At 59.8% G+C, this 48,534-nt stretch carries 56 protein-coding genes and 4 tRNA genes; 55 read left to right on the top strand and 5 right to left on the bottom strand.

From position 1 onward, the window contains the following. The first annotated feature begins 100 nt into the window (after positions 1 to 100). The 11 genes from PQQ53_RS33305 to rplL all read left to right on the top strand — a co-directional run bounded on the left by PQQ53_RS33305 (position 101) and on the right by rplL (position 5,300). A tRNA-Tyr gene (locus PQQ53_RS33305) sits at positions 101 to 186 on the top strand. A gap of 41 nt (positions 187 to 227) precedes the next feature. Continuing rightward, positions 228 to 301 (top strand) — tRNA-Gly (locus tag PQQ53_RS33300). A 16-nt stretch (positions 302 to 317) separates the two neighbouring features. Next, positions 318 to 392 (top strand) — tRNA-Thr (locus tag PQQ53_RS33295). A gap of 63 nt (positions 393 to 455) precedes the next feature. Beyond that, complete coding sequence (tuf, locus tag PQQ53_RS33290; protein ID WP_105511076.1) at positions 456 to 1,646, top strand: elongation factor Tu; 1,191 nt, start codon at positions 456 to 458, stop codon at positions 1,644 to 1,646. Between the two features lie 64 nt (positions 1,647 to 1,710). Continuing rightward, positions 1,711 to 1,786, top strand: a tRNA-Trp gene (locus tag PQQ53_RS33285). A 36-nt stretch (positions 1,787 to 1,822) separates the two neighbouring features. After that, the gene (gene secE, locus PQQ53_RS33280; protein ID WP_179707953.1) at positions 1,823 to 2,203 is read left to right on the top strand and encodes a preprotein translocase subunit SecE; all 381 of its coding nucleotides are present in this window, start codon (positions 1,823 to 1,825) and stop codon (positions 2,201 to 2,203) included. 1 nt (position 2,204) lies between these two features. Further along, a complete protein-coding gene (gene nusG / locus PQQ53_RS33275; RefSeq protein WP_007180147.1) occupies positions 2,205 to 2,762 on the top strand; it encodes a transcription termination/antitermination protein NusG in 558 nt (185 codons plus the stop codon). Between the two features lie 163 nt (positions 2,763 to 2,925). Next, positions 2,926 to 3,357 (top strand): 50S ribosomal protein L11, encoded by a 432-nt coding sequence (rplK, locus tag PQQ53_RS33270; protein ID WP_042329781.1) that lies wholly within the window; start codon positions 2,926 to 2,928, stop codon positions 3,355 to 3,357. Further along, positions 3,358 to 4,056: a 50S ribosomal protein L1 gene (gene rplA / locus PQQ53_RS33265; protein ID WP_408328829.1), complete on the top strand. Its 699-nt coding sequence runs from the start codon at positions 3,358 to 3,360 to the stop codon at positions 4,054 to 4,056. Positions 4,057 to 4,358: 302 nt separating this feature from the next. Further along, positions 4,359 to 4,862: a 50S ribosomal protein L10 gene (gene rplJ, locus PQQ53_RS33260; RefSeq protein WP_042329779.1), complete on the top strand. Its 504-nt coding sequence runs from the start codon at positions 4,359 to 4,361 to the stop codon at positions 4,860 to 4,862. Between the two features lie 63 nt (positions 4,863 to 4,925). Continuing rightward, on the top strand, positions 4,926 to 5,300 hold the full coding sequence (gene rplL, locus PQQ53_RS33255; protein WP_408149840.1) for a 50S ribosomal protein L7/L12: 375 nt from the start codon (positions 4,926 to 4,928) through the stop codon (positions 5,298 to 5,300). Positions 5,301 to 5,303: 3 nt separating this feature from the next. Here the strand turns inward: rplL and PQQ53_RS33250 are convergent, their stop codons facing one another. Next, positions 5,304 to 5,546 carry a hypothetical protein gene (locus PQQ53_RS33250; protein ID WP_408328826.1) on the bottom strand — a complete coding sequence of 81 codons (243 nt, stop codon included), beginning with the start codon at positions 5,544 to 5,546 and terminating at the stop codon, positions 5,304 to 5,306. A 124-nt stretch (positions 5,547 to 5,670) separates the two neighbouring features. Here PQQ53_RS33250 and rpoB point away from each other — a divergent pair, with 124 nt between their 5' ends. The 38 genes from rpoB to dsbD all read left to right on the top strand — a co-directional run bounded on the left by rpoB (position 5,671) and on the right by dsbD (position 38,000). Further along, positions 5,671 to 9,777: a DNA-directed RNA polymerase subunit beta gene (rpoB, locus tag PQQ53_RS33245; RefSeq protein WP_121315902.1), complete on the top strand. Its 4,107-nt coding sequence runs from the start codon at positions 5,671 to 5,673 to the stop codon at positions 9,775 to 9,777. A 21-nt stretch (positions 9,778 to 9,798) separates the two neighbouring features. Continuing rightward, positions 9,799 to 14,037: a DNA-directed RNA polymerase subunit beta' gene (gene rpoC / locus PQQ53_RS33240; RefSeq protein ID WP_408149844.1), complete on the top strand. Its 4,239-nt coding sequence runs from the start codon at positions 9,799 to 9,801 to the stop codon at positions 14,035 to 14,037. A gap of 201 nt (positions 14,038 to 14,238) precedes the next feature. Further along, positions 14,239 to 16,086 carry a DNA helicase RecQ gene (gene recQ, locus PQQ53_RS33235; protein WP_408155319.1) on the top strand — a complete coding sequence of 616 codons (1,848 nt, stop codon included), beginning with the start codon at positions 14,239 to 14,241 and terminating at the stop codon, positions 16,084 to 16,086. Positions 16,087 to 16,307: 221 nt separating this feature from the next. Next, entirely contained in the window at positions 16,308 to 16,688 is a 381-nt protein-coding gene (gene rpsL, locus PQQ53_RS33230; protein ID WP_006998493.1) for a 30S ribosomal protein S12, read from the top strand. 178 nt (positions 16,689 to 16,866) lie between these two features. Beyond that, entirely contained in the window at positions 16,867 to 17,337 is a 471-nt protein-coding gene (rpsG, locus tag PQQ53_RS33225) for a 30S ribosomal protein S7 (RefSeq protein ID WP_006053291.1), read from the top strand. A gap of 133 nt (positions 17,338 to 17,470) precedes the next feature. Then, a complete protein-coding gene (gene fusA / locus PQQ53_RS33220) occupies positions 17,471 to 19,573 on the top strand; it encodes an elongation factor G (protein WP_175164670.1) in 2,103 nt (700 codons plus the stop codon). A 47-nt stretch (positions 19,574 to 19,620) separates the two neighbouring features. After that, positions 19,621 to 20,811, top strand: coding sequence for an elongation factor Tu (tuf, locus tag PQQ53_RS33215; protein WP_105511076.1), 1,191 nt, complete (start codon positions 19,621 to 19,623; stop codon positions 20,809 to 20,811). A gap of 127 nt (positions 20,812 to 20,938) precedes the next feature. Next, entirely contained in the window at positions 20,939 to 21,250 is a 312-nt protein-coding gene (rpsJ, locus tag PQQ53_RS33210; protein ID WP_006998489.1) for a 30S ribosomal protein S10, read from the top strand. A gap of 201 nt (positions 21,251 to 21,451) precedes the next feature. Then, positions 21,452 to 22,111 carry a 50S ribosomal protein L3 gene (gene rplC / locus PQQ53_RS33205; RefSeq protein ID WP_007180137.1) on the top strand — a complete coding sequence of 220 codons (660 nt, stop codon included), beginning with the start codon at positions 21,452 to 21,454 and terminating at the stop codon, positions 22,109 to 22,111. Continuing rightward, complete coding sequence (rplD, locus tag PQQ53_RS33200) at positions 22,111 to 22,731, top strand: 50S ribosomal protein L4 (protein WP_007180136.1); 621 nt, start codon at positions 22,111 to 22,113, stop codon at positions 22,729 to 22,731. Before rplC ends, rplD begins: the two co-directional genes overlap by 1 nt. Further along, a complete protein-coding gene (gene rplW / locus PQQ53_RS33195) occupies positions 22,728 to 23,042 on the top strand; it encodes a 50S ribosomal protein L23 (protein WP_007180135.1) in 315 nt (104 codons plus the stop codon). Before rplD ends, rplW begins: the two co-directional genes overlap by 4 nt. 2 nt (positions 23,043 to 23,044) lie before the next feature. Next, complete coding sequence (gene rplB / locus PQQ53_RS33190) at positions 23,045 to 23,872, top strand: 50S ribosomal protein L2 (RefSeq protein ID WP_408149849.1); 828 nt, start codon at positions 23,045 to 23,047, stop codon at positions 23,870 to 23,872. A 10-nt stretch (positions 23,873 to 23,882) separates the two neighbouring features. Continuing rightward, a complete protein-coding gene (gene rpsS / locus PQQ53_RS33185) occupies positions 23,883 to 24,158 on the top strand; it encodes a 30S ribosomal protein S19 (protein WP_004199273.1) in 276 nt (91 codons plus the stop codon). A gap of 7 nt (positions 24,159 to 24,165) precedes the next feature. Next, positions 24,166 to 24,498 carry a 50S ribosomal protein L22 gene (gene rplV, locus PQQ53_RS33180; RefSeq protein ID WP_007180133.1) on the top strand — a complete coding sequence of 111 codons (333 nt, stop codon included), beginning with the start codon at positions 24,166 to 24,168 and terminating at the stop codon, positions 24,496 to 24,498. Positions 24,499 to 24,509: 11 nt separating this feature from the next. Beyond that, positions 24,510 to 25,316 carry a 30S ribosomal protein S3 gene (rpsC, locus tag PQQ53_RS33175; protein ID WP_408149852.1) on the top strand — a complete coding sequence of 269 codons (807 nt, stop codon included), beginning with the start codon at positions 24,510 to 24,512 and terminating at the stop codon, positions 25,314 to 25,316. A 2-nt stretch (positions 25,317 to 25,318) separates the two neighbouring features. Beyond that, positions 25,319 to 25,735 (top strand): 50S ribosomal protein L16, encoded by a 417-nt coding sequence (rplP, locus tag PQQ53_RS33170; protein WP_042329259.1) that lies wholly within the window; start codon positions 25,319 to 25,321, stop codon positions 25,733 to 25,735. A 10-nt stretch (positions 25,736 to 25,745) separates the two neighbouring features. Further along, positions 25,746 to 25,940, top strand: coding sequence for a 50S ribosomal protein L29 (rpmC, locus tag PQQ53_RS33165; RefSeq protein ID WP_007180130.1), 195 nt, complete (start codon positions 25,746 to 25,748; stop codon positions 25,938 to 25,940). Next, positions 25,937 to 26,209, top strand: a complete 273-nt coding sequence (gene rpsQ / locus PQQ53_RS33160) for a 30S ribosomal protein S17 (RefSeq protein WP_007180129.1) — start codon at positions 25,937 to 25,939, stop codon at positions 26,207 to 26,209. Before rpmC ends, rpsQ begins: the two co-directional genes overlap by 4 nt. A 290-nt stretch (positions 26,210 to 26,499) precedes the next feature. Next, positions 26,500 to 26,868, top strand: coding sequence for a 50S ribosomal protein L14 (rplN, locus tag PQQ53_RS33155; RefSeq protein ID WP_006052212.1), 369 nt, complete (start codon positions 26,500 to 26,502; stop codon positions 26,866 to 26,868). 9 nt (positions 26,869 to 26,877) lie between these two features. Then, on the top strand, positions 26,878 to 27,186 hold the full coding sequence (rplX, locus tag PQQ53_RS33150; RefSeq protein ID WP_042329258.1) for a 50S ribosomal protein L24: 309 nt from the start codon (positions 26,878 to 26,880) through the stop codon (positions 27,184 to 27,186). Between the two features lie 17 nt (positions 27,187 to 27,203). Then, on the top strand, positions 27,204 to 27,743 hold the full coding sequence (gene rplE / locus PQQ53_RS33145) for a 50S ribosomal protein L5 (RefSeq protein WP_094778390.1): 540 nt from the start codon (positions 27,204 to 27,206) through the stop codon (positions 27,741 to 27,743). 7 nt (positions 27,744 to 27,750) lie between these two features. Next, positions 27,751 to 28,056 carry a 30S ribosomal protein S14 gene (rpsN, locus tag PQQ53_RS33140; protein WP_013340737.1) on the top strand — a complete coding sequence of 102 codons (306 nt, stop codon included), beginning with the start codon at positions 27,751 to 27,753 and terminating at the stop codon, positions 28,054 to 28,056. Between the two features lie 14 nt (positions 28,057 to 28,070). Further along, the gene (gene rpsH, locus PQQ53_RS33135) at positions 28,071 to 28,466 is read left to right on the top strand and encodes a 30S ribosomal protein S8 (RefSeq protein WP_006052216.1); all 396 of its coding nucleotides are present in this window, start codon (positions 28,071 to 28,073) and stop codon (positions 28,464 to 28,466) included. An 18-nt stretch (positions 28,467 to 28,484) separates the two neighbouring features. Beyond that, a complete protein-coding gene (gene rplF, locus PQQ53_RS33130; protein ID WP_408149856.1) occupies positions 28,485 to 29,015 on the top strand; it encodes a 50S ribosomal protein L6 in 531 nt (176 codons plus the stop codon). 12 nt (positions 29,016 to 29,027) lie between these two features. Further along, on the top strand, positions 29,028 to 29,393 hold the full coding sequence (gene rplR, locus PQQ53_RS33125; RefSeq protein ID WP_006052218.1) for a 50S ribosomal protein L18: 366 nt from the start codon (positions 29,028 to 29,030) through the stop codon (positions 29,391 to 29,393). Positions 29,394 to 29,407: 14 nt separating this feature from the next. Then, complete coding sequence (gene rpsE / locus PQQ53_RS33120) at positions 29,408 to 29,926, top strand: 30S ribosomal protein S5 (protein WP_006052219.1); 519 nt, start codon at positions 29,408 to 29,410, stop codon at positions 29,924 to 29,926. A 10-nt stretch (positions 29,927 to 29,936) separates the two neighbouring features. Next, the gene (gene rpmD, locus PQQ53_RS33115) at positions 29,937 to 30,119 is read left to right on the top strand and encodes a 50S ribosomal protein L30 (protein WP_028199571.1); all 183 of its coding nucleotides are present in this window, start codon (positions 29,937 to 29,939) and stop codon (positions 30,117 to 30,119) included. Between the two features lie 29 nt (positions 30,120 to 30,148). Then, a complete protein-coding gene (rplO, locus tag PQQ53_RS33110) occupies positions 30,149 to 30,583 on the top strand; it encodes a 50S ribosomal protein L15 (RefSeq protein ID WP_075303261.1) in 435 nt (144 codons plus the stop codon). Positions 30,584 to 30,629: 46 nt separating this feature from the next. Beyond that, positions 30,630 to 31,976 (top strand): preprotein translocase subunit SecY, encoded by a 1,347-nt coding sequence (secY, locus tag PQQ53_RS33105; RefSeq protein ID WP_042329256.1) that lies wholly within the window; start codon positions 30,630 to 30,632, stop codon positions 31,974 to 31,976. A gap of 8 nt (positions 31,977 to 31,984) precedes the next feature. Continuing rightward, positions 31,985 to 32,203, top strand: a complete 219-nt coding sequence (gene infA, locus PQQ53_RS33100; RefSeq protein WP_004521905.1) for a translation initiation factor IF-1 — start codon at positions 31,985 to 31,987, stop codon at positions 32,201 to 32,203. A gap of 20 nt (positions 32,204 to 32,223) precedes the next feature. Continuing rightward, positions 32,224 to 32,340: a 50S ribosomal protein L36 gene (rpmJ, locus tag PQQ53_RS33095; protein WP_004199844.1), complete on the top strand. Its 117-nt coding sequence runs from the start codon at positions 32,224 to 32,226 to the stop codon at positions 32,338 to 32,340. 41 nt (positions 32,341 to 32,381) lie between these two features. Then, a complete protein-coding gene (gene rpsM / locus PQQ53_RS33090; protein ID WP_012434566.1) occupies positions 32,382 to 32,747 on the top strand; it encodes a 30S ribosomal protein S13 in 366 nt (121 codons plus the stop codon). Positions 32,748 to 32,775: 28 nt separating this feature from the next. Continuing rightward, positions 32,776 to 33,180, top strand: coding sequence for a 30S ribosomal protein S11 (gene rpsK / locus PQQ53_RS33085; RefSeq protein ID WP_006052224.1), 405 nt, complete (start codon positions 32,776 to 32,778; stop codon positions 33,178 to 33,180). A 147-nt stretch (positions 33,181 to 33,327) separates the two neighbouring features. Next, a complete protein-coding gene (gene rpsD / locus PQQ53_RS33080; protein ID WP_121315894.1) occupies positions 33,328 to 33,951 on the top strand; it encodes a 30S ribosomal protein S4 in 624 nt (207 codons plus the stop codon). A 123-nt stretch (positions 33,952 to 34,074) separates the two neighbouring features. Next, the gene (locus PQQ53_RS33075) at positions 34,075 to 35,052 is read left to right on the top strand and encodes a DNA-directed RNA polymerase subunit alpha (RefSeq protein WP_042329254.1); all 978 of its coding nucleotides are present in this window, start codon (positions 34,075 to 34,077) and stop codon (positions 35,050 to 35,052) included. A gap of 171 nt (positions 35,053 to 35,223) precedes the next feature. After that, entirely contained in the window at positions 35,224 to 35,616 is a 393-nt protein-coding gene (rplQ, locus tag PQQ53_RS33070; RefSeq protein ID WP_006052227.1) for a 50S ribosomal protein L17, read from the top strand. Between the two features lie 184 nt (positions 35,617 to 35,800). Beyond that, positions 35,801 to 36,133, top strand: a complete 333-nt coding sequence (cutA, locus tag PQQ53_RS33065) for a divalent-cation tolerance protein CutA (protein WP_408155317.1) — start codon at positions 35,801 to 35,803, stop codon at positions 36,131 to 36,133. Beyond that, the gene (dsbD, locus tag PQQ53_RS33060) at positions 36,126 to 38,000 is read left to right on the top strand and encodes a protein-disulfide reductase DsbD (RefSeq protein WP_408328822.1); all 1,875 of its coding nucleotides are present in this window, start codon (positions 36,126 to 36,128) and stop codon (positions 37,998 to 38,000) included. The genes cutA and dsbD overlap by 8 nt, the downstream gene beginning before the upstream one ends. A gap of 168 nt (positions 38,001 to 38,168) precedes the next feature. Here the strand turns inward: dsbD and hemB are convergent, their stop codons facing one another. Continuing rightward, positions 38,169 to 39,167, bottom strand: a complete 999-nt coding sequence (gene hemB / locus PQQ53_RS33055) for a porphobilinogen synthase (protein WP_408155315.1) — start codon at positions 39,165 to 39,167, stop codon at positions 38,169 to 38,171. Positions 39,168 to 39,416: 249 nt separating this feature from the next. Beyond that, the gene (yihA, locus tag PQQ53_RS33050; protein ID WP_408149868.1) at positions 39,417 to 40,070 is read right to left on the bottom strand and encodes a ribosome biogenesis GTP-binding protein YihA/YsxC; all 654 of its coding nucleotides are present in this window, start codon (positions 40,068 to 40,070) and stop codon (positions 39,417 to 39,419) included. Positions 40,071 to 40,286: 216 nt separating this feature from the next. On the opposite strand from yihA, the gene PQQ53_RS33045 reads away from it, so the two are divergent. From PQQ53_RS33045 to msrQ, 5 genes are all read left to right on the top strand, one after another. Next, the gene (locus PQQ53_RS33045) at positions 40,287 to 40,940 is read left to right on the top strand and encodes a c-type cytochrome (RefSeq protein ID WP_408149870.1); all 654 of its coding nucleotides are present in this window, start codon (positions 40,287 to 40,289) and stop codon (positions 40,938 to 40,940) included. Between the two features lie 115 nt (positions 40,941 to 41,055). Then, on the top strand, positions 41,056 to 43,269 hold the full coding sequence (locus PQQ53_RS33040) for a cytochrome c biogenesis protein ResB (protein WP_408155313.1): 2,214 nt from the start codon (positions 41,056 to 41,058) through the stop codon (positions 43,267 to 43,269). A 4-nt stretch (positions 43,270 to 43,273) separates the two neighbouring features. Further along, a complete protein-coding gene (gene ccsB, locus PQQ53_RS33035; protein ID WP_408149874.1) occupies positions 43,274 to 44,485 on the top strand; it encodes a c-type cytochrome biogenesis protein CcsB in 1,212 nt (403 codons plus the stop codon). A 198-nt stretch (positions 44,486 to 44,683) separates the two neighbouring features. Continuing rightward, positions 44,684 to 45,679 (top strand): protein-methionine-sulfoxide reductase catalytic subunit MsrP, encoded by a 996-nt coding sequence (gene msrP / locus PQQ53_RS33030; protein WP_408328819.1) that lies wholly within the window; start codon positions 44,684 to 44,686, stop codon positions 45,677 to 45,679. A gap of 9 nt (positions 45,680 to 45,688) precedes the next feature. Further along, entirely contained in the window at positions 45,689 to 46,411 is a 723-nt protein-coding gene (msrQ, locus tag PQQ53_RS33025; RefSeq protein WP_408328816.1) for a protein-methionine-sulfoxide reductase heme-binding subunit MsrQ, read from the top strand. Between the two features lie 96 nt (positions 46,412 to 46,507). Here the strand turns inward: msrQ and lysA are convergent, their stop codons facing one another. Then, positions 46,508 to 47,770, bottom strand: a complete 1,263-nt coding sequence (gene lysA / locus PQQ53_RS33020) for a diaminopimelate decarboxylase (RefSeq protein WP_408149880.1) — start codon at positions 47,768 to 47,770, stop codon at positions 46,508 to 46,510. Positions 47,771 to 47,778: 8 nt separating this feature from the next. After that, entirely contained in the window at positions 47,779 to 48,123 is a 345-nt protein-coding gene (gene lptM, locus PQQ53_RS33015) for an LPS translocon maturation chaperone LptM (protein WP_408155305.1), read from the bottom strand. Between the two features lie 35 nt (positions 48,124 to 48,158). Between lptM and cyaY the strand changes: the two genes are divergently transcribed. Next, positions 48,159 to 48,476, top strand: coding sequence for an iron donor protein CyaY (gene cyaY / locus PQQ53_RS33010; protein ID WP_408149884.1), 318 nt, complete (start codon positions 48,159 to 48,161; stop codon positions 48,474 to 48,476). The last annotated feature ends 58 nt before the right edge of the window (positions 48,477 to 48,534 follow it).

The following is a 48,534-nucleotide window of genomic DNA, read 5'->3' as shown; positions in this document are numbered from 1 at the left end:
AAGGACTGGAATCACTATATAAGTGAGAGCTTTGGGTTTGGAACGGTCAAGCAAGTCTTGACAACAAACGGTTGTTCCCCCATAATCATCAGTTCTCTGCGGAGGGGTGCCCGAGTGGCTAAAGGGGGCAGACTGTAAATCTGTTGGCTTACGCCTACGTTGGTTCGAATCCAACCTCCTCCACCAGAATGCAAGTTGTAGCAGTTGTTGGGAATCCATGAATCCTTGCGGGTGTAGCTCAATGGTAGAGCAGAAGCCTTCCAAGCTTACGACGAGGGTTCGATTCCCTTCACCCGCTCCAGTGACACAGAAGTAGCGCCCATGTGGCTCAGTGGTAGAGCACTCCCTTGGTAAGGGAGAGGTCGGCAGTTCGATCCTGCCCATGGGCACCAGAAGTACTCGGTGATTGTTTGCGCCCGGCGCAACGTACGGAAAAATCCTCTTAGGAGTCGAAAATGGCCAAGGGTAAGTTTGAGCGGACCAAGCCGCACGTGAACGTCGGCACGATCGGTCACGTTGACCACGGCAAGACCACGCTGACGGCAGCGATCACGACGGTTCTGACGCAGAAGTTTGGCGGCGAAGCGAAGGCATACGACCAGATTGACGCGGCGCCGGAAGAAAAGGCACGTGGTATTACGATCAACACGGCACACGTCGAGTACGAAACGGCTAACCGCCACTACGCACACGTCGACTGCCCGGGCCACGCTGACTATGTGAAGAACATGATCACGGGCGCAGCGCAGATGGACGGCGCGATCCTGGTGTGCTCGGCTGCAGACGGCCCGATGCCGCAAACGCGTGAGCACATCCTGCTGGCGCGTCAGGTTGGCGTTCCGTACATCATCGTGTTCCTGAACAAGTGCGACATGGTGGACGACGCTGAGCTGCTGGAGCTGGTCGAGATGGAAGTTCGCGAACTTCTGTCGAAGTACGACTTCCCGGGCGACGACACGCCGATCATCAAGGGTTCGGCCAAGCTGGCGCTGGAAGGCGACAAGGGCGAGCTGGGCGAAGTGGCGATCATGAACCTGGCCGATGCGCTGGACACGTACATCCCGACGCCGGAGCGCGCAGTTGACGGTGCGTTCCTGATGCCGGTGGAAGACGTGTTCTCGATCTCGGGTCGCGGCACGGTGGTGACGGGTCGCGTTGAGCGCGGCATCGTGAAGGTCGGCGAAGAAATCGAAATCGTTGGTATCAAGCCGACGGTGAAGACGACCTGCACGGGCGTGGAAATGTTCCGCAAGCTGCTCGACCAGGGTCAGGCAGGCGACAACGTTGGTATCCTGCTGCGCGGCACGAAGCGTGAAGACGTGGAGCGTGGCCAGGTTCTGGCGAAGCCGGGTTCGATCAACCCGCACACGCACTTCACGGCTGAAGTGTACGTGCTGAGCAAGGACGAAGGTGGCCGTCACACGCCGTTCTTCAACAACTATCGCCCGCAGTTCTACTTCCGTACGACGGACGTGACGGGCTCGATCGAGTTGCCGAAGGACAAGGAAATGGTCATGCCGGGCGACAACGTGTCGATCACGGTGAAGCTGATCAACCCGATCGCGATGGAAGAAGGTCTGCGTTTCGCAATTCGCGAAGGCGGCCGTACGGTCGGCGCTGGTGTGGTTGCCAAGATTCTCGAGTAACGCCAGATAGTTCTCGTGGATCGGTAGTTTCGGGGTTGGCGGTGTCGTCAACCCCAAATGGTTTAGGGGCATAGCTCAACTGGCAGAGCGTCGGTCTCCAAAACCGAAGGTTGGGGGTTCGATTCCCTCTGCCCCTGCCAACTCTTGCGTCGTATGTGGCGCTTCGTTAAGGTGTTATGGCGAATCCTTCCGTCGAAACTGTAAATACATCCGGCGACAAGTTGATGCTCGTTGCAGGGGTATTGTTGGTCTTGGCCGGGTTCGTGGGGTTCTTCTGGCTCAATGGCCAGGAATGGTACATCCGCGGAGCTGCCTTGGCTGTTGGTGCGATCGCGGGCGTTGCGGTCGGTCTTCTCTCCGCGCCTGGCAAGGGTTTCATCGCTTTCGCCAAAGATTCGTACAAGGAAGTCCGTAAGGTTGTTTGGCCTACTCGCAAAGAGGCGACCCAGACAACGCTCGTAGTTTTCGGCTTCGTGTTCGTCATGGCAATTTTTCTTTGGGTTAGTGACAAATCCATTGAATGGGCGATTTTCTCGGTGATTCTGGGTTGGAAATGATATGAGCGATACTCCGGCATCCCCGAGCGGCAAACGTTGGTATGTGGTGCACGCCTACTCCGGTATGGAGAAGAGCGTGCAACGTGCGCTTCAGGAGCGCATCGAACGTGCTGGCATGCAAGACCAGTTTGGTCAAATCCTCGTTCCGACCGAAGAGGTGGTCGAGGTGAAGGGCGGTCACAAATCGGTGACCGAACGTCGGTTCTTCCCGGGCTACGTGCTCGTGGAAATGGAAATGACAGATGAAACGTGGCACCTTGTGAAGAACACGGCTAAGGTGACCGGTTTCGTTGGCGGTGCGCGAAATCGCCCGAGCCCGATTTCCCCGCGGGAAGTCGAAAAGATCATGTCGCAAATGCAGGAAGGCGTGGAGAAGCCGCGTCCGAAGACCCTGTTCGAAGTTGGCGAGATGGTTCGGGTGAAGGATGGTCCTTTCACGGATTTCAACGGCAGCGTCGAAGAAGTGAACTACGAAAAGTCGCGCGTCCGTGTTTCCGTTACAATCTTCGGCCGCGCAACGCCGGTCGAGCTGGAATTCGGCCAGGTCGAAAAGTTGTAATCCAGAATTCTACGGGGCGCACCGGTCGGTGCGTTCCGTATTTCGCGCTTACGGTCCGCGTAATGGTCGTTGAGGAGCGTAAGTAATCAGTTTCGACGAACGCGCGCTACTACTCACTGAACGTTCGCATTTATTTCTGGAACGTTCCAAAGAGGTTTTCAACATGGCAAAGAAAATCATCGGCTTTATCAAGCTGCAGATTCCTGCAGGTAAAGCCAACCCGTCGCCGCCGGTCGGCCCGGCACTGGGCCAACGCGGCCTGAACATCATGGAGTTCTGCAAGGCGTTCAACGCGCAGACTCAAGCAATGGAGCCGGGTCTGCCGATTCCGGTCGTGATCACCGCGTTCGCTGACAAGAGCTTCACGTTTGTACTGAAGACGCCGCCGGCCACGGTTCTGATCAAGAAGGCAGCTAAGATTGACAAGGGTTCGAGCAAGCCGCATACCGACAAGGTCGGCAAGATCACCCGTGCTCAAGCTGAGGACATCGCCAAGACCAAGATGCCCGATCTGACGGCAGCTGATCTGGACGCAGCGGTTCGTACGATCGCTGGTAGCGCCCGCTCGATGGGCATCACCGTGGAGGGCGTGTAAATGGCTAAGCTTTCGAAGCGTCTGCAAGTATTTGCAGCCAAGGTTGATCGTCAGAAGCTGTACGCGATCGACGAAGCTCTGTCGATCGTCAAGGAATGCGCAAGCGCGAAGTTCGACGAGTCGATCGACGTCGCAGTGCAACTCGGCATCGACGCGAAGAAGTCGGACCAAGTGGTTCGTGGTTCGGTCGTGCTGCCGGCTGGTACTGGTAAGTCGGTCCGCGTCGCAGTGTTCGCACAAGGTGAAAAGGCTGAGCAAGCTCGTGCCGCCGGCGCAGAAGTCGTTGGTATGGAAGACCTGGCTGAACAGGTCAAGGCTGGCAAGCTGGACTTCGACATCGTGATCGCTTCGCCGGACACGATGCGCGTCGTCGGTACGCTGGGTCAGATCCTCGGCCCGCGTGGCCTGATGCCGAACCCGAAGGTCGGTACGGTTACGCCGGACGTCGCGACTGCGGTCAAGAACGCCAAGGCTGGGCAGGTGCAATTCCGTGTCGACAAGGCCGGTATCATCCACGCGACCATCGGCCGTGCTTCGTTCGAGCCGACGGCTCTGCGTAGCAACCTGAGCGCGCTGGTCGAAGCACTGCAAAAGGCGAAGCCGGCAACGAGCAAGGGTGTCTACCTGCGCAAGGTTGCTGTGTCGAGCACGATGGGTGTCGGCGTTCGCGTCGACCAGGCATCGCTCGCTGCACAGTAATAAATTTCATCGCCTCGGCGCGAGTCGGGGCGGTTTTATGGGCTTTGGGCGGTTGTGAGGTGGCAGTCTGCATCGCACAGCCGGTTGTCAAAGACCGTTGGCGGGCAAGCAGTAGGTAGGCGAGTCCTTAATGTAAAGCCAACGCAGATGGCGAACCCGAAAAGGTTTTGTAGTGATGAAGCCGGTTGACGTCCGCAGCAATGCGGGTGTCAGGCGGTCGAAATACTCCTGACTGGTCGGACGCCGTTATTGAACGCGGTACACAAGGCGCACGCTGCGTGTATCGAATCTGGAGGTTAACCGTGCCACTCAACAAAGAAAGCAAGCAGGCTGTGGTCGCTGAGGTTGCCGCGCAAGTCGCGAAAGCCCAGACCGTGGTTCTGGCTGAGTATCGTGGAATCGCGGTTGGCGATCTGACCAAGCTGCGCGCGAAAGCGCGTGAGCAACAGGTTTACCTTCGTGTGTTGAAAAACACGCTGGCGCGTCGCGCTGTCGAAGGTACCCCGTTTGCTCCGCTGGCAGAGCAGATGACTGGCCCCCTGATCTACGGCATCTCGGAAGATGCAATTGCTGCAGCTAAGGTCGTCAACGACTTCAGCAAGGGCAATGACAAGTTGGTCATCAAGGCTGGTTCCTACGAAGGCAAGGTGATGGACAAGGCTGGCGTGCAAGCGCTGGCAAACATCCCGAGCCGCGAAGAACTGCTCTCCAAGCTGTTGTACGTTATGCAAGCACCTGTTTCCGGCTTTGCGCGCGCTCTGGCCGCGCTGGCAGAAAAGAAACAAGGCGAAGAAACCGCTGCGTAACGCACTTCAGTCGAGCGTGATTGATCGCTGGCTGTATCCGAATTCAATTTAGGAGTATTTCAAATGGCAATCGCAAAAGAAGACATCCTCGAAGCCGTAGGCTCGATGTCGGTTCTGGAACTGAACGAGTTGGTTAAGGCGTTCGAAGAAAAGTTTGGCGTGTCGGCAGCTGCTGTTGCAGTGGCAGGCCCGGCAGGCGGCGGCGCTGCTGCTGCTGCTGAAGAGCAGACCGAATTCACGGTCAACCTGGTTGACGTCGGCGCGAACAAGGTTTCCGTCATTAAGGCTGTTCGCGAACTGACGGGTCTCGGCCTGAAGGAAGCGAAGGACCTGGTCGACGGTGCACCGAAGCCTGTTAAGGAATCGGTGCCGAAGGCTGCTGCTGAAGAAGCCAAGAAGAAGCTGGAAGAAGCCGGCGCGAAAGCTGAAATCAAGTAAGTTTCAGCGCGCTGTGCGAAGGCTGGCGGTTTTCCACCGCCGGCCTTTTTGTGCTTTGTGGGAGCCGCGTTTTTGCACGGCTGTTTCGGCAAGAACGAGACTCCCAGAAGCCAAAGAAAACCGCCCTTCGGCAATATTGACCGGCGTTTTTCTTTGTCTTCTGAAGCGACTGCAGAAGGCAAGTTTGGTCGGGTAGCGGGCAACATAGGCATCCGCTGCCGTCAGCCAGCGGTTGGTAGCGGCCAACCACCAAGCTTCTAGGCTCGTTCAAGCCATCGGACGGCCATCGGGTCTCAGTCGGTGAACACTCGGGTTGTCTCATCAAGGTATCCTGCCTCGACAACAATGCCCGCCGTGATTCGGAGATCGTATGCAATATTCCTTCACCGAGAAGAAGCGTATTCGCAAGAGTTTTGCGAAGCGCCCCATCGTTCACCAAGTACCTTTCCTGCTGGCTACCCAGCTTGAATCATTCAGCACGTTTCTGCAAGCAGACACGTCGTCTACGCAACGCAAGCCGGAAGGCCTGCAAGCTGCGTTTACCTCCGTTTTCCCGATCGTTTCGCATAACGGTTTCGCTCGTCTCGAGTTCGTCAGCTACATGCTGTCGCCGCCGGCATTCAACATCAAGGAATGTCAGCAGCGCGGTTTGACGTACTGCTCGGCCCTGCGCGCGAAAGTGCGTCTGGTGCTGCTCGACAAGGAATCGCCGAGCAAGCCGGTCGTCAAGGAAGTGAAGGAGCAGGAAGTGTACATGGGCGAAATTCCGCTCATGACGCCGACCGGTTCGTTCGTCATCAACGGCACGGAACGTGTGATCGTTTCGCAGCTGCACCGTTCGCCGGGCGTGTTTTTCGAACACGACAAGGGCAAGACGCACAGCTCGGGCAAGCTCCTGTTCTCGGCTCGTATCATTCCTTACCGCGGTTCGTGGCTCGACTTCGAGTTCGACCCGAAGGACGTGCTGTATTTCCGCGTCGACCGTCGCCGCAAGATGCCGGTCACGATCCTGTTGAAGGCAATCGGTCTCACGCCGGAACAGATCCTCGCAAACTTCTTCGTGTTCGACAATTTCACGCTGATGCCGGAAGGCGCGCAGATGGAATTCGTGCCGGAGCGTCTGCGCGGCGAAGTCGCGCGCTTCGACATCTCGGACCGTGACGGCAACGTGATCGTCCAGAAGGACAAGCGGATCAACGCGAAGCACATTCGCGACCTCGACAACGCGAAGACCAAGTTCATCTCGGTCCCGGAAGACTATCTGCTCGGCCGCGTGCTGGCGAAGAACGTCGTCGACGGCGACACCGGTGAAGTCATCGCCAACGCGAACGACGAAATCACCGAAACCGTCCTCGAAAAGCTCCGCGAAGCGAAGATCAAAGACATCCAGACGCTCTACACGAACGATCTGGATCAAGGTCCGTACATCTCGTCGACGCTGCGGATCGACGAAACGGCGGACAAGATGGCCGCTCGCATCGCGATCTACCGCATGATGCGTCCGGGCGAACCGCCGACCGAAGAAGCGGTTGAGGCGCTGTTCAACCGTCTGTTCTACAGCGAAGACGCATACGACCTGTCCAAGGTGGGTCGTATGAAGTTCAATCGTCGCGTGGGTCGCGACGAGATCGTCGGTCCGATGACGTTGCAAGACGACGACATCCTCGCCACGATCAAGATCCTGGTCGAACTGCGTAACGGCAAGGGCGAAGTGGACGACATCGACCACTTGGGCAATCGTCGTGTGCGTTGTGTCGGCGAACTGGCGGAAAACCAGTTCCGCGCAGGTCTCGTGCGTGTCGAACGTGCTGTGAAGGAACGCCTCGGCCAGGCCGAAAGCGAAAACCTGATGCCGCACGACCTGATCAACTCGAAGCCGATTTCGTCGGCGATTCGTGAGTTCTTCGGTTCGTCGCAGCTGTCTCAGTTCATGGACCAAACGAACCCGCTGTCGGAAATTACCCACAAGCGCCGCGTTTCGGCACTTGGCCCGGGCGGTTTGACGCGCGAGCGCGCTGGCTTTGAAGTCCGCGACGTGCACCCGACTCACTACGGTCGTGTGTGTCCGATTGAAACACCGGAAGGTCCGAACATCGGCCTGATCAACTCGCTGGCGCTGTACGCGCACCTGAACGAATACGGCTTCCTCGAAACGCCGTATCGCAAGGTGGTCGACAGCAAGGTGACCGACCAGATCGACTATCTGTCGGCGATCGAAGAAGGCCGTTACGTGATCGCTCAGGCGAACGCGGCGGTGGCTGCCGACGGCTCGCTGACCGACGAACTCGTGTCGTCGCGTGAAGCAGGCGAAACGCTGATGGTCACGCCGGACCGCATCCAGTACATGGACGTGGCGCCGTCGCAGATCGTGTCGGTCGCAGCTTCGCTGATTCCGTTCCTCGAGCACGATGACGCGAACCGCGCATTGATGGGTTCGAACATGCAGCGTCAGGCTGTGCCGTGTCTGCGTCCTGAAAAGGCCGTGGTCGGTACGGGTATCGAGCGCACGGTGGCAGTCGACTCGGGCACGACGGTTCAGGCATTCCGCGGCGGTGTGGTCGATTACGTCGACGCAGGCCGTATCGTGATTCGCGTGAACGACGACGAAGCGGTGGCGGGCGATGTCGGTGTGGACATCTACAACCTGATCAAGTACACGCGTTCGAACCAGAACACGAACATCAACCAGCGTCCGATCGTGAAGATGGGCGACAAGGTTGCGCGCGGCGACGTGCTGGCTGACGGCGCTTCGACCGATCTGGGCGAGCTCGCGCTCGGCCAGAACATGCTGATCGCGTTCATGCCGTGGAACGGCTACAACTTCGAAGACTCGATTTTGATCTCGGAGAAGGTGGTTGCTGACGACCGCTACACGTCGATCCACATCGAAGAGCTGAACGTCGTGGCTCGCGACACGAAGCTCGGACCGGAAGAAATCACGCGCGACATTTCGAACCTCGCGGAAGTGCAGCTTGGCCGTCTCGACGAGTCGGGCATCGTGTACATCGGCGCGGAAGTCGAAGCGGGCGACGTGCTGGTCGGTAAGGTCACGCCGAAGGGCGAAACCCAACTGACGCCGGAAGAAAAGCTGCTGCGCGCGATCTTCGGTGAAAAGGCTTCGGACGTGAAGGACACGTCGCTGCGCGTGCCGTCAGGCATGAGCGGTACGGTCATCGACGTTCAAGTGTTCACGCGTGAAGGCATTCAGCGCGACAAGCGTGCGCAACAGATCATCGACGATGAACTGAAGCGCTATCGCCTCGACCTGAACGACCAGCTGCGCATCGTGGAAGGCGACGCGTTCCAGCGTCTCGCACGTATGCTCGACGGCAAGGTCGCGAACGGCGGTCCGAAGAAGCTCGCGAAGGGCACGAAGATCGAACAGGCTTACCTGGAAGATCTCGACCACTACCACTGGTTCGACATCCGCCTCGCGGACGAAGAAGCAGCGGCGCAGCTCGAAGCGATCAAGAACTCGATCGAAGAAAAGCGTCACCAGTTCGATCTGGCGTTCGAAGAAAAGCGCAAGAAGCTCACGCAAGGCGACGAACTGCCGCCGGGCGTGCTGAAGATGGTCAAGGTGTACCTGGCAGTCAAGCGCCGTCTGCAGCCTGGCGACAAGATGGCCGGCCGTCACGGTAACAAGGGTGTCGTGTCGAAGATCGTTCCGATCGAAGACATGCCGTACATGGCCGACGGCCGTCCGGCTGACGTCGTTCTGAACCCGCTCGGCGTGCCGTCACGGATGAACGTGGGTCAGGTTCTCGAAGTGCATCTGGGTTGGGCCGCGAAGGGTCTGGGCTGGCGTATCGGCGAAATGCTGCAGCGTCAGGCGAAGATCGCTGAACTGCGCGAATTCCTGACCAAGATCTACAACGAGTCGGGCCGTGCTGAAGAGCTGGACAGCTTCACCGACGACGAAATCGTTGAGCTGGCGAAGAACCTGCGCGAAGGCGTGCCGTTTGCAACGCCGGTGTTCGACGGTGCGACGGAAGAAGAAATGTCGCGCGCGCTGGATCTGGCATTCCCGGACGACATCGCGAAGAACCTCGGCATGACGCCGTCGAAGAATCAGGTTCGTCTGTACGACGGCCGCACGGGCGAGATGTTCGAACGTACGGTGACGGTCGGCTACATGCACTACCTGAAGCTGCACCACCTGGTCGACGACAAGATGCACGCGCGTTCCACGGGCCCGTACTCGCTCGTGACGCAGCAGCCGTTGGGCGGTAAGGCGCAGTTCGGTGGCCAGCGTTTCGGTGAAATGGAAGTGTGGGCGCTCGAAGCGTACGGCGCATCGTACGTGCTGCAGGAAATGCTGACGGTGAAGTCGGACGACGTGACAGGCCGGACCAAGGTGTACGAGAACCTGGTCAAGGGCGATCACGTGATCGATGCAGGCATGCCGGAATCCTTCAACGTGTTGGTGAAGGAAATCCGCTCGCTGGGTATCGACATCGACCTCGACCGCAACTAATCGGACTACTGGAGAGAAGCGATGAAAGCTTTGCTCGATCTATTCAAGCAAGTCCAACAACCTGAAGTTTTTGACGCGATCAAGATCGGTCTGGCCTCGCCGGACAAGATCCGTTCGTGGTCGTTCGGTGAAGTGAAGAAGCCGGAAACCATCAACTACCGGACGTTCAAGCCGGAACGCGATGGTCTGTTCTGCGCGAAGATTTTCGGTCCGATCAAGGACTACGAATGCCTTTGCGGTAAGTACAAGCGCCTGAAGCACCGTGGCGTGATCTGCGAGAAGTGCGGCGTCGAAGTGACGCTGGCGAAGGTGCGTCGCGAACGGATGGGCCACATCGAACTGGCCTCGCCGGTTGCGCACATCTGGTTCCTGAAGTCGCTGCCGTCGCGTCTGGGCATGGTGCTCGACATGACGCTGCGCGACATCGAACGCGTGCTGTACTTCGAAGCATACGTGGTGATCGATCCGGGCATGACGCCGCTGAAAGCGCGGCAGATCATGACCGAAGAGGATTACTACAACAAGGTCGAAGAATACGGTGACGAATTCCGTGCCGAGATGGGTGCGGAAGGCGTTCGCGAGCTGCTGCGCGCGATCAACATCGACGAACAGGTCGAGATGCTCCGTACCGAACTCAAGAACACGGGTTCGGAAGCGAAGATCAAGAAGTACGCGAAGCGCCTGAAGGTGCTCGAGGCTTTCCAGCGTTCGGGCATCAAGCCTGACTGGATGGTGCTCGAAGTGCTGCCGGTGCTGCCGCCGGAACTGCGTCCGCTGGTGCCGCTGGACGGCGGCCGCTTCGCGACGTCGGACCTGAACGACCTGTATCGCCGCGTGATCAACCGTAACAACCGGTTGAAGCGTCTGCTCGAACTGAAGGCGCCTGAAATCATCGTCCGCAACGAAAAGCGGATGCTGCAGGAAGCCGTCGATTCGCTGCTCGACAACGGCCGTCGCGGTAAGGCGATGACCGGCGCGAACAAGCGTCCGCTGAAGTCGCTCGCTGACATGATCAAGGGTAAGGGCGGTCGTTTCCGTCAGAACTTGCTCGGTAAGCGCGTCGACTACTCCGGTCGTTCGGTGATCGTGGTCGGCCCGACGCTCAAGCTGCATCAGTGCGGTCTGCCGAAGCTGATGGCGCTCGAACTGTTCAAGCCGTTCATCTTCAACAAGCTCGAAGTGATGGGTGTCGCTACCACCATCAAGGCTGCGAAGAAGGAAGTCGAGAACCAGACGCCGGTGGTGTGGGACATCCTGGAAGAGGTGATCCGTGAGCATCCGGTCATGCTGAACCGTGCGCCGACGCTGCACCGTCTTGGTATTCAAGCTTTCGAGCCGGTGCTGATCGAAGGTAAGGCAATCCAGCTGCACCCGCTCGTTTGCGCGGCGTTCAACGCCGACTTCGACGGTGACCAGATGGCTGTTCACGTGCCGCTGTCGCTGGAAGCGCAGATGGAAGCGCGCACGCTGATGCTGGCGTCGAACAACGTCCTGTTCCCGGCCAACGGCGATCCGTCGATCGTGCCGTCGCAGGATATCGTGCTCGGCCTGTACTACGCGACCCGCGAAGCAGTGAACGGCAAGGGCGAAGGCCTGACGTTCACGGGCGTCTCGGAAGCGCTGCGTGCATACGAGAACAAGGAAGTCGAGCTGGCCTCGCGCGTCAACGTGCGGATCACGGAAATGGTCCACAACGAAGACAAGTCGGAAGGTGCGCCGGCATTCGTGCCGAAGATCACGCTGTACGCGACGACCGTCGGCCGTTCGATCCTGTCGGAAATTCTGCCGCCGGGCCTGCCATTCTCGGTGCTGAACAAGCCGCTGAAGAAGAAGGAAATCTCGCGTCTGATCAACACCGCATTCCGCAAGTGCGGTCTGCGCGAAACGGTGATTTTCGCCGACCAGTTGATGCAGTCGGGTTTCCGTCTGGCAACGCGCGCTGGTATCTCGATCTGCGTCGACGACATGCTCGTGCCGCCGCAGAAGGAAACCATCGTCGGCGACGCCGCGAAGAAGGTGAAGGAATACGACCGTCAGTACATGTCGGGTCTCGTCACGTCGCAAGAGCGCTACAACAACGTGGTCGACATCTGGTCGGCAACGTCGGAAGCGGTCGGTAAGGCGATGATGGAACAGCTGTCGACGGAACCGGTCACGGATCGCGACGGCAACGAAACGCGTCAGGAATCGTTCAACTCCATCTACATGATGGCGGACTCGGGTGCTCGTGGTTCCGCGGTTCAGATTCGTCAGCTGGCCGGCATGCGCGGCCTGATGGCGAAGCCGGACGGCTCGATCATCGAGACGCCGATCACGGCGAACTTCCGTGAAGGCCTGAACGTGTTGCAGTACTTCATCTCGACCCACGGTGCACGTAAGGGTTTGGCTGATACGGCACTGAAGACGGCAAACTCGGGTTACCTGACGCGACGTCTCGTCGACGTGACGCAGGATCTCGTGGTGGTCGAGGACGATTGCGGTACGTCCAACGGCGTCGCGATGAAGGCGTTGGTCGAAGGCGGTGAAGTCGTCGAAGCGCTGCGTGACCGTATCCTGGGTCGCGTGACGGTGGCTGACGTCGTCAATCCGGAATCGCAGGAAACGCTGTACGAAACGGGCACGCTGCTCGACGAAGACGCGGTCGAAGAAATCGAACGCCTCGGCATCGACGAAGTGCGCGTGCGTACGCCGCTGACTTGCGAAACGCGTTACGGTCTGTGCGCAGCCTGCTACGGCCGCGACCTGGGCCGCGGCTCGTCGGTCAACGTCGGTGAGGCAGTCGGCGTGATCGCTGCGCAGTCGATCGGTGAACCGGGCACGCAGCTCACGATGCGTACGTTCCACATCGGTGGTGCGGCATCGCGCGCGGCGGTGGCTTCGTCGGTTGAAGCGAAGTCGAACGGTACGGTGCGTTTCACGGCGACGATGCGTTACGTCACCAACGCGAAGGGCGAGCAGATCGTCATCTCGCGTTCGGGCGAGGCGATGATCACCGACGACCACGGTCGCGAGCGCGAACGTCACAAGGTGCCGTACGGTGCGACGCTGTTGCAACTGGACGGCGCGCAGATCAAGGCCGGCACGCAACTGGCGACATGGGACCCGATGACGCGTCCGATCATCACCGAGTACGGTGGCACGGTGAAGTTCGAAAACGTCGAAGAAGGCGTGACCGTGGCGAAGCAGATCGACGATGTGACCGGTCTGTCGACGCTGGTCGTGATCGACGTGAAGCGTCGTGGTTCGCAAGCGTCGAAGACGGTGCGTCCGCAGGTCAAGCTGCTCGATGCGAGCGGCGAAGAAGTCAAGATCCCGAACACCGAGCACTCGGTGCAGATCGGTTTCCAGGTCGGCGCTCTGATCACCGTGAAGGACGGTCAGCAAGTGCAGGTGGGTGAAGTGCTCGCACGTATCCCGACCGAATCGCAGAAGACGCGTGACATTACCGGCGGTCTGCCGCGTGTGGCGGAACTGTTCGAAGCACGTTCGCCGAAGGACGCAGGTATCCTGGCGGAAGTCACGGGTACGACGTCGTTCGGTAAGGACACGAAGGGCAAGCAGCGTCTCGTTATCACGGACCTCGAGGGCAACCAGCACGAGTTCCTGATCGCGAAGGAAAAGCAGGTTCTGGTGCACGATGGTCAAGTCGTCAACAAGGGCGAAATGATCGTCGACGGGCCGGCGGATCCGCACGACATCCTGCGTTTGCAGGGCGTCGAGGCGCTGTCGCGTTACATCGTGGACGAAGTGCAGGACGTGTACCGTCTGCAAGGCGTGAAGATCAACGACAAGCACATCGAAGTGATTGTTCGTCAGATGCTGCGCCGCGTGCAGATTACGGACAACGGTGATACGCGTTTCATCCCGGGCGAACAGGTCGAGCGGTCGGATATGCTCGACGAAAACGACCGTATGATCGCGGAAGACAAGCGTCCGGCAACGTACGAAAACGTGTTGCTCGGTATCACGAAGGCGTCGCTGTCGACCGATTCGTTCATCTCCGCGGCGTCGTTCCAGGAAACGACTCGCGTGCTGACCGAAGCGGCGATCATGGGCAAGCGCGACGATCTGCGTGGTCTGAAGGAAAACGTGATCGTTGGCCGCCTGATTCCGGCTGGTACGGGTCTCGCGTTCCACAAGGCACGCAAGAGCAAGGAACTGTCCGACCGCGAGCGTTTCGATCAGATCGCAGCGGAAGAGTCGTTCGAATTCGGTACGCCGGAAACCCCGGCCGCCGAACAGCAGCACTCAGGCGAGTAAGTCCTGGCGGCGCAAGCCGCTTGGGGCTCTAGCCAGCGAAGCCGCTCAGTTTCGACTGAGCGGCTTTTTTTATGCGCCTCATTTTTGTGCGCTTTTGTGAAGTCGTAGGCCGGATGGCTAACGTTGTCGCAAAGCGCGGGCGCAGCACGAATGCGTTGGTAAAATTCGTGTCATCGGCTTTTTGCTGCTTCTCTCAAATTCATGTCCCGTCCGCTCGAAATCCTCAACGAAGTCTTCGGTTATCCCGCGTTCAGAGGGCAGCAGGGCGAAATTGTCGAGCACGTCGCCGGCGGCGGCGACTGTCTCGTGCTGATGCCCACGGGCGGCGGCAAGTCGCTGTGCTATCAGATTCCGTCGTTGGTGCGGCGCGAAGGTGGCTTCGGCACGGGCATCGTCGTGTCGCCGCTGATTGCACTGATGCAGGATCAGGTGGCCGCGCTCACTGAAGTTGGCGTGCGCGCCGCGTATTTAAACTCGACTTTGTCGAGCGCGGAGGCGATGGCCACTGAGCGCGCGTTGCGCGAGGGCGAGATCGATCTGCTTTACGTCGCGCCGGAACGCCTGATGACGCCGCGTTTTCAGGAGTTGCTGGAACGCACGCGCATCGGTCTGTTCGCCATCGACGAAGCGCATTGCGTATCGCAATGGGGGCACGATTTCCGCCCCGAATATATTCAGCTCTCGGTGCTGCACGAACGCTTCCCGAACGTGCCGCGCATCGCGCTCACGGCGACCGCGGACGCGATCACACGCGACGAAATCATCCACCGTCTGGCGCTCGATGACGCGCGAATCTTCGTGTCGAGCTTCGACCGGCCGAACATCCGCTACCGCATCGTCGAAAAAGACAATGCGCGCACGCAACTGCTGGACTTCATCCGCGCCGAACATTCAAAGCCGGACGGCACGACCGACGCCGGTGTGGTCTATTGCCTGTCGCGCCGCAAGGTGGAGGAGACGGCGGAGTGGTTGAAGGAAAAAGGCATGCGCGCGCTGCCGTATCACGCCGGCATGGAGTTCGAGATTCGCCAGAAGCATCAGGAGATGTTCCAGCGCGAGGAGGGCATCGTGATGTGCGCGACAATCGCGTTCGGCATGGGCATCGACAAACCGGACGTGCGGTTCGTGGCGCACCTGGATTTGCCGAAGAGTGTCGAAGGCTATTACCAGGAAACCGGGCGGGCCGGTCGTGACGGCATGCCGGCGAACGCATGGATGGCCTACGGTCTGGGCGACGTCGTACAGCAACGCAAGATGATCGACGAGTCCGATGCCGACGACGCCCACAAGCGCGTGCAAACCGGCAAGCTCGACGCGCTGCTCGGTTTGTGCGAGGCGGCGACCTGCCGGCGTGTTCGGCTGCTCGCTTACTTTGGCGAAACCAGCAAGCCGTGCGGCAACTGCGACAACTGTCTTGAACCACCCGCAACCTGGGATGCGACGCGCGAGGCGCAGATGGCGCTGTCCTGTGTGTTTCGTGCGCAGCGCGCGAGTGGGTTCCATTTTGGCGCCGGGCACCTGATCGACATTCTGCGCGGCAATCGCAGCGAGAAGATCATGCAGCGTGGCCACGAAAAGCTCACCACGTTCGGCATCGGCGCGGCGCTTGGCGAGCCGGAGTGGCGCGCGGTGTTTCGCCAGCTGGTGGCGTTCGGCTATCTGACGGTCGATCACGAAGGTTTTGGTTCGCTGGTGCTGACCGAGGCAAGCAAGCCGGTGCTCAAGGGCGAGCAGAACGTGACGATGCGCCGCTACGTGAAACCGACCCGTACGCGCCAGTCGTCCGGGCGCACCAGTGAGCGAGCCGATCCGACGATCGGCATGGGGCCGCGCGAACGCGCCCGCTGGGAGCGCTTGCGCACGTGGCGCACCGAAACGGCGAAGAGCGACGGCGTGCCGGCTTATGTGATCTTCCACGATGCAACGCTGGCGGAAATTGCCCGCAACGGCCCCGATTCCATTGAGGATTTGCGCGGCATTCCGGGTATGGGCGCCCGTAAACTCGATCGTTTCGGCGACGAATTGCTGGAAGTCGTTGCCGCCGATTGAGCGTTCCGTCTGTGTCAGGGAAGGTCGGCAGGGGTGCGAAACATCGCAACCTGTTGACTCCCTTAGCATTTTCGGAATATTATGCTAGGTTCCGGTTCTTGGAATGCCTGCGCGTGAAGTCGATTCACCCACTGGCAGCCCGTCCGGAAGTTCGATGCGCAATCGTTTCTGCTTTGCCCGGAAACAGATGCGTCGATTTTGTTCAATTTCAGGAATAAACAATGCCAACCATCAATCAACTGGTTCGCAAAGGCCGCGCGTCGGAAACGACGAAGAGCAAGAGCCCGGCTTTGCAGGACTGCCCCCAGCGTCGTGGCGTGTGCACTCGTGTGTACACCACGACGCCGAAGAAGCCTAACTCGGCACTGCGTAAGGTTGCCAAGGTTCGTCTGACGAACGGCTTCGAAGTCATTTCGTACATCGGTGGTGAAGGCCACAACCTGCAGGAACACTCGGTCGTGCTGATTCGCGGCGGCCGTGTCAAGGACTTGCCGGGTGTGCGTTACCACATGGTTCGCGGCTCGCTGGATACCCAGGGCGTCAAGGATCGTAAGCAGGCTCGCTCGAAGTACGGTGCGAAGCGTGCCAAGGCTGGCAAGTAATCTGGCCGGTTTAGTAGTTTCAGGTCGCCTGCAAAGGCGGTAATAGCGGTGGTGCCGGAATCGCCGGTGCTGTCGAGTAAGTGGTCACCCGACCGGGCTGGTAAGTCTTGAAGATGAATCGGGTTAGTTGGTGGCCGCGGGGCTGAGTAGCTCCAACTGAAAAGTTAAAGGAAGAAACATGCCGCGTCGTCGCGAAGTCCCCAAGCGGGAAGTGTTGCCGGATCCGAAGTTCGGTAACGTTGATGTAGCTAAGTTCATGAACGTGCTGATGCTGTCCGGCAAGAAGTCGGTTGCTGAACGCATCGTGTACGGCGCTTTCGAACAGATCCAGACCAAGGGTGGCAAGGACCCGCTGGAAGTGTTCACGGTAGCGCTCAACAACGTCAAGCCGGTGGTCGAAGTCAAGAGCCGCCGCGTTGGTGGAGCGAACTATCAGGTTCCGGTCGAAGTGCGCCCGTCGCGTCGTATGGCATTGGCGATGCGTTGGCTGCGTGAAGCCGCGAAGAAGCGCAGCGAGAAGTCGATGGCCCTGCGTCTTGCAGGTGAACTCTCCGAAGCGGCCGAAGGCCGTGGCGGCGCAATGAAGAAGCGCGACGAAGTTCACCGGATGGCAGAAGCCAACAAGGCGTTCTCGCACTTCCGTTTCTAAGCTTCCCGAACCCGGGTTTAGCGGAAAAACGGAAAGAAATTCCGGGCGGGTGCGCTTACAAAGCGCCTCGCCCGTTTGTGTTACAGCGCGATGGGTATTTTCTCGCATCGCGTCATCCCAATAGAGGATCAAAGTGGCTCGCAAGACACCTATCGAGCGCTACCGTAACATCGGTATTAGCGCTCACATCGACGCCGGCAAAACGACGACGACCGAGCGCATCCTGTTCTATACCGGCGTGAACCACAAGATTGGTGAAGTTCACGACGGCGCTGCCACCATGGACTGGATGGAGCAGGAGCAGGAACGCGGTATCACGATCACGTCCGCTGCTACCACGGCGTTCTGGAAAGGCATGGCCGGCGACCGCGCTGAGCACCGCATCAACATCATCGACACCCCGGGCCACGTCGACTTCACGATTGAAGTTGAGCGCTCGATGCGCGTGCTCGACGGCGCGTGCATGGTGTACTGCGCTGTGGGCGGCGTTCAGCCCCAGTCGGAAACCGTGTGGCGTCAGGCTAACAAGTACAAGGTTCCCCGTCTCGCGTTCATCAACAAGATGGACCGTACCGGCGCGAACTTCTTCAAGGTCTACGACCAGCTCAAGCTGCGTCTGAAGGCGAACCCGGTTCCGGTCGTGGTGCCTATCGGCGCGGAAGAAAACTTCACGGGCGTCGTCGATCTGCTGAAGATGAAGGCGATCATTTGGGACGACGCGTCGCAAGGCACGAAGTTCTCCTACGAAGACATCCCGGCAGAGCTGGCTGACACGTGCAACGAGTGGCGCGAGAAGATGGTCGAAGCGGCTGCCGAGTCGAGCGAAGACCTGATGAACAAGTACCTGGAAGAGGGCGAGCTCTCTGAAGCGGAAATCATCAAGGGTCTGCGCGACCGTACGATCGCTTGCGAAATCCAGCCGATGCTGTGCGGCACCGCGTTCAAGAACAAGGGCGTGCAACGCATGCTGGACGCCGTGCTCGACTTCCTGCCGTCGCCGATCGACATCCCGCCGGTTACCGGCGAGCTGGAGAACGGCGAGCAAGGTGAGCGCCGCGCTGCTGACGACGAGAAGTTCTCGGCATTGGCATTCAAGATCATGACCGACCCGTTCGTCGGCCAGTTGATCTTCTTCCGCGTGTACTCGGGCATTGTGAATTCGGGCGACACCGTGCTGAACGCGACCAAGGACAAGAAGGAACGTCTGGGTCGTATTCTGCAGATGCACGCGAACCAGCGCGAAGAAATCAAGGAAGTCCGCGCGGGCGACATCGCTGCAGCAGTCGGCCTGAAGGACGCGACGACCGGCGACACGCTGTGCGATCCGCAAAGCCCGATCGTGCTCGAGCGCATGATTTTCCCGGAGCCGGTGATTTCGCAGGCTGTTGAGCCGAAGACGAAGCCGGACCAGGAAAAGATGGGTCTCGCACTGAACCGTCTGGCTCAGGAAGATCCGTCGTTCCGCGTTCAAACGGATGAAGAATCGGGCCAAACCATTATTTCGGGCATGGGCGAGCTCCACCTGGAAATTCTGGTTGACCGTATGCGTCGTGAATTCGGCGTGGAAGCGACCGTCGGCAAGCCGCAGGTTGCTTACCGCGAAACGATTCGCGGCAAGGCGGAAGACGTTGACGGCAAGTTCGTCAAGCAGTCGGGTGGTCGCGGCCAGTACGGTCACGCGGTCATCACGCTCGAGCCGAACGAGCAGGGCAAGGGCTACGAGTTCCTGGACGAGATCAAGGGCGGTGTGATTCCGCGTGAATACATCCCGGCAGTCGACAAGGGTATCCAGGAAACGCTGAAGGCAGGCGTGCTGGCGGGCTTCCCGGTCGTTGACGTGAAGGTTCACCTGACGTTCGGTTCGTACCACGATGTTGACTCGAACGAAAATGCGTTCCGCATGGCCGGTTCGATGGCGTTCAAGGAAGCAATGCGCAAGGCTCAGCCGGTCATCCTCGAACCGATGATGGCCGTCGAAGTCGAAACGCCGGAAGACTACATGGGCAACGTGATGGGCGACCTGTCGGGTCGTCGCGGTATCGTCCAGGGTATGGACGATATGGTCGGCGGCGGCAAGATCGTTCGCGCAGAAGTCCCGCTGTCGGAAATGTTCGGCTACTCGACGTCGCTGCGTTCGCTGACCCAAGGTCGTGCAACGTACACGATGGAGTTCAAGCACTATTCCGAAGCACCGCGCAACGTGTCGGAAGCGATCATCAACGCGAAGTCGAAGTAAGCGCGCGGCAAGTCATTTAACGATTAACTTTTTGAAAGAAGAGAAACATGGCTAAAGGTAAATTCGAACGGACCAAGCCGCACGTGAACGTCGGCACGATCGGTCACGTTGACCACGGCAAGACCACGCTGACGGCAGCGATCACGACGGTTCTGACGCAGAAGTTTGGCGGCGAAGCGAAGGCATACGACCAGATTGACGCGGCGCCGGAAGAAAAGGCACGTGGTATTACGATCAACACGGCACACGTCGAGTACGAAACGGCTAACCGCCACTACGCACACGTCGACTGCCCGGGCCACGCTGACTATGTGAAGAACATGATCACGGGCGCAGCGCAGATGGACGGCGCGATCCTGGTGTGCTCGGCTGCAGACGGCCCGATGCCGCAAACGCGTGAGCACATCCTGCTGGCGCGTCAGGTTGGCGTTCCGTACATCATCGTGTTCCTGAACAAGTGCGACATGGTGGACGACGCTGAGCTGCTGGAGCTGGTCGAGATGGAAGTTCGCGAACTTCTGTCGAAGTACGACTTCCCGGGCGACGACACGCCGATCATCAAGGGTTCGGCCAAGCTGGCGCTGGAAGGCGACAAGGGCGAGCTGGGCGAAGTGGCGATCATGAACCTGGCCGATGCGCTGGACACGTACATCCCGACGCCGGAGCGCGCAGTTGACGGTGCGTTCCTGATGCCGGTGGAAGACGTGTTCTCGATCTCGGGTCGCGGCACGGTGGTGACGGGTCGCGTTGAGCGCGGCATCGTGAAGGTCGGCGAAGAAATCGAAATCGTTGGTATCAAGCCGACGGTGAAGACGACCTGCACGGGCGTGGAAATGTTCCGCAAGCTGCTCGACCAGGGTCAGGCAGGCGACAACGTTGGTATCCTGCTGCGCGGCACGAAGCGTGAAGACGTGGAGCGTGGCCAGGTTCTGGCGAAGCCGGGTTCGATCAACCCGCACACGCACTTCACGGCTGAAGTGTACGTGCTGAGCAAGGACGAAGGTGGCCGTCACACGCCGTTCTTCAACAACTATCGCCCGCAGTTCTACTTCCGTACGACGGACGTGACGGGCTCGATCGAGTTGCCGAAGGACAAGGAAATGGTCATGCCGGGCGACAACGTGTCGATCACGGTGAAGCTGATCAACCCGATCGCGATGGAAGAAGGTCTGCGTTTCGCAATTCGCGAAGGCGGCCGTACGGTCGGCGCTGGTGTGGTTGCCAAGATTCTCGAGTAAAATCGCGGATTGAACTTGCAGTAAGTGGTGCCCGGAGCCGGGCGCCGGCCCCAAGCGGGCGCCCGGCTCTACGTTCTTTTACTATCTGGCGGCGCAATACCGCCTCGCTCTTTTCCAAGGAATTGTCATGCAGAACCAGAAAATCCGCATTCGCCTGAAGGCTTTCGACTATCGCCTGATCGATCAATCGGCAGCTGAAATTGTCGACACGGCAAAGCGGACTGGCGCAATCGTTCGCGGCCCGGTGCCCCTGCCGACCCGTATTCAACGCTTCGACATCCTGCGTTCGCCGCACGTCAACAAGACGTCGCGCGATCAGCTCGAAATCCGCACGCACCAACGCCTGATGGACATCGTCGATCCGACGGACAAGACCGTTGACGCATTGATGAAGCTCGATCTGCCGGCTGGCGTGGACGTTGAAATCAAGCTGCAATAAGGCTTCCAGAGCTTGTCCGGCGTGCCGGACAGCGCTAAGTCATTGATTGCTTGCGGAAAACGAAAAGCCTCGCTATAATGCAAGGCTTTTCGCGCATTTGCGCAAAAAAGTCGGTGTGCTGCAGCGTGATTTCACGCCCGAAACGGCACCGGCATTTTGTAAATTAGCCCCGACCAATCGCAGTCGGGAATGGAGAAAACGATGAGCCTTGGACTCGTAGGTCGCAAGGTTGGCATGACCCGTATCTTCACGGCAGAAGGGGATTCGATTCCCGTTACCGTGCTGGACGTGTCCGACAACCGCGTGACGCAGATCAAGACTGTTGAAACCGACGGCTACACGGCCGTGCAGGTTGCATTCGGTACGCGCCGTGCATCGCGCGTGACGAAGCCGTTGGCCGGTCATCTCGCCAAAGCCGGTGTTCAAGCCGGTGAAATCCTCAAAGAATTCCAGATCGATGCCGCCAAGGCTGCCGAGTTGTCGAACGGCACCGTGGTTGGTCCCGACCTGTTCGAAGTAGGCCAGAAGGTCGACGTGCAAGGCGTGTCGATCGGTAAGGGCTACGCCGGTACCATCAAGCGTTACAACTTCGCGTCCGGCCGTGCATCGCACGGTAACTCGCGCTCGCACAACGTGCCGGGTTCGATCGGTATGGCGCAGGATCCGGGTCGTGTTTTCCCGGGTAAGCGCATGACCGGTCACATGGGTGACGACACGGTAACGGTGCAAAACCTCGAAATCGCTCGTATCGACGCTGACCGCAAGCTGTTGCTGGTCAAGGGCGCCGTTCCGGGTGCGAAGGGTGGCAAGGTATTCGTTACGCCGGCCGTGAAGACGCGTGCCGTGAAAGGAGCGAAATAATGGAACTTAAGCTCCTGAATGCCAATGGTCAGGAAGGTGCGGGCGTTAGCGCGTCGGACGTCGTGTTCGGCCGCGATTACAACGAAGCCCTGATTCACCAGGTGGTGGTGGCGTATCAAGCGAATGCCCGTAGCGGCAACCGCGCGCAGAAGGATCGTGAGCAAGTCAAGCACACGACCAAGAAGCCGTGGCGCCAGAAGGGTACGGGCCGCGCCCGTGCCGGTATGTCGTCGAGCCCGTTGTGGCGCGGCGGTGGCCGGATCTTCCCGAACTCGCCGGAAGAAAACTTTTCGCACAAGGTCAACAAGAAGATGCATCGCGCAGGTCTCTGCTCGATCTTCTCGCAGCTGGCCCGCGAAGGCCGTATCTCGGTGGTCGACGAGCTGACGCTCGAAGCGCCGAAGACGAAGCTGCTGGCCGAAAAATTCAAGGCGATGGGTCTCGACTCCGTGCTGGTGATTACCGACACGGTTGACGAAAACCTGTACCTCGCGTCGCGCAACCTCGCCCATGTGGCAGTTGTCGAGCCGCGTTACGCCGACCCGCTGTCGCTGATCTATTTCAAGAAGATCCTGATCACGAAGGCTGCGGTCGCCCAGATCGAGGAGTTGCTGTCATGAGCGAGATTCGCAAGAACGATCATCGTTTGATGCAGGTCCTGCTCGCGCCGGTGATCTCCGAAAAGGCGACGCTGGTGGCCGACAAGAACGAGCAGGTTGTGTTCGAAGTCGCGCCCGATGCTACGAAGCAGGAAGTGAAAGCTGCAGTCGAGCTGCTGTTCAAGGTGGAAGTCAATTCCGTCAACGTGCTGGTCTCGAAGGGCAAAGCCAAGCGCTTTGGCCGCTTCATGGGCAAGCGCAAGGACGTGAAGAAGGCGTACGTCTGCCTGAAGCCCGGCCAGGAAATCAACTTTGAAGCGGAGGCCAAGTAATCATGGCAATCGTTAAAGTTAAGCCGACTTCGCCGGGTCGCCGTGCGATGGTCAAGGTGGTCAACAAGGATCTGCATAAGGGCAAGCCGTACGCACCGCTGCTCGACTCGCAATCCTCGACCGCCGGCCGTAACAACAACGGCCACATCACCACGCGTCATAAGGGTGGTGGTCATAAGCATCACTATCGTGTCGTCGATTTCCGTCGCACGAAGGATGGCATTCCGGCCAAGGTCGAACGTCTCGAGTACGATCCGAACCGTAGCGCGAACATCGCGCTGGTTCTGTACGCAGACGGCGAACGCCGTTACATCATTGCTCCGAAGGGTGTCACCGTCGGTCAGCAACTGATGTCGGGTTCGGAAGCGCCGATCCGCGCAGGCAATACGCTGCCGATCCGCAACATTCCGGTCGGTACGACGATCCACTGCATCGAAATGCTGCCGGGCAAGGGCGCGCAAATGGCGCGTTCGGCTGGCACGTCGGCGATGTTGCTGGCTCGTGAGGGCATCTACGCACAGGTCCGCCTGCGCTCGGGTGAAATCCGCCGCGTCCACGTTGAGTGCCGCGCGACGATTGGTGAAGTTGGCAACGAAGAGCATAGCCTCCGTCAAATCGGTAAGGCTGGCGCGAACCGCTGGCGCGGTATCCGCCCGACGGTGCGTGGCGTTGCAATGAACCCGGTCGATCACCCGCACGGTGGTGGTGAAGGCAAGACGGCTGCAGGTCGCGATCCGGTGAGCCCGTGGGGCACGCCTGCTAAGGGTTATCGCACCCGCAGCAACAAGCGCACGACGAGCATGATCGTCCAGCGCCGTCACAAGCGTTAAGGAGTAGGCAATGGCACGTTCTGTAAAAAAAGGTCCGTTCTGCGACGCCCATTTGCTGAAGAAAGTTGAGGCGGCAGCAGCTTCGCGGGATAAGAAGCCGATCAAAACCTGGTCGCGTCGCTCGACGATCCTCCCGGATTTCATCGGTCTGACGATCGCTGTTCACAACGGCCGTCAACACGTTCCGGTGTACATCTCGGAAAACATGGTCGGCCACAAGCTTGGCGAGTTTGCATTGACCCGTACGTTCAAGGGTCACGCAGCCGACAAGAAGGCTAAGAAATAAGGGGCTCATGATGGAAGTGAAAGCAATTCATCGCGGTGCCCGCATCTCGGCGCAGAAAACGCGCCTTGTGGCTGACCAGATCCGCGGTTTGCCGGTCGACAAGGCGCTGAACGTTCTGACGTTCTCGCCGAAGAAGGCTGCGGGAATCGTGAAAAAGGTCGTGCTGTCGGCGATCGCGAATGCGGAGCATAACGAAGGCGCCGATATCGATGAGCTCAAGATCACGAGCATCTACATCGACAAGGCTGCATCGCTCAAGCGTTTCACCGCGCGCGCTAAAGGCCGTGGTAACCGCATCGAGAAGCAATCCTGTCACATCACTGTGACGGTCGGGAATTAAGGGGTCATACGATGGGACAGAAAATTCATCCGACTGGCTTCCGTTTGGCCGTCAGCCGCAATTGGGCGTCGCGTTGGTACGCGAACAACAACAATTTCGCGGCGATGCTGCAGGAAGACATCGGTGTTCGTGAATACCTGAAGAAGAAGCTGAAGAACGCGTCCGTCGGCCGCGTTGTGATCGAGCGTCCCGCAAAGAACGCACGTATCACGATTTTCAGCTCGCGTCCGGGTGTCGTGATCGGTAAGAAGGGTGAAGACATTGAACTGCTGAAGTCCGAGCTGCAAAAGCGTATGGGCGTTCCGGTTCACGTCAACATCGAAGAAATCCGCAAGCCGGAAACTGATGCGCAACTGATCGCTGATTCGATCACGCAACAGCTCGAGCGCCGGATCATGTTCCGCCGCGCGATGAAACGTGCGATGCAAAACGCAATGCGTCTGGGTGCTCAAGGCATCAAGATCATGAGCGCTGGCCGTCTGAACGGTATCGAAATCGCTCGTACGGAATGGTATCGCGAAGGTCGCGTGCCGCTTCATACGCTGCGTGCTGATATCGACTACGCGACGTCGGAAGCGAAGACGACGTACGGCATCATCGGCGTGAAGGTCTGGGTGTACAAGGGCGACACGCTCGGCCGCAACGACGCTCCGGTGGTTGAAGAAGCCGCCGAAGAAAAGCGTCCGCGCCGCAACGCACGTCCGGGTGGCGATCGCCGTCCGCGTCGCGATGGTGAAGGTGGTGGCCCGGCAGGTGCACGCCGTGGCGCTCCTCGTCGTGCTGGCGGTGCCGGCGGCGACGGGAAGACTGGAGAATAACGATGCTGCAACCGAAACGCAGAAAGTATCGCAAAGAGCAGAAAGGTCGTAACACCGGTATTGCTACCCGCGGCAACGCGGTGTCGTTCGGTGAGTTCGGCCTGAAGGCTGTCGGTCGTGGTCGCTTGACCGCGCGCCAGATTGAAGCGGCACGTCGTGCAATGACGCGTCACATCAAGCGTGGCGGCCGCATCTGGATCCGCATCTTCCCGGACAAGCCGATCTCGCACAAGCCGGCTGAAGTACGTATGGGTAACGGTAAGGGTAACCCTGAGTACTACGTCGCAGAGATTCAACCGGGCAAGATGCTGTACGAAATGGACGGCGTAACCGAAGAGCTGGCACGCGAAGCGTTCCGTCTGGCTGCAGCTAAGCTGCCGCTGAAGACGACGTTTATCGTGCGTCAGCTCGGCGCCTAAGGAGCAAATGATGAAGGCTTCCGAACTTCACCAGAAAGATCAGGCCGCGCTCAACAAGGAGCTGTCGGACCTGTTGAAGGCGCAATTCGGCCTGCGCATGCAACTCGCGACACAGCAGCTCACGAACACGAGCCAGCTGAAGAAGGTCCGTCGCGACATCGCACGTGTGCGGACCGTCCTGACTGAGAAGGCGAACCAGAAATGAACGATAGCGTAAAAACCTCGCTCAAGCGGACGCTGGTCGGCAAGGTCGTCAGCAACAAGATGGACAAGACGGTCACCGTGCTGGTTGAGCACCGCGTGAAGCACCCGATCTACGGCAAGTACGTTGTGCGTTCGAAGAAGTATCACGCGCACGACGATGCGAACACGTACAACGAGGGTGACCTCGTTGAAATCCAGGAAACGCGTCCGATTTCGAAGACGAAAGCTTGGGTTGTGGCTCGCCTGGTCGAGGCTGCTCGCGTCATCTGACGCCGCAAAGTTGTAGAAGTAATTGAAATCGCAGTAAGTTTCGCTTGCAAGACCGGGATTATTTGTTATAATCTCGGTCTTCCCTCTTTTATGGGAGCCCCGTCGCGGGCGAAGTTGGTGGGGGAAGCGGTTCGGGCGCCAGCCTGTTCCGAAGGATTCACCGGATTGCGATGGCGGGTTTCGTTTGCCGTCGCTGCTGTTCATACCCAAGCAGCCGATTGGCTGACGGGACCAAGACTGACCGGGTACGCCATGGTGGTGTGACCGGATTAAGTTGGGAAAGATAAACCATGATCCAGACCGAAACTCGGCTTGAAGTGGCCGACAACACGGGTGCGCGTGAAGTCATGTGCATCAAGGTGCTCGGCGGCTCGAAGCGTCGTTATGCCAGCATTGGCGACATCATTAAGGTGACCGTCAAAGAAGCAACGCCGCGCGGGCGCGTGAAGAAAGGCGAAATTTATAACGCCGTGGTGGTTCGCACCGCCAAGGGCGTGCGCCGTCAGGACGGCTCGCTGATCAAGTTCGATGGCAATGCCGCTGTGTTGTTGAATGCCAAGCTCGAACCTATTGGCACCCGTATTTTCGGGCCTGTCACGCGCGAGTTGCGCAGCGAACGATTCATGAAGATCGTTTCGCTGGCACCTGAAGTGCTGTAAGGAGTCGCGATGAACAAGATTCGCAAAGGTGACGAAGTTATCGTCATCACCGGCAAAGATAAAGGCAAGCGCGGCGTCGTGCTGTCCGTTGGCGAAGGCAAGGTTGTTGTCGAGGGTATCAACCTCGTCAAGAAACACGTCAAGCCGAACCCGATGAAGGGTACGACGGGCGGTGTGGAAGCCAAGACGATGCCGCTGCAAATTTCGAACGTCGCATTGGTCGACGCGAATGGCAAGGCGTCGCGTGTAGGCATCAAGGTCGAAGGAGACAAGAAGGTCCGTTTCCTTAAGACGACCGGTGCCGAGCTGAGCGCCTGACGCTGCGGAGTAAAAAAATGGCTCGTTTGCAAGAGTTTTACAAAGAAAAGGTTGTACCCGGCCTCATCGAGAAGTTCGGTTACAAGTCCGTGATGGAAGTGCCGCGCATCACCAAGATCACCCTGAACATGGGCCTTGGCGAAGCGGTTGCTGACAAGAAGATCATCGAAAACGCCGTTGGCGACCTGACGAAGATCGCAGGCCAGAAGCCGGTGATCACGAAGGCACGCAAGGCAATCGCTGGCTTCAAGATCCGTCAGGGCTATCCGATCGGTGCAATGGTCACGTTGCGTGGTCAGGCAATGTACGAATTTCTGGACCGTTTCGTGACGGTTGCGCTCCCGCGTGTGCGCGACTTCCGTGGCGTGTCGGGTCGTGCGTTCGATGGTCGCGGCAACTACAACGTCGGTGTGAAAGAGCAGATCATTTTCCCCGAAATCGACTACGACAAGATCGACGCATTGCGTGGGCTGAACATCAGCATCACGACGACTGCGAAGACCGACGACGAAGCAAAGGCTCTGCTCGCCAGCTTCAAGTTCCCGTTCAGAAACTGAGGTTACCGTGGCTAAACTGGCACTGATCGAACGTGAAAAGAAGCGTGCTCGCCTCGCTGCTAAGTACGCTCCCAAGCGTGCAGAGTTGAAGGCGATCATTAGCGATATGAGCAAGTCGGACGAAGAGCATTACGCAGCACGTCTGGAACTGCAACAACTGCCGCGCAACTCTAACCCGACCCGTAAGCGCAATCGTTGCGCCATTACCGGTCGTCCGCGCGGTACGTTCCGTAAATTCGGGCTGGCGCGTAACAAGATTCGTGAAATCGCGTTCCGCGGCGAGATCCCTGGCCTGACCAAGGCGAGCTGGTAATAGGAGAAACGTAAATGAGCATGAGTGATCCTATCGCCGATATGCTGACTCGCATCCGCAATGCGCAGATGGTTGAGAAAGTCTCGGTGACTATGCCCTCGTCGAAAGTCAAGGTTGCGATTGCGCAGGTCCTTAAGGACGAAGGCTATATCGATGATTTCGCAGTGAAGTCCGAAGGTGCGAAGTCTGAATTGAACATCGTGTTGAAGTACTACGCTGGCCGTCCGGTGATCGAGCGCATTGAACGCGTTTCGAAGCCTGGTCTGCGTGTGTACCGCGGCCGTAACGACATCCCCGTGGTCATGAATGGCCTCGGCGTGGCAATCGTGTCGACGCCGAAGGGCGTGATGACGGACCGCAAGGCGCGTGCAACGGGCGTTGGCGGCGAAGTCATCTGCTACGTCGCTTAAGGCCGAAAGGAGAGAAACATGTCTCGAGTAGGTAAAAGCCCGATCGCGCTGCAAGGCGCAGAAGTGGCCCTTAGCGACGAACGCATTACCGTCAAGGGCCCGCTGGGTACGATTTCGCAGGCTGCTAACAGCCTTGTGAAGGTGGTGAACGACAACGGCACGCTGAAGATCGAGCCGGTTGGCGAAAGCCGCGAAGCGAATGCGATGTCGGGCACGATGCGCGCACTGGTTGCGAACATGGTGCAAGGCGTGACGAAGGGTTTCGAGCGCAAGCTGACGCTGGTTGGCGTCGGTTACCGCGCACAAGCGCAAGGCGACAAGCTGAACCTGTCGCTGGGTTTCTCGCACCCCGTGGTGCACCAGATGCCGGAAGGCGTCAAGGCTGAAACCCCGACGCAAACCGAAATCGTGATCAAGGGGATCAATAAGCAACAAGTTGGCCAGGTCGCGGCAGAAGTGCGCGGCTATCGCCCGCCGGAGCCCTACAAGGGCAAGGGTGTGCGTTACGCCAACGAGGTTGTGATCCTCAAAGAAACGAAGAAGAAGTAAGGGTGCGCAATCATGGATAAGACTCAATCTCGCCTGCGCCGCGCTCGTCAGACGCGTATCAAGATCGCTGAGCTGCAGGTCGCGCGTCTCGCCGTGCATCGCACGAACACGCACATCTATGCGCAAGTGTTCTCGCCGTGCGGCACCAAAGTGCTCGCCAGCGCGTCGACGCTCGAAGCCGAAGTGCGTGCGCAATTGGCTGATCAGACGGGCAAGGGCGGCAACGTCGCTGCAGCGACCCTGATCGGTAAGCGCATTGCAGAAAAGGCTAAGGCTGCCGGCATCGAATCCGTCGCCTTCGACCGTTCGGGTTTCCGTTACCACGGCCGCGTGAAAGCGCTGGCTGATGCGGCGCGCGAAGCCGGACTCAAGTTCTAAGGGAAGAATTCGTCATGGCAAAGATGCAAGCGAAAGTTCAGGCTGACGAACGCGACGACGGCCTTCGTGAAAAAATGATTTCGGTCAACCGCGTGACCAAGGTCGTGAAGGGTGGCCGGATTCTCGGTTTCGCCGCACTGACCGTGGTCGGCGACGGTGATGGCCGCGTCGGTATGGGCAAGGGCAAGGCGAAGGAAGTGCCGGTCGCTGTTCAGAAAGCGATGGAGCAGGCTCGCCGCAACATGTTCAAGGTGCCGCTGAAGAACGGTACCCTGCAACACGAAGTGCACGGTAAGCACGGCGCATCGATGGTCCTCCTCGCTCCGGCGAAGGACGGTACCGGTGTGATCGCTGGTGGTCCGATGCGCGCAGTGTTCGACGTGATGGGCGTGCAGAACGTTGTGGCCAAGAGCCACGGTTCGACGAACCCGTACAACCTCGTTCGTGCAACCCTCGACGGCCTGCGCAAGCAGTCGACGCCGGGTGACATCGCGGCGAAGCGCGGCAAGTCCGTCGAAGATATTCTGGGCTAAGGTGGACACCATGTCTGATAAAACTGTCAAGGTCCAGCTCGTCAAGAGCCTGATCGGCACCCGTGAAACGCATCGTGCAACGGTGCGTGGCTTGGGCCTGCGCCGACTCAATTCGGTTAGCGAGTTGCAGGACACGCCGGCTGTGCGCGGCATGATCAACAAGGTTTCGTACCTCGTTAAGGTCATCGGCTAAGCGGCTGACCAGGACTCAAGGAGTTGATAATGGAATTGAATAACCTGAAGCCGGCTGAAGGCGCGAAGCACGCAAAGCGTCGCGTTGGTCGCGGCATCGGCTCCGGCCTCGGCAAGACCGCTGGCCGTGGTCACAAGGGTCAGAAGTCGCGTTCGGGCGGCTTTCACAAGGTTGGCTTCGAAGGCGGTCAAATGCCGCTGCAACGTCGCCTGCCGAAGCGTGGCTTCACCTCGCTGACGAAGGAATTCGTCGGTGAAGTGCGTCTCTCGGATCTGGAAAAGCTGCCGGTCGACGAAATCGATCTGCTGGCTCTGAAGCAGGCTGGCCTTGTTGGCGAGCTGATCAGGAGCGCCAAGATCATTGCGACGGGCGAGCTCAAGCGCAAGGTCGTTGTGAAGGGTCTGGGTGCGACGAAGGGTGCGCGCGCTGCTATTGAAGCAGCCGGCGGCTCTTTTGCCGAGTAACGCGCAAGTTATTTGCCGTCACTAGCATTTGCATCGGAGAAGGTACTTGGCTAACAGCCCGAGTCTCGCAAAACCCGGTCGCAGCGCGGCGAAGTTTGGCGATCTGCGTCGGCGTGCAGTGTTCCTGCTGCTGGCGTTGATCGTCTACCGTATCGGCGCGCATATTCCGGTGCCGGGTATTGACCCGGACCAGCTGGCAAAGTTGTTCCAAAGCCAGTCGGGCGGCATCCTTGGCATGTTCAACATGTTTTCGGGTGGCGCGCTTTCGCGGTTCACGATTTTTGCGCTGGGGATCATGCCGTACATTTCGGCGTCGATCATCATGCAGTTGCTGGCAATTGTCTCGCCGCAACTCGAAGCGCTGAAAAAGGAAGGGCAGGCGGGTCAACGGAAGATTACGCAGTACACGCGTATCTTTACGGTCCTGTTGGCGACGTTCCAGGCGTTCGGTATTGCCGTCGCACTGGAAAATCAGCCGGGCCTGGTAATCGATCCGGGGATGGTGTTTCGGTTGACGACGGTCGTGACGCTGGTGACAGGCACGATGTTCCTGATGTGGCTGGGTGAGCAGATCACGGAGCGCGGGCTTGGCAACGGTATCTCGATCATCATTTTCGGCGGTATTGCGGCGGGTTTCCCGAACGCAATCGGTGGTCTTTTCGAATTGGTGCGAACCGGCTCGATGAGCATCATCTCGGCGATTATCGTGGTCGCGCTGATTGCTGCTGTGACGTATCTGGTGGTGTTCATTGAACGCGGCCAGCGCAAGATTCTTGTGAACTACGCCAAGCGGCAAGTCGGTAACAAGATTTACGGCGGACAGTCTTCGCATCTGCCGCTGAAGCTGAACATGTCGGGTGTGATTCCGCCGATCTTTGCATCGTCGATCATTCTCTTCCCGGCAACCATCCTGAACTGGTTCAGTTCGGGGTCGCGTACCAGCTGGTTCGCAGACACGTTGCACAACGTGGCCGAAGCCCTCAAGCCCGGTCAACCCGTGTACGTGTTGCTGTACGCGTTGGCGATCGTTTTCTTCTGCTTCTTCTACACCGCACTGGTGTTCAACAGCAGGGAAACGGCCGACAACCTGAAAAAGAGTGGCGCTTTCGTCCCAGGCATCCGCCCGGGCGATCAAACGGCGCGATATATCGACCGTATCCTCACGCGTTTGACGCTGGCTGGTGCGATCTACATCGTGTTTGTTTGTCTGCTGCCCGAATTTCTGGTGCTGCGCTGGAACGTGCCGTTTTATTTTGGTGGAACGTCGCTGCTGATCATTGTCGTCGTCACAATGGATTTCATGGCGCAGGTGCAGTCGTACGTTATGTCGCAACAGTATGAATCGCTGCTGAAGAAAGCTAATTTCAAAGGCGGCGGCGTCCCGATGCGTTGAAAGGACTTATGGCCAAAGACGATGTTATCCAGATGCAGGGTGAAGTCATCGAAAACCTGCCTAACGCTACCTTCAGGGTGAAGCTGGAAAACGGCCATGTCGTATTGGGACACATATCCGGCAAGATGCGGATGCACTACATCCGAATCTTGCCGGGCGACAAGGTAACGGTTGAATTGACGCCTTACGATCTGTCGCGTGCGCGGATCGTGTTCCGGGCGAAGTGATTTGAAAAAAGGGTAATATCATGAAAGTGATGGCATCGGTTAAGCGCATTTGCCGCAATTGCAAGATCATCAAGCGCAAAGGCGTTGTGCGCGTGATTTGCAGCTCTGATCCGCGCCACAAACAGCGTCAAGGCTGAACGCCGCGCTTTTTGCTGCGCTTTTTGTTTGAGGAAAAACAATGGCTCGTATCGCAGGGGTTAATATCCCGAATCACCAGCATACCGAAATCGGCCTGACGGCTATTTACGGTGTCGGCCGCACGCGCTCGCGCGACATCTGCGTCGCTGCTGGTGTGGCATTTTCGAAGAAGGTCAAAGACCTGAACGACGCAGACCTCGAAAAGCTGCGTGAAGAAGTCGGCAAGTTCATCGTTGAAGGCGATCTGCGCCGTGAAACGACGATGAACATCAAGCGCCTGATGGATCTCGGCTGCTACCGTGGCGTTCGGCATCGTAAGGGCTTGCCCCTGCGTGGCCAACGTACGCGTACGAATGCCCGTACGCGCAAGGGTCCGCGTCGTGCAGCGCAATCGCTGAAGAAGTAAGCGGAACTGACAGTTACAGGAAAACGTAATGGCTAAGGCTTCGAACAACTCCGCGGCGCAACGCGTTCGCAAGAAGGTCAAGAAGAACGTCGCCGAGGGCGTGGTTCACGTTCACGCGTCGTTCAACAACACCATCATCACGATCACCGATCGTCAAGGCAATGCACTTGCTTGGGCAACGTCGGGTGGTCAGGGCTTCAAGGGTTCGCGTAAATCGACCCCGTTTGCAGCTCAGGTGGCAGCCGAATCGGCAGGCCGCGTGGCGATGGAATACGGCGTCAAGAACCTCGAAGTGCGGATCAAGGGCCCCGGTCCTGGCCGTGAGTCGGCGGTGCGCGCGTTGCATGGTCTTGGCATCAAGATCACCGCGATTTCCGACGTGACTCCGGTGCCGCACAACGGCTGCCGTCCGCCGAAGCGTCGTCGTATCTAAGACGCGGGTTTTGCTTGCGCCTGTTGCCGCCCCGCGCGGCGGCAGGCTGCTTGCGTTATTGAATTGACTAAGCCCACCGTTCGACCCAAAGGGTTCGGACTAGCGTGAATGCATGCATTCGCGTGATTAATCATAGAAGGAATCAACGTGGCACGTTATATCGGCCCTAAGGCCAAGCTGTCCCGCCGTGAAGGCACTGACCTCTTCCTGAAGAGCGCCCGTCGTTCGCTCGCTGACAAGTGCAAGCTTGACAGCAAGCCTGGCCAACATGGCCGCACCTCGGGTGCACGTACGTCCGACTACGGCACGCAGCTGCGCGAAAAGCAAAAAGTTAAGCGTATCTACGGTGTTCTCGAGCGTCAATTCCGCCGCTACTTCGCTGAAGCCGACCGCCTGAAGGGCAACACGGGTGAAAACCTGCTCCAGTTGCTCGAATCGCGTCTGGACAACGTCGTGTATCGCATGGGCTTCGGCTCGACGCGCGCTGAAGCACGTCAGCTCGTGAGCCACAAGGCGATCATGGTGAACGGCGTCGTGTCGAACATCCCGTCGATGCAAGTGAAGGCCGGCGACGTTGTCGCAGTGCGCGAACAGAAGAAGAAGCAAGCGCGTATTCTCGAAGCGCTGTCGCTGGCTGAGCAAGGCGGTCTGCCGAGCTGGGTCGCTGTCGATTCGAAGAAGTTCGAAGGCACGTTCAAGTCGAAGCCGGAACGCAGCGACATCGCTGGCGATATCAACGAAAGCCTGATCGTCGAATTGTATTCGCGGTAATCGGATTAACGGCCGGGGCACCCGATTGCGTTGCGCAAGGGGGCGTCTCGGCTGTTTATTTTCAGGTTGTTACCGGTCAGCCTTATCGGTGTAACGAGCCGAGGGTATTGAAAAGGAAAACCTATGCAAACCAGTTTGTTGAAGCCCAAGATCATCGCAGTTGAATCGCTTGGCGAGAGCCACGCGAAAGTGGTCATGGAACCGTTTGAACGCGGTTACGGCCACACCTTGGGTAACGCGCTTCGGCGCGTGCTGCTGTCGTCGATGGTGGGCTACGCGCCGACCGAAGTGACGATCGCAGGCGTCGTACATGAGTATTCGACGCTCGACGGTGTGCAAGAGGATGTGGTCAACCTGTTGTTGAACCTGAAGGGCGTCGTGTTCAAGCTGCATAACCGTGATGAAGTCACGGTTACGCTGCGCAAGGACGGCGAAGGCGTTGTCACTGCTGGCGACATCGAACTCGCGCACGATTGCGAAGTGATCAACCCGGATCACGTGATTGCGCATCTGTCGAAGGGCGGCAAGCTCGACGTGCAGATCAAGGTCGAAAAGGGCCGCGGCTATGTGCCGGGCAATGTGCGTCGTTATGGCGAAGAGTCGGCCAAGATTATCGGCCGTATCGTGCTGGATGCGTCGTTCTCGCCGGTTCGCCGTGTGAGCTACGCCGTGGAAAGCGCTCGCGTCGAACAGCGTACCGACCTCGACAAGCTCGTGATGAACATCGAAACCAACGGTGTGATCTCGCCGGAAGAAGCGATCCGTCAATCGGCTCGCATTCTGGTCGATCAGCTGTCGGTGTTCGCTGCACTGGAAGGCACGGAAGCAACGGCTGAAGCGCCGTCGCGTGCGCCGCAGATCGATCCGATCCTGCTGCGTCCGGTCGATGATCTCGAACTGACGGTTCGTTCCGCGAACTGCCTGAAGGCCGAGAACATTTACTACATCGGTGACCTGATCCAGCGTACGGAAAACGAGCTGCTCAAGACGCCGAATCTGGGCCGCAAGTCGCTGAACGAAATCAAGGAAGTATTGGCGTCGCGTGGTTTGACGCTCGGCATGAAGCTCGAAAACTGGCCGCCCGCAGGGCTGGACAAGTAATTCGAGTAGCAATCCCGGGACAGACCCCACCGCTGCACTGGCAAAGACGCGGATTTTCCTTTAAAATCCGCGTCTTGTCTTTTTTCACTACCGGCCCGTGCACTCGCTACTTTCGGGTAGATCGAGCGCGATAGAAGAGCTGGACCAAAACTTTGAATCGAAGGAATTAACATGCGTCACCGTCATGGTCTGCGGAAACTGAACCGCACGAGCAGCCACCGTCTGGCAATGCTCCGTAATATGTCCAACTCGCTGATCGAGCACGAAGTCATCAAGACCACGCTGCCGAAGGCGAAAGAGCTCCGTAAAGTCGTCGAGCCGCTGATCACGCTCGGCAAGAAGCCGTCGCTGGCAAATCGTCGTCTGGCGTTCAACCGCCTGCGTGATCGTGACTCGGTCACGAAGCTGTTCGAAGTTCTTGGCCCGCGTTACGCTACCCGTCCGGGCGGCTACCTGCGCGTCCTGAAGTTCGGCTTCCGCGTCGGCGACAACGCACCGATGGCACTGGTCGAACTGCTGGACCGTCCGGAAGTTGAAGAAGTTGAAGTGCAAGAAGCTGAGTAAGCTTTTTTAGCTTCGATAGAAAGCCAGGCGCATAGCCTGGCTTTTTTTTTGCCGGCTCATTTGCCATTGAGGTGTCCATTCACCGCTGGCCAAATGCTGCGTGTCCGCTGCGGGGCCATCAGCGGCGCCATAGGGCTAGGTGATACGATATCGACACATGATTCGTGCGTCGCTGGAGCCTTTTGTGAGTGTGAATGTGATCCTGATTCTGACCACGGTGCCGGATGCGGCCGTCGCTCAGAAGCTCGCCGCGGATGCGCTGGCCGCGCATTTATGTGCGTGCGTCACGCAGTTAGGCAGCGTGCAGTCGAGTTATCACTGGCAGGGCAAAATCGAAACCGCGCAGGAGATCCAATTGCTGTTCAAGACGAGCGCCGCACGTGCGCTCGAACTCGAGCAGTACATACAGGCTCACCATCCCTACGACACGCCGGAAATCCTCTCGTGGCAAGCGACGGCATCGGCCGCGTACGGCCAGTGGATCACTGCTGAAACCCAACGTCCTCTCCATGTTTAACGGTCTCGACCGGCGCGCGCGTCATGCGCTGCGCACCGCATTTTTCCTGCTCGGTTGCGTAATCCTCGCGCAGTTCACCACGCTCGCCCACGCCGCTGACGACTTTCTGGATCCTGCCGTCGCGTTCAAATTCAGCGCGAGCGAGAAGCCGGGTGAAGTCGTCGTGACATACAAGATCGCTGACGGCTATTACATGTACCGCGAGCGCTTCGCGTTTGCGACCCGGGACGGCGCGGCCACGATTGGCGAGCCGCAGTTGCCGGCCGGCCACGTGAAGTTCGATCAGACGTTCAACAAGGACGTGGAGACTTACCGCAACGAGCTTACGATCCGCATCCCCGTCAAACAGGCGACGGGGCCGTTCGAACTGGCGGTAACGTCGCAGGGCTGTGCTGATGCCGGCATTTGCTATCCGCCGATGGAGCGTGTGTACCGCGTGAGCGGCGAAGCCTTGCAGCCCGCCGGCAGCGCGGCGGCCGCCACGACGGCCACGCAGCAATCCGCGGCAGCCGACGAGCCTTGGTACGAGCGCGCCACCAGCGCCGACTACGCGCAGTCGCTGCTGCAGCGCGGCGGCCTGCTGGCGATCGCCGGACTCTATTTCGTCGCGGGCGCCGTACTCAGCCTGCTGCCGTGCTCGTATCCGATGATCCCGATCCTGTCGGCGATCATCATAGGTGAAGGCGCGCGGGTGACGCGTGCGCGCGGCTTCGCGTTATCGCTGTCCTACGTGATCGGCATGGCACTTGTGTACACCGCGCTGGGCGTGGCGGCGGCACTCATCGGACAGAGCCTCGGAGCATGGCTTCAGAGCCCGTGGGTACTTGGCGTATTCGGCGTCCTGCTGACGATTTTCGCGCTGACGCTGATCGCCGGTGTCGACATCGCGGTGCCGCAGCGCTGGCAGGAGGGGGTGTCGCGTGCATCGCGCGGGCGCTCTGGCGGCAAATTCGCCGCCGTCGCCATAATGGGCGCGCTGTCTGCACTGGTGGTCGGTGCGTGTATGACCGCGCCGCTTTTTGCCGTACTGGCATTCATTGCACATACCGGCGACGCCGTGCTTGGCGGCGCCGCGCTGTTTTCGATGGGACTCGGGCTCGGTGTGCCGCTCCTGATCGTCGGACTTGGAGCCGGCACTCTGCTGCCGCGTGCGGGCGCATGGATGGACGGCGTCAAGGTCTTCTTCGGCGTCGTGCTGCTTGCGGCGGCGCTGTGGATCGTTTGGCCGGTGCTCGGCGCGGCTGCGACGATGCTGTTGAGCGCGCTCTGGTTGCTCATCGCGGCGGCTTCGCTTGGGTTGTTTTCCGGGCCGGTTGTCGGCGGGTCCGTTTGGCAGCGGTTGGGCCGCGGAATCGGCGCGGCGCTGGCAGTGTGGGCGGCGGTGCTGCTGGTCGGTCTGGCTGCTGGATCGTCAGATCCGCTGCGGCCGCTCGCCGTGTTGGCCGCGCGTGGCGGAGAGGTCGGCGCCGCGAATGCCTCCAGCCAGGTGGGCGCGGCGTCGCAAAGCGCTCTGACGTTTGCCGCGGTCCGATCATCGAGTGAACTCGATCAGGCCGTCAAAACGGCTGCACAGCCCGCTATGCTCGATTTTTATGCAGACTGGTGCGTGAGTTGCAAGGAGATGGAGAAATTCACCTTCAGCGACCCGCGTGTTCAGGCGAAATTAAAGCAGATGAACCTGCTGCGTGCCGACGTCACTGCAAACAACGTCGACGATCAGGCTTTGCTCAGGCGTTTTAGCCTGTTTGGACCGCCGGGGATCATCTTCTTCGATCAGGGCGGCAAGGAAGTGTTGCGCGTCGTGGGGTATGAGTCGGCGGATAAATTCTTGCGCACGCTGGATCGCGCGGGTGCGTCGGGAGCGTAACGCGCCGTGACATCGGCGAATGAAAGCGCCGACATGGCTCCAGAACAGCCGAACTGCCGCAGTCGGCATCCCGGCATAAAAAAAACGGAGGCACGCCCGTAAAGGCCTGTCTCCGTTTCGCATAACGCCTGAACAACCCAGGCCGCCGCCAACAGGCGGCCCATCAGCTTACTTCTGCGAACGCAGAATCCGCGCGGCATCCAGCGCGAAATACGTCAGCACGCCATCCGCGCCGGCCCGTTTGAACGCCAGCAGCGATTCCATCATGGCCTTGTCGTGATCGAGCCAGCCGTTCTGCGCGGCCGCCTTCAACATCGCGTATTCGCCGCTGACCTGGTACACGTACGTCGGGAACTGGAACTCATCCTTCACGCGACGCACGATATCCAGATACGGCATGCCCGGCTTGACCATCACCATGTCCGCGCCTTCGTTGATGTCCGCTTGCACTTCGCGCAGCGCTTCATTCGAATTGGCCGGGTCCATCTGGTACGTCATCTTGTTGCTCTTGCCGAGGTTCGTCGCGGAACCGACGGCGTCGCGAAACGGGCCGTAGAACGCCGACGCGAACTTGGCCGCGTAAGCCATGATGCGCGTATGGATGTGGTCCTCGCTCTCGAGCATTTCGCGGATCGCGCCGATGCGGCCGTCCATCATGTCCGACGGCGCGACGATGTCGACGCCCGCCTCAGCCTGCGCGCGTGCCTGCTCGACGAGAATCTCGACGGTCTCGTCGTTGATCACGTAACCGGCTTCGTCGAGCACGCCGTCCTGGCCGTGGCTCGTGTACGGATCGAGCGCGACGTCGGTGAGCACGCCGAGCTCCGGGAAATTCTTCTTCAGTTCACGAACCGCGCGCGGGATCAGGCCGGCCGGATTGGTCGCCTCGCGGCCATCGGGCGTTTTCAGCGACGGCTCGATCGCGGGGAACAGCGACAGCACCGGCACGCCCAGTTCGACGCATTGCTCGGCGACACCCATCAGCAGATCGACCGACACGCGCTCGACGCCCGGCATCGACGGTACGGCTTGCCGCACGTTGGTGCCTTCGACGATGAACACGGGGTAGATCAGATCGTTGGTGGTGAGGATGTTTTCGCGCATCATGCGACGCGAGAAGTCGTCACGGCGCATACGGCGCGGACGGTAGTGCGGGTAGAAGCTCATATCGGATCGAAGGTCGTGGATGTGTGGAGTGGACAAGTAACGCCTGCCTCCGCTCCCGGAAACTTTTCGAGACAATGGTATATCATACCGATCGAGCAAGGCGCCTTGCGCTGACCTCCCCGCTTCTCCTCCCTGAGCGGGTGCCTGTCGTTTTTTCGATTAGGCTGTTTGACCCGCCGTTTAAGCGGCGGGTTTTTTTATGCGCGGCCGGATTTGGCACTTTTGTCCTATCCGAGCCGGTGACGGAACTTACTGCGCGCCGTCCGTTTCGCCCTTCGCATCGGGGATCAGCCAGCTTTCGATCAGCGCGTGCGCTTCGTCGATCCCGACGCGCTTGAGCGCCGAGAACAGTTGCGCGGTCAACTCGCCCTGATAGCCGGCGGTGCGATATTCCGCCAAGCCTTTCTGCGTGGCACGCAAGGCGTTCACGCTTTCCTGGCGCGTCAATTTGTCGCATTTGGTGAGCAACGTGTGGATCGGCTTGCCGGTCGGCGCGAACCACTCGATCATGCGGCGGTCCAGTTCGGTCAGCGGGCGGCGCGAGTCCATCATCAGGATCATGCCGCGCAATTGCGAGCGTGATTGCAGATACGTGGACAGCAGCGCTTCCCAGTGCGCCTTGGCCGCGCCCGGCACTTCCGCATAGCCGTAACCCGGCAGGTCGACCAGATGCGCGGTCGGCTCGTCCGCTTTGCCCACCGAAAAGTAATTGATGTGCTGCGTGCGTCCCGGCGTCTTGCTGGCGAAGGCGAGGCGCTTCTGATTGCACAGGATATTGATGGCCGTCGACTTGCCCGCGTTCGAGCGTCCCGCGAAGGCAATCTCGGGTTGCGAGGTGGCCGGCAAATCGCGCAGGTGATTGACGGTCGTGAAAAAGCGGGATTGGTGGAGCAGGAAGGACATGATCAGGCCAGGATTCGAGACGCCGGGGAACCCGGAGTGGGGACGGGTCAAGCCCGACTGGCGTCTTAGCGATTAGCGAGTTATTGTACAATACGATGGTTTACTGAAAACCTGAGGGGGCCAGCCCGCGTGCCTTGGCGGCTCCTGGCGGTCACTCGGTCGCCGTCGTATTTTGCAAAACCTCTAAAATCCCACAAGACGAGACAGGGTGTGCGAATGAATCGACTGAGCAAGACTCTGATGGTGCTTCATGTAGCGGCAGGTCTTTCTGGTTTGGCAATTCAGGCACGAGCAGCAGATCCGGCGAAGCCGGACGTCAATCGGGGGCAGGCAATCGCAGTGCAGGTATGCGCGTCGTGTCACGGCGCGGACGGCAACAGTGCCGGCGGTGCCTATCCGAAGCTGGCGGGCCAGCATCCCGAGTATCTCGTCAAGCAACTGCAGGATTTCAAGATTCAGCCGGGCGCGAAGCAGCCCGCGCGCAACAATGCGATCATGGCGGGCATGGCCGCGGCGCTCTCCGAACAGGACATGGTCAACGTCGCCGCTTATTTCGCGTCGCAGACCCCGAAGCCCGGCTACGCGCATAACAAGAACACGGTCGCGCTCGGTCAGAGAATTTATCGAGGCGGGATCGCCGACAAGGGCGTGCCGGCATGCGCAAGCTGCCATGGGCCGACCGGTCAAGGGATCCCGTCGCAATTCCCGCGCATGTCGGGACAATGGGCGGAATACTCAGTGGCGCAGTTGGCCGCGTTCACGCAAGGGCCTGGCGCACGCAACAACAACGAGGCGATGCACACTATTGCATCGCGTCTGTCGGACAGCGAGATCAAGGCTGTAGCCGATTACATCGCGGGCTTGCGTTAAGAAGTCCGCTCGCAAGCGCAACCGGCCCGGCGAGGCCGGTACAAACAAGAAAAGGGTGAGGGCGTCGCGCGTACGACAGCCGTTCACCCTTTTTTGCTGTTCAGTCGGAGTTTGAATGAGCGTCACCACGTCGGGTTTGCAGTCGAAGTCGGGCAATCGGGTCTTGCGCAGCGTCATCGAAGTCTTGAGTTCGATGCGTTTCGCCATTGCGCTGCTCGTGATTCTGTCGATCGCCAGCATCATCGGCACCGTCCTCACGCAGGACGATCCGTATCCTAACTACGTCAATCAGTTCGGCCCGTTCTGGGCGGACATCTTCCGCTCGCTGAGCCTGTACACGGTGTACAGCTCGTGGTGGTTCATGCTGATTCTCGGCTTCCTGATGGTGTCGGTGTCGCTGTGCGTGATCCGCAACGCGCCCAAGATGCTCGCCGACGCGAAGAGCTGGAAAGATAAAGTCCGCGAAGGCAGCCTGCGCGCGTTCCATCACAAGGGCGAGTTCGCGGTACACGGCACGCGCGCGCAGACCTCGGCGGTGCTCGCCCAACTGTCGGCGCGACTTGGCTACAAATTCGTCACGCGTGAGTCCGAGGGCGCGACGCTGATCGCCGCCAAGCGCGGCGCATTGACCAGGTTCGGCTACATCTCCGCTCACATCGCGATCGTCGTGATCTGCCTCGGCGGCCTGCTCGACAGCAATCTGCCGATCAAGCTGCAAATGTGGCTGTTCGACAAATCGCCGATCCGCGCGAACACGGTGATCAACGACATCCCGCCGGAACATCGTCTTTCCGAATCGAACCCGACGTTCCGTGGCTACGCGTGGGTGCCGGAAGGGCAGCACGTGTCGACCGCTATCCTGAACCAGCCGGACGGCTCGCTGATCCAGGACCTGCCGTTCTCGATCGAGCTGAACAAGTTCATCGTCGATTATTACTCGACCGGTATGCCAAAGCTGTTCGCGAGCGACATCGTCGTGGTCGATCACAAAACGGGCGCGCGCGTGCCGGCGCGCATCGAGGTGAACAAGCCGTTCACCTATGACGGCGTGTCGATCTACCAGTCGAGCTTCCAGGACGGCGGCTCGCAGATGCAGATGACGGCCTATCCGATGTCCGGCACGAGCGCGAAGACCGCGCCGTTCGGCGGCACGATTGGCGGCAATGCGCCGCTCAACACGGCTACGCCGCTCGCCGACGGCCAGACGGTCGAGTTCACCGATTTCCGCGCGATCAATGTCGAAAACATCTCGAACGGCAGCGGCCAGAACGATGCTCGCGGCGTCGCCGCGCATCGCTCGCTGAAAGAGGCGTTCGACGAGCGTCTCGGCTCCGGCGCGAAGACCTCCAAGCCGCTGGATCTGCATAACGTCGGCCCGTCGGTGCAGTACAAGGTGCGCGACAAGGACGGCCAGGCGCGCGAGTACAACAACTACATGCTGCCGGTGGACGTCGCGGGCGAGAAAATGTTCCTCGCCGGCATGCGCCTGAATCCGGACGATCCGTTCCGCTACCTGCGCATTCCCGCCGACACTGGCGGCACGGTCAAGGAATGGATGAACCTGCGCGCGACGCTCGCGGATCCGGCCATGCGCGCCAAGGCCGCGCACCGTTTTGCGCTGCGCTCGGTGCCGGGTTCGAACGCCGAACTGCAGCAGCATCTCGAAGAAAGCGCGTCACGTGTGCTGACCCTTTTTGCCGGCGCGGACAGCGCCATCAAGCTGCCGAACGGCCAGCCGGTCGGCGGCTTCCAGGCGATTGCCGGCTTTATCGACCATTCGGTGCCGAAGGGGGAGCAGGAAAAGGCCGCGGGCCTGCTGCTGCGCATGCTGGAAGGCGCGACGTGGGACCTGTGGCAACTGTCCCGCGAGCAGCTCGGCGAGCCCGAGGTGCAGGCCAGCGCGGAGGCGAGCCGCTTCGTCCAGAGCTCGATCAACGCGATATCCGACAGCTTTCTGTATGGATCGCCGGTCTACTTGCAGCTTGACTCCTTCAAGCAGGTGCAAGCTTCGGTATTTCAGTTGACGCGCGCGCCGGGCAAAAAAGTCGTGTATCTTGGCAGCCTGCTCCTCGTGTTAGGCATCTTTTCGATGTTCTACGTCCGCGAACGGCGCCTCTGGTTCTGGCTCAAAGATACCGATCACGGCACGAATGTCGTGATGGCGATGTCGAGCGCGCGTAAAACGCTCGACTTCGAAAAAGAGTTCGTGCAGACGCGCGACGCCGTAGGCGCGGCGCTGGGCGCGAAGCTCAGCGAAACATCCGACGCCGCCGGCAAGCCTCGCGACGCCGACCCGCCGTCCGCCAGCTCACAAGATTCGACCCGGTAAGATCATGGACTTGACTCAGGTTTCCTCTTCCTCTTCTTCAGCGTCGCGGCCCGACAAGGTGTTCGCGGGCGAGACGCTCAACGTCGCGCAGTATGACGAGCGGCCGTTTCTGAAGCGACTCGGTATCGTCGACTGGCTGTTCGCCGTCGCGATGGTCGCGGGTGCCGGGTTCGCGCTGTCGCGCTATTACCCGTTCATGAATTACTACGACAAACTGGTGCTGGTGTGCGCGGTGCCGGTCTTCGTCGTGCTCGGCTGGCGCTGGAAGCCGGTGCGTCCGTTGATGGTGGGGATCGCGGCGCTGTCACTGCTGGCGATCCAGATTTACCAGGGCGATCTGAGCCGTGCGGACAACGCGTTCTTCCTCAAGTATTTCCTGTCGAGCCAGTCCGCGATTCTGTGGATGAGCGCGCTCTTCGTGTTCGCCACCGTGTTCTACTGGATCGGTCTGCTGTCGCGCTCGGCGACCGGCGCGGCGATCGGCTCGAAGATGACCTGGGCTGCCGTGGTGATGGGCTTCGTCGGCCTGATGGTGCGCTGGTACGAGTCGTATCTGATTGGTGCGGACGTCGGCCATATTCCCATTTCGAACCTGTACGAAGTGTTCGTGCTGTTCAGCCTGATCACCGCGCTGTTCTATCTGTACTACGAGCAGCACTACAACACCCGCGCGCTCGGCGCATTCGTGCTGCTGGTGATCAGCGCCGCCGTCGGTTTCCTGATGTGGTACTCGGTCGCGCGCGACGCGCAGCAGATCCAGCCGCTGGTCCCCGCCCTGCAAAGCTGGTGGATGAAGATTCACGTGCCGGCCAACTTCATCGGCTACGGCAGTTTCGCGCTGTCGGCGATGGTCGCCGTCGCGTATCTGGCGAAAGAGCGCGGCGTGCTGGCGGACCGCCTGCCGGCGCTCGACGTGCTCGACGACGTGATGTACAAGTCGATCGCCGTCGGCTTCGCGTTCTTCACGATCGCGACGATTCTCGGCGCGCTGTGGGCCGCGGAAGCGTGGGGCGGCTACTGGAGCTGGGACCCGAAGGAAACGTGGGCGCTGATCGTCTGGCTGAACTACGCGGCCTGGCTGCACATGCGTCTGATGAAGGGCCTGCGCGGCGCGGTCGCGGCCTGGTGGGCGCTGACCGGCCTGCTGGTGACGACGTTCGCGTTTCTCGGCGTCAACATGTTTCTGTCGGGGCTGCATAGCTACGGCAAGCTGTAAAATTCGTCGCTTCGGATGGACCAGAAACCGCCGCGTGCTTTCGCATCGGCGGTTTTTTTGCGACTGGCGGAATATTTGCTGCATCCAATGTGTTCGTCCTCACAGTACCTACGGGTGAGCGGACGCAGGTCCGGACGAGCGATCATCAATATGGCCCCGTAAGATGCACAGACCGAAGGGGCGCCAAGGAGCAGCACGATGTGGATCAAACGAAGCGACAGAAGGCAACTCGTCGGTGACGACATCGCGCGCAGCGAAATCACGCCGCAGCGTGTCTTCGAGAACCGGCGGCGCGTGTTGCAGGCGGCCGGCGCGGTAGCGCTCGGTGGTCTGATCGGCGGGAGCGGCGAGGCGCAGGCCGCCTACACGTCGCCGGATCCGAAGGCGCAGAAACTGGCGACGAAGACCAATATCCGGTTCGTCGCGCTCGACCGCATCACGCCGTACAAGGACATCACCACATACAACAACTTCTACGAGTTCGGCACCGACAAAGCCGATCCCGCGCACAACGCCGGGACGCTGCGGCCGCATCCGTGGAAGGTCAGCGTCGAGGGTGAAATCAGGAACCCGAAGGTGTACGACATCGACGAATTGCTCAAGCTCGCGCCGCTCGAAGAGCGCGTGTACCGGCTGCGTTGCGTCGAAGGCTGGTCGATGGTGATTCCGTGGATCGGCGTGCCGCTGGCGGAGTTGATCAAACGTGTGCAGCCGACCGGCAATGCCAAATACGTGCAGTTCATCACGCTGGCCGATCCGTCGCAAATGCCGGGGCTCTCGACGCCCGTGCTCGACTGGCCGTATTCCGAAGGCCTGCGCATGGACGAAGCGATGAACCCGCTCACGCTGCTGACGATGGGTCTCTACGGCCAGGTTCTGCCGAATCAGAACGGCGCGCCGGTGCGCATCGTGGTGCCGTGGAAGTATGGGTTCAAGAGCGCGAAGTCGCTGGTGAAGATCCGCTTTCTCGACAAGCAGCCGCCTACCAGCTGGAACACGTACGCATCGAGCGAGTACGGTTTTTATTCGAACGTGAATCCGAATGTCGATCATCCGCGCTGGAGTCAGGCGACCGAACGGCGCATCGGTGAAGACGGTTTCTTCACGCCGAAGCGCAAGACGCTGATGTTCAACGGCTACGGGGATCAGGTCGCGTCGCTGTATCAAGGCATGGACCTGAAGAAGAATTTCTGAGGCGCGACGATGGCTTCCGATACACAACCCGTTGTCCCCGCCGAACGCAACGCATCGCGTGCGCCGGCGGCCACGCCCGCCGCGGCGGCAAAGACGGCAGCGACGGCGAAGCAGCGGCCCGCCGGCGGCGCGCGCTGGATCGTGCCGGCCAAAATCGCGGTATTTATCGCGGCGTGGTATCCGCTCGCGCGCATCGTGCTGTTCGGCATGACCGACCGGCTCGGCGCGAATCCGATCGAATTCATCACGCGCTCGACGGGCCTCTGGACGCTCGTCTTCCTCTGCATCACGCTGGCCGCGACACCATTGCGCCGTCTCACCGGCGTCGCGGCATTGGTGCGGTTTCGGCGCATGCTCGGCCTCTACACGTTCTTCTATGCGACACTGCATTTCACCACTTACCTCTGGTTCGACAAGTGGTTCGACGTGGCCGCCATTTTCAAGGACATCGGCAAGCGGCCGTTCATCACCGTGGGCTTTGCCGCCTTCGTGTTGCTGATCGCGCTGGCTGTGACGTCGCCACGCGCGATGGTGCGCAAACTCGGACGCCGCTGGCAGACCCTGCATCGCGCGATCTATGCGATCGGCGCGCTCGCGATTCTGCATTTCTGGTGGATGAAGGCGGGCAAGCACGATCTGCTGCTGCCGAAGATCTACGGCGCGATCATGGTCGTGCTGCTGGGATGGCGGTTGATTGTCTGGCTGCGTGAGCGAAGGTCAATGGCGCGTTGACGATCGCGCGGCGTGCGCGGCGACGGCGCGCAAATAGAAAAAGGCGATGCCGCACCGGCATCGCCTTTTTTTATCTTGTTGCGCTGATGCGACCGTTTACGCCGGCAGGATGGCTTCACCCGCAAACAGCTGTTTGACCTCTTCACGTGCGCGAGCCACATGGACCTGTGTACCATCGACCATCACCTCGGCCGCACGCGGACGCGTGTTGTAGTTCGAGCTCATCACGAAGCCGTAAGCGCCGGCCGAGCGGATCGCGAGCAGATCGCCCGGTTCGACCGCCAGCAGGCGTTCGCGGCCGAGCCAGTCGCCGCTTTCGCAAACCGGGCCGACCACGTCGTAGACATGAGCAGGCACGTCGCGCTTCACGACGGGCTCGATGGCGTGATACGCCTCGTACATCGCGGGGCGCGCGAGATCGGTCATCGCCGCGTCGACGATGGCGAAGTTCTTTTCAGCGCCGGGCTTCAGAAACTCGAGACGCGTGAGCAGCACACCCGCATTGCCGACCAGCGAACGGCCCGGCTCGAAATACACTTCACGATGGCCGTGACCGCGCGCTTCGATGCGATCGAGCACGGTGCGCACGAACTCGCCGATCTCCGGCGGTGTTTCGTCGTCGTACGTGATGCCGAGGCCGCCGCCTACGTCGATGTGGCGAATCTTCACGCCGTCCTGCTCGATCTGCTCGACCAGTTCCAGCACCTTGTCGACCGCGTCGAGATAAGGCGCGACTTCGGTGATCTGCGAGCCGATGTGGCAGTCGATACCGATCACGTCCAGATTCGCCATCGCCGCGGCGGCGCGATACGTGGCGCGCGCATCTTCGAAGGCGACGCCGAACTTGTTCGACTTCAGCCCGGTGGAGATATACGGATGCGTTTTCGCATCGACGTCGGGATTCACGCGCAACGACACCGGCGCCTTCTTGCCCATTTCCGCCGCAACCGCGTTCAGGCGATCGAGTTCGGGAATCGATTCGACGTTGAAGCATTTGACGCCCGCCGCGAGCGCGTCGCGCATCTCTTGTGCGTTCTTGCCCACGCCGGAAAACACGGTGTTCTCCGCTTTGCCGCCGGCCGCGAGCACGCGCGCCAGTTCGCCACCCGACACGATGTCGAAGCCGGCGCCGAGACGCGCGAACACGTTCAGCACCGCGAGATTGCTATTGGCCTTGACGGCCACGTGCACGCTCGCGCGACGGCCGGCGCAAGCGCCCGCATACGCGTTCCACGCTTCGGTGAGCGCGGCGCGCGAATAGACGTACAGCGGCGTGCCGAACTGTTCGGCGAGAGAGACGGCGGACACGCCTTCGGCGTGCAATACGCCGTCGACATAGTCAAATGCGGATCGAGTCATGCGAAAGTCTATTGAACGGGGGTGACGGCGGAGGCAGGCAGCGGAGCGGCGGTACCGGATGCAGCGGAAGCGGGCGGCGTGGCGAGTTCGGTTTCCGGCGCCAGCGAGAGCGGTGTACCCGAGGTATCCGGCACGGTGCTCAGGTCAGCCGCGCTTGCCGAGGCGGGTTGCGCGCTCTCCGGCGGCGGGGTTTGCGTGCGGGATGCCGGCGGAGCCGGAAGCGGCGGCACGGTCGGCAAATAGAGGGAACCGCGTTGTCCGCAACCACCGAGCGCGCAACCTGCGAGAATGGCTAAACCCGCTACAATCGCGCGGCCGGGCGCCGCCGCGCGCATCCGAGATACAACTCGCATGACTGTCCCTGAATAAATAATCGATGGAGTTTAGCATGTCCGATAGTGATTACCTGACCCGTGCGGAAGCCGCGCTAGCCGCCATCGAACGCGCGCTGGACGACACCGACGCCGACATCGAACTCGAGCGCAGCGGCAACGTGCTGACGCTCGAATTTGAGAATCGCACGAAGATTATCGTCAACCTGCAACCGCCGATGAGCGAGATCTGGATCGCCGCGAAAGCGGGTGGTTTTCACTTCCGTTTCGTCGATGGCGAATGGCGCGACACGCGCAGCGGCGCCGAGTTTTTCGCCGCGTTGTCGGAGTACGCGACGCAGCAGGCTGGTGAGCCGGTTCGCTTCTCGGCGTAAGCGTACGGCTTCGAGTTGGCGTTTGGGGGGGGGGAAGAGGGCCCAACCCGGGGAGCGG

Origin of the sequence: Paraburkholderia strydomiana (assembly GCF_046030495.1) — a bacterium.
GTDB classification, from domain to species: Bacteria; Pseudomonadota; Gammaproteobacteria; order Burkholderiales; family Burkholderiaceae; genus Paraburkholderia; species Paraburkholderia strydomiana_A.
This window is presented reverse-complemented; position numbering and strand designations above follow the sequence as displayed.

What these genes read in the sequence shown, in the direction of transcription:
- tuf (WP_105511076.1), top strand. Translation starts at nt 456, where the DNA reads ATGGCCAAGGGTAAGTTTGAGCGGACCAAGCCGCACGTGAACGTCGGC.
- secE (WP_179707953.1), top strand. Translation starts at nt 1,823, where the DNA reads ATGGCGAATCCTTCCGTCGAAACTGTAAATACATCCGGCGACAAGTTG.
- nusG (WP_007180147.1), top strand. Translation starts at nt 2,205, where the DNA reads ATGAGCGATACTCCGGCATCCCCGAGCGGCAAACGTTGGTATGTGGTG.
- rplK (WP_042329781.1), top strand. Translation starts at nt 2,926, where the DNA reads ATGGCAAAGAAAATCATCGGCTTTATCAAGCTGCAGATTCCTGCAGGT.
- rplA (WP_408328829.1), top strand. Translation starts at nt 3,358, where the DNA reads ATGGCTAAGCTTTCGAAGCGTCTGCAAGTATTTGCAGCCAAGGTTGAT.
- rplL (WP_408149840.1), top strand. Translation starts at nt 4,926, where the DNA reads ATGGCAATCGCAAAAGAAGACATCCTCGAAGCCGTAGGCTCGATGTCG.
- rpoB (WP_121315902.1), top strand. Translation starts at nt 5,671, where the DNA reads ATGCAATATTCCTTCACCGAGAAGAAGCGTATTCGCAAGAGTTTTGCG.
- rpoC (WP_408149844.1), top strand. Translation starts at nt 9,799, where the DNA reads ATGAAAGCTTTGCTCGATCTATTCAAGCAAGTCCAACAACCTGAAGTT.
- recQ (WP_408155319.1), top strand. Translation starts at nt 14,239, where the DNA reads ATGTCCCGTCCGCTCGAAATCCTCAACGAAGTCTTCGGTTATCCCGCG.
- rpsL (WP_006998493.1), top strand. Translation starts at nt 16,308, where the DNA reads ATGCCAACCATCAATCAACTGGTTCGCAAAGGCCGCGCGTCGGAAACG.
- rpsG (WP_006053291.1), top strand. Translation starts at nt 16,867, where the DNA reads ATGCCGCGTCGTCGCGAAGTCCCCAAGCGGGAAGTGTTGCCGGATCCG.
- tuf (WP_105511076.1), top strand. Translation starts at nt 19,621, where the DNA reads ATGGCTAAAGGTAAATTCGAACGGACCAAGCCGCACGTGAACGTCGGC.
- rpsJ (WP_006998489.1), top strand. Translation starts at nt 20,939, where the DNA reads ATGCAGAACCAGAAAATCCGCATTCGCCTGAAGGCTTTCGACTATCGC.
- rplC (WP_007180137.1), top strand. Translation starts at nt 21,452, where the DNA reads ATGAGCCTTGGACTCGTAGGTCGCAAGGTTGGCATGACCCGTATCTTC.
- rplD (WP_007180136.1), top strand. Translation starts at nt 22,111, where the DNA reads ATGGAACTTAAGCTCCTGAATGCCAATGGTCAGGAAGGTGCGGGCGTT.
- rplW (WP_007180135.1), top strand. Translation starts at nt 22,728, where the DNA reads ATGAGCGAGATTCGCAAGAACGATCATCGTTTGATGCAGGTCCTGCTC.
- rplB (WP_408149849.1), top strand. Translation starts at nt 23,045, where the DNA reads ATGGCAATCGTTAAAGTTAAGCCGACTTCGCCGGGTCGCCGTGCGATG.
- rpsS (WP_004199273.1), top strand. Translation starts at nt 23,883, where the DNA reads ATGGCACGTTCTGTAAAAAAAGGTCCGTTCTGCGACGCCCATTTGCTG.
- rplV (WP_007180133.1), top strand. Translation starts at nt 24,166, where the DNA reads ATGATGGAAGTGAAAGCAATTCATCGCGGTGCCCGCATCTCGGCGCAG.
- rpsC (WP_408149852.1), top strand. Translation starts at nt 24,510, where the DNA reads ATGGGACAGAAAATTCATCCGACTGGCTTCCGTTTGGCCGTCAGCCGC.
- rplP (WP_042329259.1), top strand. Translation starts at nt 25,319, where the DNA reads ATGCTGCAACCGAAACGCAGAAAGTATCGCAAAGAGCAGAAAGGTCGT.
- rpmC (WP_007180130.1), top strand. Translation starts at nt 25,746, where the DNA reads ATGAAGGCTTCCGAACTTCACCAGAAAGATCAGGCCGCGCTCAACAAG.
- rpsQ (WP_007180129.1), top strand. Translation starts at nt 25,937, where the DNA reads ATGAACGATAGCGTAAAAACCTCGCTCAAGCGGACGCTGGTCGGCAAG.
- rplN (WP_006052212.1), top strand. Translation starts at nt 26,500, where the DNA reads ATGATCCAGACCGAAACTCGGCTTGAAGTGGCCGACAACACGGGTGCG.
- rplX (WP_042329258.1), top strand. Translation starts at nt 26,878, where the DNA reads ATGAACAAGATTCGCAAAGGTGACGAAGTTATCGTCATCACCGGCAAA.
- rplE (WP_094778390.1), top strand. Translation starts at nt 27,204, where the DNA reads ATGGCTCGTTTGCAAGAGTTTTACAAAGAAAAGGTTGTACCCGGCCTC.
- rpsH (WP_006052216.1), top strand. Translation starts at nt 28,071, where the DNA reads ATGAGCATGAGTGATCCTATCGCCGATATGCTGACTCGCATCCGCAAT.
- rplF (WP_408149856.1), top strand. Translation starts at nt 28,485, where the DNA reads ATGTCTCGAGTAGGTAAAAGCCCGATCGCGCTGCAAGGCGCAGAAGTG.
- rplR (WP_006052218.1), top strand. Translation starts at nt 29,028, where the DNA reads ATGGATAAGACTCAATCTCGCCTGCGCCGCGCTCGTCAGACGCGTATC.
- rpsE (WP_006052219.1), top strand. Translation starts at nt 29,408, where the DNA reads ATGGCAAAGATGCAAGCGAAAGTTCAGGCTGACGAACGCGACGACGGC.
- rpmD (WP_028199571.1), top strand. Translation starts at nt 29,937, where the DNA reads ATGTCTGATAAAACTGTCAAGGTCCAGCTCGTCAAGAGCCTGATCGGC.
- rplO (WP_075303261.1), top strand. Translation starts at nt 30,149, where the DNA reads ATGGAATTGAATAACCTGAAGCCGGCTGAAGGCGCGAAGCACGCAAAG.
- infA (WP_004521905.1), top strand. Translation starts at nt 31,985, where the DNA reads ATGGCCAAAGACGATGTTATCCAGATGCAGGGTGAAGTCATCGAAAAC.
- rpmJ (WP_004199844.1), top strand. Translation starts at nt 32,224, where the DNA reads ATGAAAGTGATGGCATCGGTTAAGCGCATTTGCCGCAATTGCAAGATC.
- rpsM (WP_012434566.1), top strand. Translation starts at nt 32,382, where the DNA reads ATGGCTCGTATCGCAGGGGTTAATATCCCGAATCACCAGCATACCGAA.
- rpsK (WP_006052224.1), top strand. Translation starts at nt 32,776, where the DNA reads ATGGCTAAGGCTTCGAACAACTCCGCGGCGCAACGCGTTCGCAAGAAG.
- PQQ53_RS33075 (WP_042329254.1), top strand. Translation starts at nt 34,075, where the DNA reads ATGCAAACCAGTTTGTTGAAGCCCAAGATCATCGCAGTTGAATCGCTT.
- rplQ (WP_006052227.1), top strand. Translation starts at nt 35,224, where the DNA reads ATGCGTCACCGTCATGGTCTGCGGAAACTGAACCGCACGAGCAGCCAC.
- dsbD (WP_408328822.1), top strand. Translation starts at nt 36,126, where the DNA reads ATGTTTAACGGTCTCGACCGGCGCGCGCGTCATGCGCTGCGCACCGCA.
- hemB (WP_408155315.1), bottom strand. Translation starts at nt 39,167, where the DNA reads ATGAGCTTCTACCCGCACTACCGTCCGCGCCGTATGCGCCGTGACGAC.
- yihA (WP_408149868.1), bottom strand. Translation starts at nt 40,070, where the DNA reads ATGTCCTTCCTGCTCCACCAATCCCGCTTTTTCACGACCGTCAATCAC.
- PQQ53_RS33045 (WP_408149870.1), top strand. Translation starts at nt 40,287, where the DNA reads ATGAATCGACTGAGCAAGACTCTGATGGTGCTTCATGTAGCGGCAGGT.
- PQQ53_RS33040 (WP_408155313.1), top strand. Translation starts at nt 41,056, where the DNA reads ATGAGCGTCACCACGTCGGGTTTGCAGTCGAAGTCGGGCAATCGGGTC.
- ccsB (WP_408149874.1), top strand. Translation starts at nt 43,274, where the DNA reads ATGGACTTGACTCAGGTTTCCTCTTCCTCTTCTTCAGCGTCGCGGCCC.
- msrP (WP_408328819.1), top strand. Translation starts at nt 44,684, where the DNA reads ATGTGGATCAAACGAAGCGACAGAAGGCAACTCGTCGGTGACGACATC.
- msrQ (WP_408328816.1), top strand. Translation starts at nt 45,689, where the DNA reads ATGGCTTCCGATACACAACCCGTTGTCCCCGCCGAACGCAACGCATCG.
- lysA (WP_408149880.1), bottom strand. Translation starts at nt 47,770, where the DNA reads ATGACTCGATCCGCATTTGACTATGTCGACGGCGTATTGCACGCCGAA.
- lptM (WP_408155305.1), bottom strand. Translation starts at nt 48,123, where the DNA reads ATGCGAGTTGTATCTCGGATGCGCGCGGCGGCGCCCGGCCGCGCGATT.
- cyaY (WP_408149884.1), top strand. Translation starts at nt 48,159, where the DNA reads ATGTCCGATAGTGATTACCTGACCCGTGCGGAAGCCGCGCTAGCCGCC.